The sequence below is a fragment of the Sphingobium sp. DEHP117 genome (assembly GCF_030867385.1).
In the GTDB taxonomy this organism is placed as follows: domain Bacteria; phylum Pseudomonadota; class Alphaproteobacteria; order Sphingomonadales; family Sphingomonadaceae; genus Sphingobium.
On sequence record NZ_JAPFBJ010000001.1, the window covers coordinates 110,012 to 166,808 of the forward strand.

A 56,797-nucleotide genomic window follows, 5' to 3' on the forward strand; every position below is an offset into this window, starting at 1 on the left:
AACCGGTGTTCGGGAAACCGGTGAACCTATGCGTCTGGGCGAAAGACCGGGCTGGCATGGGAAGCTTCTATCGGTCGCAGCATGAGCTGGTGCTGGTTCAGGCGATGTCCGGTGCGTCCCATCGCAACAATATTGAGCTCGGGCGCCATGGTCGGGATCGGTCCAATGTTTGGAACTGGCCTTGTGCGGCGTCGAGCCGGAAAGGGCGCGAAGGTGACATGTTGAAAGGCCATCCCACGCCAAAGCCAGTCGAGATGATCGCGGAAGCCATTATCGACAGCAGCGTGCGTGGCGAGATCGTCTATGATGGCTTTCTGGGTTCGGGCACAACGCTCATCGCGGCCGAGCGCACCCAAAGGATCTTCAGGGGTATGGATCTCGATCCGCTCTATGTCGACCTCGCTGTACGCCGCTGGCAGGACTGGACTGGCAAACAGGCGATCGACATCGACTCCGGGCGGAGCTTCAACGACATCGCGATGGAGGGAGATCATGGCTGATCGCAAGACGGAAGACTATGAGGTCGGCTACAAGAAGCCGCCCAAGCATAGCCAGTTCCTGCCCGGACAGTCCGGCAACAAGCGGCGGCGCAAACCCGAGGAGACGCCGGCGGAAATCGTCGCCCGGGTCCGGGACGAAAGAATGTTGGTCAATGGAAAAAGGATGACGAGGCTGGAATTGGCTGTCACATCGGCGCTCAATCAGACCATTCGCTCCGGCAAGCCGCGCGATGTCGAAGCACTGTTCAAGATCCTCGACCGTTATGGTGCTCTACCGCAAGCCGACGAGGGTCAGCGCGCCAAAGAGGACGCGGAGAAGGTCTATAACAAGATCATGGACATATTCTGTAAGACCAATGATATCTCCCCCGAAGATGAGGCCGAGGTGGAAAGGCTCGAGAAAGAGGAGGCCAAGCTAGTTATGTCCTGTAGCCATTGCGGGCCGGAACTGCGGCGGCAGTGGGGAACAAATGAGCGCAAAGGGCTTGCCGAACGCTATGGCACGACCAGAATCCATAACCAAGTCAAAGACGTCACCACCGAGCCTAAATATCGCAGGATATGGGATATGAAATAGCCTGGACATAATCGTCCGGCGCCTATCGTCGTTACGACTGATGGGTGGCTTCCATCTCAGGTGTGAGTTGGAGGGTTCTCGCGGTGGATTATGTTGGCCTTGACTCCGCAATCAGGAGGTAAGCCGGAGCATCCCGCGCCTGCGCCGCCGCAGCATTCCGCCGATCCCGCCAAATCCCGCGATCATCATGGCCCAGGTGGCGGGCTCGGGGATTGCGCCGGGCCGGATCGAGGTGATGCTGTAGCGCACCTGCCGATCGAGACCATAGAGGATGAATTCATAGTTGAAGCCGGTGCTGCTGGCGTCGATATGGCCGCCCGGCTCTGCGGGCGGGAAGTCAGTGACGGTGAAGTTTACGTCCCTCACCCGCTCGTTGGTGAACAGGATCGAACCGCCTTCGCCCGCGTTGTCGTCCCACACGTAATTGCCGTCGGCATCGTAGGAGGTGACGTAGACCTCGCCATCGCCCGAGAAATAGCCGGTGACCGGCCGGTTGAACCGCACGCGAAGCCAACCCAGAAGCGGGATCGTATCGTTGATATAGGGATTGGGGCCGGTGAAGCTCACATATTGCGTGCCGGGTGCGATTGTGCCGACGATTTTCACTTTCGCTTCCGCGTGAGCAGAGAGCGCAACAGCGGCAATGGCGACGGCAAATTTCAATATACGCATGAGGTTGGGTCTCCCTGTTGATCGATGTTCAGATAGGGGTGGTCTTCATCCTGTCGCTCATGGCGCGACCGTGAGGTCGCCGATGCCAGCGACACTGAACACCGTGATGCCGGTGCTGGCCTTGAGCAGCGTCTGCACCTCGGACTGGCTCATGCCAGCCAGGCCGGTGCCGTTGATGGCTGTAACGAACTGGCCGGGTTTCAGGTGGCCCCGCTCGGCCCTGCTGCCCGGAGCTACGGCTGTGATGAGAATGCCCTGCGGCAGCGAGGCGAAGGCAATACCCAAGCCGCCTTGTGATGCTGCGTTCCTGGCACCAGCTGAGGCGGCTTGCGCGTTCTGATGAGGCGTTGGAGCTATCGCGCGCTGCGTTGCCGCGAGATCCTCCCGGAACCCGCCCGCCTTCTCGACCTCGGCCAGCCAGACCGGCTCGAAGGCAGCGATGACTTCGGGTGGTACAATGAGGATACGGGCACCCTTGTTGCCCATCATCTTGAAGTTGAAGCCGGTTGTGCGATGCTGCTTGAGATAGGCCGGGGTGAGTTCGATCCCGAACAGTTCGTGGACGCCGCCGATGCGGATGTCCTGATTGCCCTTGATGACTGGCAGTCGGTTGCCGTCGCTATCCGCCGCCTGATCGAAGAAATACCATTCCGGAGTATCGGTCGAGACCATCAGCACGGGATTTCGCGGCACGCCGTCCACGATTGCTGCGCTCAGCCAGTAGCTCCATTTGTCGAGATCGAAGAACGCATTATGCATGTGCCCTTGTCCCGAGATCGTGGTGGTACGGGTATAGGGATCATAGGAAACCGAAGGTGGCTTCTCCTTGGCTATGACTGGGGCCGGCAGAGAGCCCGCCGTGGCCAGCAGAGTGAACGCGAGCAATGTGCGTTTCGCGCGTCTCATGCTGCCGCCTCCATCGCTCTCGTCGAGCGCGGCAGCAGCAGCTTTGCCACCACGCTGGCGATCTGGTTGTCATAGGACTGCAGCGCCATCGTCTGGAGGTGGCCGCGCAGCCAGTCAGGCCCGAAGAGGAGCCAGCCGTTTTCGGCAAAATGCTTTTGAATGATCGCGGCATTGCCCTCGGTCGCATGGCCGTAGACCAGTCCCAGCTTGACGACCGGCGCGCCAATAACTGACCCGCTCGCCACGAGCTGCGCGATCAGGCGATTGAGCACCACTTCGCGCAACCGCGCATCGACGAACATCTTGTAGCGCTGCGCGTTTTTGCCACCCAGCAAATCGCGGGCATGCACGCCGCCGCTGTCGAAATAGCTCTTGCATTCGAGCGCGAGCAGTTCGCCTGTTCCCGCCTTGTAGGCGACGAGATCGATCTCGGGTCGCGGCATCGAGGGATTGTCGAGCGCGCGCTTCTCCTCGGTACTGAGCAAGATCCGGTAGCCGTGATGCACCCACCAGCCGTCGGCGCGCAATATTTCCGCCACCAGTTCTTCGAAGGCATCCATCGATCGTCGCACTCCCTGTCCGGGGCGACGATCACCTGCTGCCAGCTTCCTCGTCGCTCCTATGTCCTCTCGGGGCGACGGCCGAAGCCGGTTGTGGGTTAGCTGAGGTTCCCTTCAGATTGCAGGCGTCAGACTGCAGCACAGGAAGGAAAACCCATGGCCAAGAAGATCACAAACCCCGAGTTGCTCGCGTTACGGGCAGTTGCCGAAGCAGACCCGACCCGCGGGCGTGTGTGGGTAGGGCTCGACGTCGGGCTGAAGTCAACTTCAGTCTGCGTGATCGACGCAGAAAGCACGGTGTTGCATCAGTGTTCTATGAAATCCGATCCGACAGAGATCGGACGCTATCTGCGCAAGAACTTCACGTCCAATGTGGTGTGCATCGGCATGGAGTCGGGTGGGAGCTCGGTTCATCTCGCGACCCATCTTCGACGACAGCGCTTTCAGGTGGCGGTGCTCGATGCATTGCAGGTGCATCGCGTGCTGTCGATCCGGCGGAACAAGACCGATACCAACGATGCGCGCGGGATCGCCGAGATCACACGAACGGGCCGCGATTATCTGACCGAGGTCTATGTGAAGAGCGCGGCCTGCTTCGAGATCAGGGCGCAGCTTGTCATGCGTCAGCGGCTCGTGCAGCAGCGGCTCCAGAACGAAGCGATGATCCGGGGTCTGCTGCGCGTCTATGGCGGCCGCGTCGAGGCCGGAGCCAGACTGCCCGCCACCTTCCGGGAACGGGTCGTCGAACAACTGCTGCAGATCCAGGATCGGGATGACATCAACCTGCGTCCGCGTATTCTGCCAATCCTCGACCTGTGTGCCAGGTTGCATGCCGACGCGGCACGGATCGAGGCCGAGCTGGACGCACTGGCGCACGAAAATCCCGTATGCCGGCGCTTCATGGAAATACCCGGCGTCGGGGCGATCACGGCATTGTCATTCTTCACCGCAATAGAGGAGCCAGCGCGCTTCCGTCGTTGCGATGATGTCGCGGCCTATCTGGGGCTGACACCGCGGGTCTATCAGTCGGGAGAAAGCCTGACACGTGGTTCGATCAGCAAGATGGGCAACCGGTTGACCCGTACCCATCTGGTCAATGCAGCCACGGTGTTGTTGTCGGCAACCGGGACGTTCAGCTCCTTGAAGGACTGGGGGATCAGGCTGGCGAAAAAGATCGGCTTCCACAAGGCGCGTATCGCCGTTGCCCGCAAGCTGGCGATCATCATGTTCGATATCTGGCGCGATGGCACTCACTTCCAGTTCAAGGCCGACACCGTCGTTCCGCATCGCCAGATGATGCAGGCGGCACGGGCCTGAAAAGTTCCACCGTGAAGACGGCGGACAGATCCTCCCGGGAGGCGGAGGGATCAGAGACTCCGGTTCTAACATTAGGGCAGAAATGACCCTGTGCTACGGTTGTTGGAGCTCCCCCCTTCGATACGAGTGCCCATAATGCGGTGCGCGAAACAAGGCAGCCACGCCACTCGCGCAACCCCGAAGAGACTGTTGCACTCCGGAAGGATCAACACCGCCCTTGAACAAAGGACAAAATCATGATCTGATCATTCCCATCGCCGCCCTGCACCCAAGGCAGGGAACCTCAGCTAGAGAATGTAGTAAACCTGACCGTAGGCACAGGCGCATGCACCTTTACCCTTGCGGGCTGGACATACGTGCATGCCACCCGGCCGAGAAGTTCGACCGAGTTCCTACAGGTTGGGGTTTACTAGGCCCCGCTCCCTGGCTTTCACAGGGAACGACGCGACCATTGCTCTTGCGCGGCAAAGGTTCAAGCGGAAAGTATGCTTGCCTTCAGATCAAATTGTCTACGGCGCTAATAAACGTTTTCAGTTTTCGGACAGAGCTACAGCAGCAGCCGCGAGCTTGGCGATTGCGTCTGCGCGTCGTTCAAGAGCTTCGACCGCAATCAAAGCGTCTTCCTGGCAATCAAACGGCGGGCGAATTATGGAAAGGGTATCCTCCATGATGGCTGCCGCCTTCATGCAAAGCCAGAGTACAAGCTGCTCATCATCGGCGCTCATATGCGGCTCGTCGATATCCGGTTGATGATCGCCTGCACGGCGGTGTCATCCTCGACATAGATCTTGCGTATTTCGCCAACCTGTTGGGCGCTCCAGCCCATGATATCTCCGACCTCCTGATCGGACAGGCCCAGCTTCACCAGTCGTGTCGCGTAGGTACCGCGCACATCGTGAAGGTGCTTCTTGCGGCCATCGCTATGGCGGATGTCGAGAGCGTCCCGCACCTCGTTGAAACCATGGCTGAAGCCATCTCCACTCCAGCTCAGCCCTCGGCTGTTGACCAGCACGGTTTCCACTCCCGCCCCTCGGGCGCGATGTTGCAGTTCATCCAATAGAACGCGCAGTTCGGGCGTAACGGGGATGATCGCCCGCTTGCGCCGACGCCCGCTTTTCTCTGTCACGCGCTTGATCGTGAACTGCTCGATCTCTTGCCATTTAAGCGCAACCAGATCAGCGCGGCGCAGGCCCGTCATGGCGGCAAGCCGCATGCCGTCGGCGATATGTCCGGGAGCATTGGCACAGAAGCGCTCGATTTCGTCATCCAGCCAGATGATCTCGGCGCGCGAGCCCGGCTTGTAGAGGCGCGGGATGTTGGAGGCGATGTTGATGGTCACCCAGCCATGCAGTCGCGCCCAGGCGAGCATATGATGGAGGACGGTCAGCTGGTGATCGGCCGTGCGGGGCAGATGCGAGTATTCGTTGCGCCATGCGAGGATGGCCTGCAGTTGTTGCGGATCCGACCAAAGCGCCACGGGCGTGGTGCCCCACCGATTGCGGATGCGCTCAACAATGAGGCGCCAGACATAGCGCGTCCGATCAGCGAGTTGGCACCATTCTGGACTTAAAATATAGGCATCGATGAGAGAGTTGAGACTGCTGTTTTGCGTCGGAAAGGCCCTTTGATAAGGTGCTGACGGCAGTTGCGAGCTGTACGTCCTTACGCAGTTGCCCGCATCCAATCCGGGGAACGATATGCGAATCTGATAACTGTCGAACATGCTGAATCCCTGAGTTTTTGGGGGTAGTGCACGAATGCTCGAACGGGGTGCGAAGTCCAGTCGGAATGTGAGGGCCTTTCAGAGGGTGTTTATTGCGTGCGACCGGCTGAGCGTCACCCGGCAAAGCGCTCTGGACAGGCAATGCCCTGCCGGTTAGGACGGCGCATGAACAAGAATATGGTTAAACGCTATGGATAGCCCCCGCATAGGCTCCGAAGTCGAAGCAGGTTACTCACGGATTTCCGGGGCGGGTTCTTATGGGCCATCAAGCATTGCGGGCAATGTAATGCGTCGGCTTAAATCGCTCGGCCCGTTATTTTGGATCACCGTGGTGATCCCCACCACCATTGCTATTCTCTATTTTGGCTTGTTCGCCTCCGATGTCTATATATCGGAATCGCGCTTCGTTGTGCGCAGCCCAGACAAGCCCGCGACGACCGGGCTTGGCGTGCTCCTGAAATCGACCGGATTCACCAACGGTGGCGACGAAATCTTTGCGGCACAGGATTATGTTGCGTCTCGTGATGCCCTAACGGCGCTCAACCGTGGCGGATCATTTGAGAAGGCATACTCGGCCGCTGATATTTCGATTTTCGACAGGTTCAATTCGTTGGGCACAGGCGATACGTTCGAGGACCTTTACAAATATTATCGGAAGAAAGTGAAGGTCGATCATGACACTACCTCGTCGATCACAACGCTGTCCGTGCGCGCCTACACGCCGCAGGATGCGCAGCGGTTCAATACCCAGCTGCTCGAAATGGCGGAGGCAACCGTCAACAAGCTCAATACACGGGGGCGGCAGGATCTGATCCGCTTTGCCCAGATCGAGGTGGACGAAGCTAAGCAGAAAGCGCGCGAAGCCGCATCTGCGCTGGCTATCTATCGCAACCGCGAAGGCGTAGTGGACCCTGAGAAACAGGCGGCCGTGCAGCTCCAGATGATCTCTAAGATTCAGGACGAATTGATCGCGACCCGATCGCAGCTGCGCCAGCTGCGCAACTTTGCAGCGCAAAACCCACAGATTCCGGTTCTGGAGACGAAGGCCGAAGACCTCAAGGCGCAGATCGACGAGGAGCTTGGGAAGGTAGCTGGAGATAGCAAATCCCTTTCATCCACCGCTGCGCAATATCAGCGCCTTGCCTTGGAGGCGCAATTTGCCGACAAGAATTTGGCGGGTGCGCTGGCGTCTCTTCAGGAGGCGCGAAACGAAGCGCAGCGGAAACAGGCCTATGTGGAGCGTATCGTCGAGCCGAACCTGCCCGACGATGCGCTAGAGCCGCGGAGGTGGCGGGGGGTGTTGGCTGTCCTAGCTTTGGGGCTCGCAGTCTGGGGTGTATTGCGTATGTTGTTCGCAGGTATCCGCGAGCATATCGGCTAATTCCTATGCGCAGGGAGTTGAACAGTTCGTTGTCACAATCTTGGGCCATCCAGAGGCGCATCATTTTCGCTTTAGTGATGCGTGAGGCCCTGACCCGCTACGGCAGACATAATATAGGTTTCTTGTGGCTGTTTGTAGAACCGATGATTTTCACCGTCGGTATCACCATCTTCTGGACGTTTACCAAGGCAGCTCATGGTTCCGATCTGCCGATCGTGCCGTTCGCCATTACTGGCTATTCATCTGTTCTTGTATGGCGCAATATCCCTGGTAGGCTTTCCAACGCGGTGTTGCCCAACGTCGGGATCATGCATCACCGTAACGTTCGGCTGATTGACATCTATTTCGCTCGACTTCTGCTAGAAACGTCAGGTGTATCGATGTCATTTCTCTTTTTGACCCTGGCATTCTGGGTAGTCGAATGGACTGCTTTGCCGGAAGACGTACTTCAGGTCCTGTCGGGTTGGCTTCTATTGAACTGGTTCGGATGGTCTATGGGGCTGCTGATAGGTTCCTTGAGTGAGCAAACTGAAATCATCGAAAAAATATGGCATCCGGCGACCTATTTCCTTTTCCCCCTTTCTGGAGCTGCCTTTATAGCGGATGCGCTTCCCCCGGCTTTCCGAGACTTTGTGCTATGGCTGCCAATGGTCCATTGTGTAGAGTATATCCGGGAGGGGTTCTTTGGTTCCGCTTTTGTTGCACATTACGACCTCGGTTATGTGGTAACCTGTTGTTGCGTTATGAGTGTCGCAGGGTTCCTCAATGTCAATTATGTCGCTAACCGGGTAGTGCTGCAATGATCCGGTTCGAGCAGGTATCCAAGCGCTATCCGCTGGGCCATGGCCAGCGCGTTGTCCTGCAGGATGTAAATTTGGAAATCGCCAGAGGCGAAAAAGTTGGTATATTAGGGCGCAATGGATCTGGAAAGTCTACCACAATAAGGCTGCTGAGTGGGGCGGAGCTCCCATCAGCAGGACGAGTGGTTCGGGACATGACCGTTTCATGGCCGCTCGCCTTCGGCGGGGCTTTCCAAAGTTCACTCACTGGAAGAGATAATCTCAGGTTGATCTGCCGTATATACGGTAAAGACCACGAGGACTGTATTGATTTCGTAAGCGATTTCTCCGAGCTCGGCGCCTACCTTGATGAACCGATACGGAACTATTCCTCTGGCATGAGCGCACGCCTAGCTTTCGCCATCTCAATGGTAATAGAATTTGACTGTTTTTTAATTGACGAAGTAGTCGCCGTAGGAGACAGCCGTTTCCATCAGAAATGCCATGAGGAGTTGTTCGTCAAGCGTATCGATCGGTCTTTCGTGATCGTATCTCACGATACAGAATACATTCGCCACCACTGCGATATCGTACTTGTCCTGAGAGACAGCACCTTCCATCGCTTTTCGAGTATCGATGAAGCGATTGAGAATTATGTAAGTAATTGAGGAGTTGACGCATTGAAAGCAGTTTTACTTGCGGGTGGACTCGGAACTCGTATTTCAGAAGAAACTGTCAATAAGCCAAAGCCCATGATCGAGATTGGTGGGAAGCCCATTCTTTGGCATATTATGAAGATATATTCTGCACATGGAATAAATGATTTCATCGTGTGTCTTGGATATAAGGGTTATGTGATAAAGGAATTTTTTGCCAATTACTATCTGCATACTTCTGATGTTACGTTTCAGATGCGCGATAATTCTATGCATGTTCATGCTAATAAATCAGAGCCATGGTCCGTAACATTGGTTGACACCGGTGATGACACGATGATTGGTGGACGGATCAAGCGAATTTTGCCGTTCATTGGCGATGACGAGGCTTTTTGTCTAACTTATGGGGACGGTGTTGGAGACGTCGACATAAGTGCGGTGATTGCAACGCATCGCGCTGAGGGCAGGCTGGCAACCGTTACTGCAACTCAGCCGCCAGGCCGTTTCGGATCCCTGCGGTACGAGGGTAATCAGGTTCTTGGGTTCCAAGAAAAGCCGCAGGGAGACGGTGGCTGGATCAACGGTGGGTTCTTTGTGCTTTCGCCCAAAGTTGGAGATTATATTGAGGGCGATGAGACTGTTTGGGAACGTGAGCCCATGGAGCAGCTCGCTGCGGAGCGCCAGCTGTCAGTCTACTTCCATGATGGTTTCTGGCAGCCAATGGATACATTACGTGACAAACGGCAACTAGAAGAATTGTGGTCATCGGGCGCTGCGCCCTGGAAGATTTGGTGAGGAAATAATGAAAATTCTTGTTACCGGCAACATGGGTTATGTCGGGCCAAAGCTGGTATCGCATCTTAGAAGTGCCATGCCCGATGCAATTCTGTACGGCTATGATAGCGGTCTTTTTGCGCACTGCCTGACGGCGCCTGGCGCCTTTCCAGAAACAGGCTGTGCTCGCCAGTATTTTGGGGATGTCCGGGATTTGCCGGAAGAACTGCTGTCAGAGGTGGATGCTGTGGTAATGCTTGCCGCTGTTTCCAATGATCCTATGGGGCAAAAATATGAGGGTGTTACCAGCGCAATAAATTATGAGGCCTGTGCAGATATTGCCCAGAGGGCGCTTAGGCTAGGTGTAAGGCGCATCGTTTTTGCTTCAAGTTGCAGCATGTACGGGTTTGCAACTGGAGGACCCCGCAAGGAAACAGACGATCTCAATCCCCTCACGGCTTACGCGCGCTCCAAGGTGGCCACTGAGAAGGCGCTGGAACAACTGGAATGCGGAGATGCGGTGGTCACCTCCCTGCGGTTTTCCACCGCATGCGGAATGTCGCCTCGATTGCGGCTCGATCTTGTGCTCAACGACTTTGTGGCATGCGCTCTTGCCAACCAGGAAATCACGGTGCTCAGCGATGGTACACCATGGCGCCCGCTTATCGACGTGAAAGACATGGCGCGGGCGATCGAATGGGCGCTCGTTCGTACACCTGAAGCAGGCGGCAATTATGTCGCAGTTAATGTGGGCTGCGACGAATGGAATTATCAGGTCAAAGACCTTGCGGAAGCCGTAGCAAAAGCGGTTCCAGGCACCAGCGTAGCCATAAATGTCGACGCTCTGCCCGACAAACGATCCTACCGTGTCGACTTTTCCCGGTATCGTGAACTGGCGCCAGATCATCAGCCGCAGGTTAAGCTGGAACAAGCTATCAATGAACTCGTTGAAGGGTTGCGGGCAATGAATTTCGCTGACGGTAATTTTAGGTCGTCGCAGTTCATGAGACTGAAGGTCTTGGAGGATCATGCTCAGGCCGGACGCCTCGATGATGCTCTATACTGGTGCTGACCGCTCTGTACTGAGATGAGGTTTTTATATGATTTTCAATGAGATGCCGCTGAAAGGCGCTTACACTATAGATTTGCAGCCTCGCGGTGACCAACGTGGTTTTTTTGCTAGGGCTTTTTGCCAGAGAGAGTTTGGTGAACTGGGCTTGGAGACTAATTTTGTTCAGATGAACGATTCGTTCAATGCCAAGGCGGGTGTCTTACGAGGCATGCACTTTCAGCGTCCGCCGTTTTCTGAAGTGAAGCTTGTGCGATGCATCAGGGGTGCATTGTTCGATTTCATCGTCGACCTGAGACCTGACTCCCCCACGTTTAAGCAGTGGTCAGGTGTCGAACTAACAGCGGAAAACCGGCGCATGATTTATGTGCCAAGAGGTTTCGGGCACGCATTTGTAACATTGAGAGACGATACAGAGGCGCTGTACATGGCAAGCGCTTTTTATGACCCCGCTTCTGAAGGTGGTGTTCGCTTTAACGATCCAGATTTAATGATTAATCTGCCCATCGCGATATCAGAGATTTCTGACAAAGACCAATCCTGGCCGGACTTGGCTCACCAGGACCTTGAGTTTTTAAGGGGTCTCTGAGGTTAAGTTTTTGAATTTGCCGTTACGCGAGGCACGATAGGGGGTATAGTGTATCGTTGTGATTGCCTCGTGGTGGGAGCGGGAGTTGTTGGGTTAGCTATTGCGAGAGAATTTCAGCTGGCTGGCTATGAGACGTTTGTCATTGATCGAGCGGAGACTTTTGGTACAGAGACCAGCTCGCGCAATTCGGAGGTAATTCACGCAGGGATATATTATCCCTCTGAATCCCTTAAGGCACAGCATTGCGTACAAGGTAGACAGCTGCTTTATGAATACTGTGTGGAGAGAGATGTTCCCCACAAGCGTCTCGGAAAGATTATTGTTGCTACTTCGCAGTCCGAGACGGGGGCACTTGACCGCTATCGAACAAGTGCCAGCCTCAATGGCGTGAATGACCTGATTTGGTTAGATGGCGATGAAGTGGCGCGGCTCGAACCCAGTGTTCGCGCTGTCGCAGGGCTGCTCTCACCTAGTACCGGCATTATCGATAGTCATGCATTTATGCTTGCCCTGCTTCATGACCTTCAGATGGCCGGCGGCCATTTCGTCCCGTCGTGCGAAATGACAGGCGGTGTCTTGAAAGGTGAGCAAGGCATCAGCGTTTCATTGAATGACGGCACCGAAATTTTCACTCGATGGCTTATCAACTGTTCCGGGCATAACGCGCCGGCGACCGCTCGATCGATCAAGGGCTTTTCGGCAGAACACGTCCCCGATAGCCATTTCGCGGTCGGTCATTATTATGTCTTGAGCGGCCCGTCACCCTTCTCGCATTTGGTCTATCCTGTTGCCCTCCCTGGAGCGCTGGGCGTCCACGTTACTCTGGACATGGGCGGCCACGTGAAATTCGGACCGGACATCCGTTGGATCGACAAGCTTGACTATAGCTTTGATGATAGTCGACGCGCAGCCTTCATCGAGGCGATACGCTCATATTTTCCTGGGCTCAATCCGGATATGCTCTGCCAAGGCTACACCGGCATTCGACCGAAAATTGCCAGCGCTTCCAATCCTGATATGGACTTCGTCATTCAGGACGAGCGAACGCATGGCGCTGTCGGGCTGGTAAATCTTTTCGGTATAGAATCGCCGGGGTTGACGGCATCCCTATCCATCGCCAAGACCGTAGCTGCTATTGCTCAGCGATAATATATCGCGCGCAAAAGCCTAGATCGGGTTTTCGCGAGATTAACCGCATGGTATCATAGGAGGCTTCCTGTCAGGGTGGTTACTTACGGGCTTCCGACGAATAGCGGAAATATGCATTTTCCGCGTTTGCAAACTCTGTTCTGGATATTGATTGCTGCCTCATGTTCTGGAAATTAGCTAAATACACCAAGCCAGTCGCGGTTCCGTTGATCGAGGGATATCTGCGATGGCGCGACCGTATCAGCCTTGCAATGCTGAAGCTCGGCGGCAAAACCACAGTTGTGGACGTGCAAAATGCTGATCGTCTGACGAGCGACCGCGTTGTTGTATTTGCGGCTTATCCCACTGAAAAGCTCGGATCGTTCCACATCCGCTTTCTCGAAAAATGGGAGCGGCGTGGTTACTGCATTATCGTGGCTAGCCACCACCCACGCGCAGCGGAAATCCTGCGGCCTTTGGCTGAGCGTGGATGGTGCGTGATCCGGAGGCGTCCGTTCGGTCGGGATTTTGGCTGCTACCGCGATGCTTCTCGCTTGCTCTATGGTCTGGAGGACAGCGGGCATGCAAATTTTTCACGCATCGTTTACATCAACGATAGCGTGATCACGGTCGATACCGCTGAGGAGCAGATCATCAGCTATATTGACGCGCCAAGCCGTCATTTCGTAGGCCTTACTGACAATTACGATCGCGGATATCACATCAGTTCGTATATGTTTGGGATATCAGGTCAGGTTTTTCGTGAGCGCCGGGTGCGAGACTATTGGAGGAAATATGCGGCGCTATCTACACGCCGATACGCCATTGCAAGGGGCGAAATCGGCTTTTCCCGCTGCGTAGCAAAGGCAGGCTATATGCCGCATGTGCAATGGCCTATCGCAAAGCTGAAATCTCGACTTGAGAGGCTGGATTTAGACCGCGTCAGCATGATTGCCGAGGCTATGGAACCCCATTTCAAATCCCGGCACAAGCACCCTCTAATTCAAGTAAATGAAAGTTTAGACGAATTCGTCTCTTCTAAAAAGAGGCTTTTGTCTGAAGACCCCGCTCAAAAGCTCGGCGGCCTAATCAGCCAATTCGTTCGATCATCGAGCAACAATGTACCGGCCAAGCCAGTCGGCGGTCGACATATGGAATTGGTCGACCTTCCTAACGATAAGCAGGTCGCCGTATTCAATCGTACCGCTAGAGATCGGATGACGGACACAATCGTCGGCTATATTTTTCGTGGTAGTCATATTCATCATGGCGCAGCTCCCTTACTGTTCCTGGGTGCCGGTGTTCTCAAAAAGGACCTAGTATTGCGGCGTATCATCGAGCCATTCAACATCGAGAAGTTACTGCTGGACTCGAGGGCTTGCGCTTCTCACGAAGTAGACGAAATATTGATGGAAATAGTTGCCCGCGGTCATCCCAAATCGTTCCGAGGCGGGCGAGCACTCATGCTGCGCTGGGACTTTATATGAACTTCAGGTCGGAGCGATAGCTTAACTATGCGCATACTGATTTTGATGGACAATGCCACGCTGGCACAGCTGGTTTCCGGCCAACCCCCAATTGCAGGGTTTAGCCACGATAAGAATCTGTTTCAATTCGCTCACGAGTCGCTGCGTAAGGGTTACGAACTGTTCATCTGCTCGATCCAAGACGACAAGCGCACGACGCAATATAATCGTATTTATAGCGTTTATCCGTTCTGGGATGCGCGGTCCGATGGAACGGACTATGGCACGGTTTGCCCCGACATTGTGGTAGGCGTGTTTCTGGAGGCGATGAACGTCCGCACCGTCTTCCCTCATGCAAAGATCGTGGCAATCCAGGCCGCCATTCACTGGTCGGAATCTCCTGAAACCTTTGGTGCCGAATATCTCTTCGATACCATCACAGCCATACGATATAATGTCGACTTTTTGATTACGCAGAACGAGCGGATGAAAAATTTGCTTGACGTGTTTTTCAAGTTTGTCGCTAAGACCTCGATTGCTGACCGCATAATCGTGGCGCCGCTCGGAATTGTGGAAGAGGAACGTCGCGAGGTCGTTGATCGACAACAAATCCGGCGTCAAATGGGACTAGCAGACGGTGAAATAGCCATCGTCAATTCGGGTGGTGTATGGTCTTGGACCGACTTTAATTGTTTTATCTCAGCTTTTTGTCGCCACTGTGAGGCCCGATCGAGCAAACTCAAAATCTTCATCATGGGTTTCCAGCAGCCGGAGAACGATTTTCACACGGGCTATATTGCTCAGACAAAGAATATTATTAATCAGCATTCCAATCTCATTGGCCAGAATATTGTAATTGAGGATGAATGGTATCGTGCCAGCAAAGTGGTAAAGCAATATACCGCTGCAGCTGACGTTGGCCTGAATGTCAATCTTCCCACTCTGGAGAACTGGCAGAGCTATCGTCTCCGCTTTCTCGACTATCTCTACTTCGGAATTCCTGCGATCAACACGGCAGGGGATCAAGTTGCAGATGAAGTGTGCCCGGAAGCCTTGTTCGTGGTGAAGCCTGGAAACGAGCAAAGTTATCTGAACGTGCTAAGTACAATCGAAAGTGACCCGAAGGCTTTGGCGACCCGGGCAGCAGCGATGCACAAACTTGCGCGCAGTTACGATAGCCGCGCCACCTATGGTGTGGCAATTGACCATATTGTTGCAAGTCCGAGGCGCCCAGAGCAGGATTTTGCGGCGTGGCCTGAAACTGTGCTGGATTTCGCAACCCGACGGGCGGGCAGTATGTTTAAGGGGCGTCTGGCGGCGCGACTGGGCGAATGGTTGGACGACTGAAACTGGGGGCGGGCAAATGAGAGTATTGCTGACGGGGGCGACTGGTTTTCTGGGTTCTCATATTGCGGCCCACCTCGTGGTACGTGGAGATGATGTTTTAGCCATACATCGACCAGGAACCCGGCTCGACCGTTTACAAAAGGTGATTGGCAACCATCTGGCAACCGCAAAAATGTCTGAAGGCTATGATAATCTGGAGGATATTCTCGCGCACTTCAAGCCAGATGCCGTCATCCACGTCGCAGCCAAGAGCAGGGGTGGAGAGTCACCTTCAGAGCTCAAGGAATATGTCGATGCCAATATCCTGTTCCCCAGTCGGCTCCTGCAAGCGATGAAAGCGGTTAATGTCCGCGCTCTGGTGAACGCGGGCACCAGTTGGCAATGGGGTGAGGACGGGTCTTATCGTCCGTTCAACTATTATGCTGCTACCAAGCAATGTTTTGAGGATATTCTCCCTCATTATTGCGAAAGCGGCCTCAAATGTGCGACCCTGAGACTGTTCGATATCGTGGGACCGGGAGATGACCGCAACAGGATAATCGACCTGTTGATCGATGCAGGTTTGCGAGGTGAAGCGCTCAAAATGTCTCCAGGTGAGCAGCATATGTATATTGTCGATGTCCGCGACGCAGCGCGCGCCTTTGTTCATGCGGTCGACCTTGTTACATCGGTAGAGGCGGATGCGCATAGCGTTTATGGTCTTCGCTCCCATGAAGCGATCAACCTAAAGGATTTAGTCGACCAGTTGCAGCAGGAGACAGGTTTGCGGATCGACGTAGAATTCGGGGGACGTCCTTATCGTGCGCGTGAGATCATGCGTCCCTATGATGGGCAGCCGTTGCCCCCCGGATGGCAGCCGCAGATTACGCTACCACAGACGTTAAGGGACATGGTCCATTTCCGGCAACAAGCTTTACTGAGCGCGTGACGCTTCTCAGCCTACGATAGCGAATAAGCTTTGAATACTTCGGATACGCTGCATCTTCCGCAAATAACGCTTTGCGCGGTCGCTTCCATCGATCCGGCGCCGGCCTTGCGGGCGTTGCAAATCAGCCTGCGTGGAATACGGTTTGGTAGTGTCAAGCTACTTAGCAGTGTGTATCTTGGTGAAGCCCCTGACATTATCGAGCAGATCAAGATCGAACCATTTGCCGACATAAATGGTTATTCCCACTTCATGATGAAGAATCTCCACTCCTACATCAGCACGCCCTATGTTCTCGTTGTCCAGTGGGACGGATTCGTTACCGATCCGGCGATGTGGAGTGCGGATTTCCTAGCCTTTGATTATATAGGAGCGCCCTGGCCTCAGTTTGAAAAGGTGCGATCAGTCGGCAACGGGGGTTTTTCTCTGCGCTCGCGCCGCCTGCTTGAGGCTACAGCCGATCCTGCCGTAAGCGCTTACCAGCCCGAGGATGTCGGTATTTGTCATATTAATCGTGCAGTGTTGGAGCAGGGCTTTAACATTCGCATTGCGCCATGGGAGGTGGCTAGCCGATTTGCCTTTGAGCGGGAGGAGCCGCGAAGCAGCTTCGGTTTCCATGGCTCGTTCAATTTCCCCGACGTATTGGGGGACGGACTGTGCACATTCGTCGATCAAACTCCCACCAAGCTTTTTCTCAACAGAGATGGGCGCGATTTATGTCTTAAAATGGCGGACAGTTCGGATCGTAGGACCGCTACAGCAGGCAGGAAACTGGCGCGACAGCTCGCTCGCCTCTCTCCGGCCTCACGACAGTCATGGAAGACGTTGCTTCATACCCATAAGTTGTGCAGATGAGACCATATATTTCGAGAACGACATTCAGTTTGAAGATCATCCTGAGGCGGAAGGTGCAAATATAAGATGGACGATTATCTGACATTTGGAAGGCATCATTTGGCTGCCACTCATCAGGGCGCCTTTGCGCAGCATCTTGAACCGGAGCCGAGGCCGATTCTCGATTTTCTCCGGATGACGAACCTTAAGCAGAACAGGCTTGGTTTGGCTCTCATCCAGGAGTGGGCGCGGGGAATGTTGGGGCTGAACGTCGAGCAGATTGATAAGCGCACGACGGAGTTTACCGGCTTTGCTATCCCTCATGGAGATCTCGGCGGTGATCCGCGCTTCTTCGTCAATGGGGAGCGTGTCACCGATATTGAACTGCACATTCCCAACCATATCGATACTGCGATTGACCCAGAGGGAGGGCGCCATTTCGGTGTGCGGTTTCGCGTGAAGGGCTTTGATGTTCTCAATATCAAAAAGCGCATAGAAATTGCAATGGCTTCCGGCCCAAGCTGGGCCCAGCCTGATCCCTACGGGAGCCTATGGTTCGGCCCGTCGTCAGACCCGCTGCCTGCTGCTGCCAATCTAACAAGGATCGGTGGGCGCGATGGCGCACCGGAACAATATCTCAAATTTGGCGCTACTTTTATTTATAAGCTCGAATATCTGCTCAAGCAGATGGGCTATGAAGGTTTTTCGTCCTTCGATCGAATACTCGACTGGGGTTGTGGATGCGGCCGCATGCTCCGTTTTTTCGACAAGTCTGATCGACACCGGCTCACCGGGATCGACATTGATGGACAGAATATTGCCTGGAACCGCGAGAATATGGGAGACATCCAGTTCGAGCAGATCTCGACAGACCCTCCTACGCCTTTTGAAGATGGCAGGTTTAACCTGATATACGCCAATTCGGTCATGACCCACCTCACGGTCGATGACCAGTTTGCGTGGCTGCAAGAGCTTGCCCGCATCGCCGCGCCCGGCGCCGTCATTGCACTAACTATACACGGTTGGCACTCATGGGCCATACTAGGTTGGCAGGAAATGAACACATTGCTTCATTTTAAGGAAAATGGGATTCGGGTTGCGGCCGAACTTAACCCTGATATTGCCGATGTTCCTGGAAATAGATATACAGATACTGCTCATACGCATGAGTATATCTATAGAGAATGGGGAAAGTACTTTGAAGTTCATGGAATAGTCGAGGGGTTTTCAGGAACTCAGGCAATGGTAATTCTGAAAACGAGGACATGAGCTTGGCTAAGGTAGCAAAAAAAAAGGCTTCCGGTACAGATGTGGCGAACGGCGCATTGAAGATAGTCTATCATGATGAGCCAAGCCTAACGGACTATCAATTCTGTTTCGGAGCAGTTCAGCCCGGCTCCCAACCATCTTTTTTTCTTAAGGTGGAGTGCCCTGTCACCGACCGCATGGTGGGTCTGCATTTACCACATGTGGAAGGAGACTCGTTCGATTTCATAAATTTTGATTGGGCGCTAGCTAAGAAAGCTGGCGGCTCAACTCGTGTCACATGCTATTTGAAATTTGACTTACAACTGGAAGAAGGGCAGCGCCGCTGGATCGTACTCGTTGATGAGAGCGGCGCGCATCGCAGAGTAGCTATTGCTCAAATGCGCAATGGGCATTGTTCGATAGAGCCTTTCAATCCGGTGATGTGTACATCAACGAATTTTCTGCGTGAGCAAGGTTTGAGTTATACGCCGCTGTTCGTCGGAGGCGCGCCCAAGTCTGGAACCACATGGATGGAAATGCTGCTTAACTCGCATCCATCCTGTATCATCACAGGCGAAAATAGTTTCTGGGATTGGCCATTTAACAGTTACAATCTCTCGGCGCTTCCGATGCCCGCCGAGGAGCGCTACATCCGCCGGGCTTCGGTCGTTCAAAAGCCCTATTCTAATGCGATCGGCATGATGGGCTTTGGTCGAGCAGAGATAACCTTTCGCCAGTTGGCAGCGCTGACTGGAGCCTCCCATGTCGGCGACAAAAGTCCAGGAAATGCATTACACGCCCAGCAGATACTCCTGCTCTTCCCACACGGCCATTACATTCATTGTTATAGACATCCGCTCGATGTTGCGGTTTCCAGAGCCTATCATGAAGTTCTCATTCTAATAAATGCCAAGGACAGGTTAGTTTCCTCTCAGGTCTATTCGATTCTACCATCCAATGTGGTCAGTGCGATTATTGAGGGGAATGATAATAAAGAGACTTTGGTTGCTGAAACTCTCAGCGACAAAGATTATCTCGGCAATGTTTTCGATGGTTGGCTTTCGTTCAATCATTATGCAGCGCTTGCCAAGCGCGAATACCCTGGTCGAGTCCATTTCGTGAGTTATGAATCCCTCTCGGCCATGCCTGAAGGGACTATAATGGAACTCTACCGGCAGGTTGGGCTGGAACATTCACCCGACATTGTTGCAGAGGTGGTCGCGCGTTGTGATTTCAACAAGGTGAGTGGCGGTCGCGATCGAGGAGCCAGTGATAATTCGTCGTTCTTTCGCAAGGGGGTTGTGGGTGATTTTCCAAACCATTTCAACCGCACAACGCTTGGCTGGGCTAAGGGGTATCTGATGAAGAGAGATCCCTACTTTACCACTGGATATTTTTAGGGGCTGTCAAACGCTGGGGGGATATTGGCTTTTAATGATCTGATCCAGTTTAATGGGCCATTCCATCGTGCATTCACCTGTCTTTTCCAAATATACGGCTGAACTCTCGTAGCCCGCACTATACTCGGCATCGTGCTTGTCTGGCCTCCAGATAAAGGGAATGAGAAAATGCTCGTGCGCCATTGCGCGCCCGATGATTTTAAAACCCGTCAATTTGTTAAACAGCCCATCCCAACTGGACACCTTGATTTACCGGGTTCCAGGGTTGTCTTCAACGTGTGGGATGGTCAGCAGGCGGATTTACGGCCATGCGTTCATCGCGCTCCGGCCGCTGGAGGGGAGAACCACGTGTTCCGGCCTGAGCAGCGTCTGATCACGTCGTGGCCGTTCGGCTTTCCCAGTAGAGGAAACGTTTGAAGTTGAAAGCGATGTTGGCGAGGCCGATCTTGGCTTTGGCGCGCTCGATGCCGATGGTGCGGATGAACAGGCCCATCCTGTGTTTCTGCGTGGCGAAGACGTGTTCGACGGCGGATCGGATTTTGGAACGCGCGGCATTGGCACGCTGGCGCTGCACAGGCAGCGGCTTGCCAGGCGCACGCCGGAAGTGGATTTTCGACACGCGCCCCGCGCGCAGGATGGCCCGCTCGTTCTTCTGACTGCGATAGGCCGTATCCGCCCAGATCGAACTGCCGGTGTTTTCCGCATCGATCAGGCCGGGCAGTTCGCGGCCATCGTAGCGGGCGGCATCGCTGGCGGACCATGTACGGATGAAGCCGTGGCGCTGGTCGATGCCGATGTGGGATTTGTAGCCGAAGATGGGCGTGGCGATCTCGGCCATGAGCTTGCCGTCGGGCCCTTTCTTCCGCCGCCCGCGCTTGAGCGTCCAGCGCGCGTCACGGTCCTTCTGCGCCAGCCTCGCCGGCTTGGTGGCCCAGCCCTCGGGAATGCCGCCGTCCTTGACGATGGCGCGCTCCTCGTTGGTCATGCGCTGGCGCGGGGCGGCGATAATGCTGGCGTCGAGGATCTGGCCGCCCATGGCCAGGTAGCCCTGATCCTTGAGATGGGCATCGAACCGGGCAAACAGGGCGTCGACGGCATTGGCGCGCACGAGTGCCTCGCGGAAGCGCCAGATCGTCGTCTCGTCGGGCGTGTTGTCGCCATCGTCGAGACCGAGGAAACGTCCGAAACTGCGCCGGTCCAGAATCTGGAACTCCGCTTGCCCATCCGACAAGCCGTAGAGTGTCTGCAGGATCAACGTCTTGAACATCATGACCGGGTCCATCGGCGGTCGGCCGCCCTTGCTGCCATCGGAACGCTGCAGGGCCGCATCCAGCGCGGGCCGGAAAATCTCGAAGTCGATCAGTCCGTTCAACTTCTCCAACGGATCGCCCGCCGCCGACAACGCCGCATACCGCTCATCCAGATCGAAAAACCCACGCTGAACCGACACATACGCCTCCATCGCTGCAACTCGATGGAATCATAATCCCGCCCTCACCGCCAGAGGTAAATCAAGGTGTCCAACTGGTATCGGAAAAGCGCCAGAAATCCCATGGCATATCGTGAAGTCCCAAAGTCTGATGTGTGTGAATATATGCGATTCCTCCCATCCGAAGAACGCGATTCATTTCAAGGGCGACCTTCCAAGGCATGAGGAGATGTTCAAACACGCTGACCGAGTAGACCGCGTCGAAGCTGGACGCCTCGAAAAACTGGTAGCATTTGAGGCTCTGGCCTGATTCAATGCCTTGCGACACAGGGGAGGCGGTGATGGCAGGGCAGCCTGGTTTCTTTGATCTTTCGAACAGGTACGATGCGCTGAGCGCAGCGGGCGATCCGCTGGAGCGGTTGGCGGCGGTCGTAGATTTCGAGGTTTTCCGCGGGCCGCTGACAGCAGCGCTTCGACGCAGCGGCCGCAGCAAGGGTGGCCGCCCGCCGTTCGACCCGGTGCTGATGTTCAAGATCCTGGTGCTGCAAGCGCTCTATTCGCTCTCCGACGAAGCGACTGAGTTCCAGATCAAGGATCGCCTTTCGTTTCAGCGTTTCCTTGGCCTTGGGCTGGACGGCACAGTGCCGGATGCGACGACAGTGTGGCTGTTCCGCGAGCGCCTGGTCAAAGCCAAGGCGATCGAGAGGCTCTTCGCCCGCTTCGATGCTGCGCTGACCGACCGGGGCTATCTCGCCATGGGCGGGCAGATCATCGACGCCACGGTCGTGCCTGCGCCCAAGCAACGCAATACCGAGCCTGAGAAGGCTGCGATCAAGGAAGGCCGCGTGCCGGAGGACTGGAGCCCGGCCAAGGCGCGGCAAAAGGACCGCGATGCGCGCTGGTCGATCAAGTATAGCAAGGCCAAGGTCCGGGCCGGTGGCGATCCCAGAACTGCCAAGCCGGTCGATCTGGCCATCCCGATGTTCGGCTACAAGAACCACATCGCCATCGACCGGGCCCATGGGCTGATCCGCACATGGGATGCCAGTGCGGCCAACGCCCATGACGGCGCGCGGCTGCCGGACCTGATCAGCAAAGGGAACACCGGCTCTGGCGTGTGGGCTGATACGGCCTATCGATCAAAGAAGAACGAGGCGTTCCTCGCCAAGGGCATGTTCACCAGCCACATCCACCAGCGGAAACCGAACCGCCGTGCTATGCCCGAGCGCATCGCCAGGGCCAATGCCAGGCGCTCCGCCGTCCGCTCGGCGGTCGAGCACGTGTTCGCCGGGCAAAAACACCGCATGGGGCTCATCGTGCGTACCATCGGCATCGCCCGCGCCCGCATCAAGATCGGGATGGTGAACCTCGTCTATAACTTCCAGCGCCTCGCCTGGCTCGAGGGGCAAGGTGCGCCCGCATAGCGCGAAACCGGGGCACCGAGCGGCGCTCAATCACCGAAAACCAATTAAACATGGCCGAAAAGGCCGCCCGTCACGGCTCAATGGCCGACATCAGACCCCTCGCACCATCGTCAGCACAAAAACAACGCGTTCTTCGAGGTGTCCAGCTGCCTGCAGGAAAATGAGATGAAAGCTGGTGGGCATCCCCCACCACGTGCACATTGTCGCCTGGGGCGATGTCGAGTACGGTAACCTCATGGTGAGGAAAAAGAGCCGATCGGTCTACTGCGGAGCGTGCTCGGCCGCCTATGTCGAGCATGGTCGAAAAGCCTGGCGCTTGAAGGCGCTGCAGAAAACGTCCGTGCAGTTCGGCCGTCGAAACATTTGCTAATCGGCGGCTCATCATCTCATCAAAATCATATGCGACTTGTTTTCCGTCGGAAGTATGGAAGATAAGCCGTCCACCAGCTGGGAAAGACGAGGTGGATTTGATGATCTGGCATCTGAATCCCTTGTCTGGGCCTAGCGCCAATACGCCACCATGAGGGAGCCCGACTTCTGCTCGAAAAAATTCTATATCGAGATGCTCGAAGTTCACAGCGACCAAAGATGAGTCAGGGCAATGGAACCACCCATTAATATACAAGAAATCATGGAATTTAGCGGCGGCATCAATTTCCGCCATGGTTCCGTGGGCAACTTGCGATTTGCCTCGCAGCCTTTGAAAGATCGAGCGCGTTGTCTTTATCATAATTGGATAGTTCCCCCGTCTACGCAGTTAGGCATAGGCGGCGAACATTTTTCAATCAACTGAATTGCCTTTAGGATTGCAGCATAGAATGCTTGGCTAAACAAACACATCGCCCACCAGCGTGCCTTGAGTGTTATAGGTGAGTACATGCTGGTTCCAGCTTTGGGTATTGTCCTGATCGAAGTCGACGAGGATGCGGGAGCCATCGTCATAGTTGCGGTCCCACAGGTCGATACGGGCCTGGGTGTCGAAATAGAGCAGCTCGTTGGCAAGGTTTGAGGCATTGGCCTGGTCGTAGTCGATGACGACGCGGCTGCCATCGTCATAGTTCTGGTCCCAGCGGTCGAGACGGCCCTGGTTGTCGTAATAGACGAGGCTGGAGGAGAGGGCGGACGCATTGGCCTGATCATAATCGATGACCACGCGGCTGCCATTGTCGTAGTTCTGGTCCCAGAGGTCGATCCTGCTCTGGCTGTCGTAATAGACGAGGTCGACCGAGAAGGCGGTGGCGTTGGCCTGATCATAGTTGATCAGCACCCGGCTGCCATTGTCGAGATAGCGATCCCACAGGTCGAGCCGGCCTTGCGTGTCATAGGTGATCAGTTCGGACGAGAGCGGGTCCACATTGGCTTCGTCATAGTTGATGACCTGATGGCTGCCATCATCGAAATAGCGGTCCCACAGGTCGAGGCGGGCCTGCGCATCATAATAGATGATCTCCGACGACAGGCTCGATGCATTGGCCTGATCATAGTTGATGATGACATGGCGGCCATCGTCATAGAGCTGATCCCACAGATCAAACCGGTTCTGGCTGTCGAAATACAGCCCCTGTGAGGCCAGCGCGCTCGCATTGGCGGGGTCGTAGTTGAAGATCACCCGGCTGGCATCATCATTGACCTGATCGACCTGGACCAGCCGATCCAGCGTGTCGTAATAGCTCACCACCTGAGCAGTCCCGTTCGCATTGCCGGGATCCAGAACCACAGATACGCGGCTGTTGTCGTCATAAAGGGTCGAGTAGTCGACAAGCTGCAACGACAGATTATAGGTCTGGATCTGGCGCGACCAGTTCTGGTTGCCGGCATTGTCGTTGGTCTCGATCTCCAGCAGCTCAAAACCCTGTGCCGCATAGTTGAACGAGGGGATCGCTATCCCATCCTTAATCACAAGACGATCAATACCAGCCCCGCCCGTGATGTTTGCACCATTGTCAGTGGCATCCCAGTACACCCGGTCATCGCCGTCGCCACCAGAAAGGGTGTCGGCATGAGACGTTCCTTTGATCGTATCGTTCCCCGTCGAGCCATTGATGGTCACCGTAATTGGCGCAGTCTCAAACTGCCAGCCAGAGAGATCAGTCGTACCAGCAGATGTCGCATTGACAATCACGCTGCCCTTGCCACGCAAGAGTGCATTCGCGCCAAACGCCGCAGCGTGCGCAGCGTCAATCGTTAGCTGGGCGTCGTTAAATGAGGGCTGTGAGGGATTGGATGAGACCGCGGCTGGAACCAGCCATATTCCCTCAACGTTTGTAAGTGTGCCAGCGAAACTAACGTTGCCCGTCACCTGAAGGTAATCGATCCCCGTTCCGCCGTCGAACGAATCGTCAGAATAATTCCCTTGCCCTATGGCCGAAAAAATTTCACTGACTATCATCACATCGGTGCCGCCGCCGCCTGAGAGTTGATCAGCACCGGAAACGCCGCCGTTCAGAAATTCTGTATCATTGCCGCCCAGCAAGATATCATTGCCACTAATGCTAAAAAGATACTCGACTCCGCTATGGTTCGTGTTGGCTTGTAGGGTCGACCCGCTAGATCCGTTTGCCGACAGGACCATGATATCCGAGTTCAACACCTGGGATGAACTCGTGGCAGGTGTGAGATCAAGGCTCCAATTGTTCCTAGTGATGTTTGGCATAGCGAAGGTGCCGGATGTCGGTGCATTGATTATGACGATGTCTTGGCCGACGCTTCCAGTGACCGTCAGTCCTGCGTTATTCGTGATCTGCGCCATGGTGAAGTAAACGTTGATCATTGTTCCAGCGTTGGCTTCAAACTGAAGTTGCTCGAACCCAGATATCGTCGACTGTTTCAAATCCACAGTATATAACGGCGGAACGTCCTGTGTTGGTATTCCAAAGGCGGAAATACGTAGTGTATCGGTTCCGGTGCCGCCATCGAATGAGCTATTTGCAAAGGGCAGGATGGGCTGCCCTTGGGCTCCAACGCTAGGCTCCGAACCAGTTACAACAATAGTATCATTGCCTGTGCCGCCTGTGATTTGATCTGGCCCGCCCGCACCAGCAAAGATAAGGTCGTTGCCGCCCGTGCCATCAAATAGATCGCCGAAATCACTACCAAAATACGTGTCGTCACTGCCAGTCCCCGGATCGTCGGAGCTTCCACCGCTTGCAATGAAAGATGCCTGCGACAATGATGCGAGTTGTGTATTTTTTATCGTCAGGCTGTGTTGCACACCTCCATAAGGAAAACTTAGCACGGTATCCGCGCCGACCTGGCTCAGGAATGGCTTGAGCATGTCGAAATTCGCGACGACGTCAGGGACAGCAATAAGATCCTGGCCGATCGTGAAGTCCATTATGGTGTCATTGCCATAGCTTGCGGCAAATATATCATTGCCGCTACCGCCTGTTAGAACGTCGTTGCCGTCGTCGCCTTCGAGAATATCGTCACCTGCACCGCCTGATATCGTGTCGTTGCCAATATCGCCGTACAAATAGTCTGTAGTGGCCGAACCGATTATATTGTCATTGCCGGAGGTGCCATAGACTTCGAAGTCTATGGCAGAGCCCGCCGCAATCTGAATCGGGCTAGCGTCGAAGCTATTCCCCTCCATCGTGTACCAGATTGAGCCAGTACCTTCGATCAGACCTACATTAAATTGGTCTGCAACGGTTTCGGTGATATCCAAAATGGTCGCTTGGAAACTGGCACCCAAATTTGAAGGCTGTTGAGGCGGTAGAAGCCGTATCTGTTCAATCGACGAGACCGTGCCCAGAAAATTCACGTAGCCGCCAAACGACATGGTATCAATGCCTGTGCCGCCATCGAAAGAGGAGGTAGAATAGGTATTGAACTGGCTGGGTGAATTAATGACATTAAAAAAGTCGTTGCCGCCGCCGCCCGATAGAGTGTCGTTTCCAGCCGTAGCGATAAGCACATCCTGACTGGAGCCGCCGAGCAAAGTGTCTCTGCCGTTGGGGTCGTTGCTACCTGCAAGCGCTTCCAAGCCGGTGTGCACGTCGGTTGCATGTAATGTATAATTGCCCGTTCCGACAGCCTGAAGCACCACGGAATCATTTAGTGTGGGTAATCCATTGACCGTAGTGTCAATGGTCCAGTTCGTCTTCGTGAAGCTAGGCATGGTATAAGAACCGGCGGCACCAGTTGTCAAAACGAGCACGTCCGATCCTGCGCCACCTTTAAGCTGCAAATTACTTGAAAAGCCAGCCGCAATTTGAGTAGTGGTCAGGATAGCCCATCTCGCCGAAGTGACCGTGGAATTGAAGTCTATGCCTTCGATTGAAGAAAATGTTGCATTCTGGAGCAGGTACAGGCCAACCGGGGTGTACGGACCAGTCAGAACTAGGGGCGAGGGCTGCAATTGCAGAGTATCGGTGCCGTTGCCGCCGTTGAATTGGTCATAGGGCCCGGTTCCAGATCCATCCACGGCGTCGAGCAGAAATACATCATTCCCGTCATTGCCGTTAAGGACGTCAACGCCACGGCCACCGTCCAGCGTGTCATCGCCGTTGGAGCCATTAAGAGTGTCATTACCTGTTGTCCCGGTGAACGTGCCCATAATCTCTTCCCCTAGATTTCGACTCAAGGTTAACTTTAGATTGATCTAGAGAGCAATTGATGTTTTTGGCAACTGTGTATGCCAGTCTCATGTCCAATATCGAGACGAAATACTTCGCTGTAACCTATAAAACGGTGGCGATTGGAAAAATTTTAACAAGATTTCAAAGCGCTTAGTCCTGTATTTCTGGTAACCCATACGGCATAACTGAAAGACTAAATTGAAGGAAGCTCAGGCCGCAAGATGTTAGTGCTGACCTGTGATAACTGATTCTAGGCCGTTTCAACTCCTCGCGTACCGGTCCTCATAGCGCACGATATCATCCTCGCCGAGATAGGCGCCGGTCTGCACCTCGATCATCTCGACCGGGATCTTGCCGGGATTTTCGAGCCGGTGCACCGCGCCCAGCGGCACATAGACGGACTCGTTCGCGCTCACCAGCTTGCTGAAATCGCCGATCGTCACCTGCGCAGTGCCGCCGACGACGATCCAGTGCTCCGCGCGATGGGTGTGGCTCTGGAGCGAGAGCGCTTGGCCCGGATTGACGACAATGCGCTTCACCTGAAAGCCGTTGCCGACTGCGAGGCTCTCGAACCAGCCCCATGGGCGCATGTCGCGCGGCATCGCCTCGCCTTGCCTAATGCCGCGCTCCTTGAGGCTCTTCACCGCCTCGCCCACGCGCTGGCTCGCGGATTTGGGCGCCACCAGCACCGCGTCCGGCATGGCGACGACGATCATCTCCTCCAGCCCGATGCCGACGAGCTCAAGCCCGCCCGCCTCAGAGCGCAGCATCGTGTTGCTGCAATCAATCGCGGTCGCCTGCACCGAACAGACATTCCCTTGCGCATCCGGTCCGCTTTCCTGCCATACGCTCTTCCAGTCGCCAAGGTCTGACCAGCCAGCGGAAAAGGGCATGACGGCGAGGTTCGAGGCCTTCTCCATGATGGCATAGTCGATCGAGATCGCCTGTGCACTGCCCCAGGCCTGCGCACCGAGGCGGGTGAAGCCGAGATCGGTGGCGCCAGTTTCTACCGCGGCGCTGATGGCGTCCAGCAATTCCGGCGCATGGGCGCGGTAGGCCTCGATGATAGCGCTTACGGAGAAGAGGAAAATCCCCGCGTTCCAGAGATAGCGGCCGGAGGCGAGCATCTCTGCCGCGCGCTCCGCATCCGGCTTTTCGACAAAGCGGACGAGCGACTGTGGCTCGGCTGCCGAGCGGGCCGCCGGGTCGGTCAGCTCCAGATAGCCATAGCCGGTCTCGGGCCGCGTCGGCTCGATCCCGAAGGTGACGAGATCGCCCGCATCCGCCCTCCCGGCGGCGGCGCGCACTGTTGCGCGGAAGGCACCCGCGTCGGGGATCAGATGATCGGACGGCAGGATCAGCATCAGCGCGTCGGGCGCCTGTTGCGCAAGCGCGAGCGCGGCGGCGAGTACCGCGGGCGCGGTGTTGCGCCCGTCCGGCTCGATCAGCACGGCAGCGGGCTTTTGCCCCACTGCGTCAAGCTGTTCCAGCACGATGAAGCGAAAGGGGTCACCGGTTACCACCAGCGGCGGAGCAAAGCCTTCGCCACAGGCAAGGGTGGCGGCGCGCTGAAACAGGCTGGTCTCGCCCATCAGCTCTGCAAACTGCTTGGGAAAACTCTTGCGAGACAGCGGCCACAGCCGTGTGCCCGAGCCGCCACAGAGAATGACGGGATAGATGTGGGAATGGGTCGTCATAAGAATGGATATGCCCCTTGAAGTAATCGTCCGCAGCCGCATGCCTATCCACCTCAACGCGATAAGCCAACAGCGATATTTGGTTTGGTAGAATTTGCGGGTCCCGATCGTTTCCTGATTCGCATGCCCTTTGGCGCACGCATGAGGCAGGACTGTTACGCCGGGCGATGTCATCGCGCCCACAGATGTATTCAAGAGTGACAAACGCCCGCCTGCAGTTATAGAGAACTGCGCGCGGTCGATGGCATTGGCAGAGCCGCACCGAGCGGAAGTACGAAGTGCCGGCAAGAGTGGTGATTGGTGACAGGTTTCCTCAAGGGCTCAAGATGACAGCTATATTCCATTCTAAGGCACACAGATGGATGCGTTCCGGATTATATTGGGCCCTGCCGCTATCCGTTGCGCTGGCTGGATGTACATCTTCCGGACCTTCGGCGCGAGCGGTAAAAAGCGCGGAAAACCAGGCCGTTGCCAACGCTGATATCAAGATTGTCGACGTGACCGACGCTGTTGCACGTCAGGTGATCGCCAGCAGTCGCTCCGCGCTTTTTTCGGAAGCTCTGGGCGATGGCTATCCGGTGGGGGCAATTGTCGGCAAGGGTGATGTGCTCGACATAGCAATCTGGGAAGCGCCGCCCGCCGCATTGTTCGGAGCGGCCGGCGGAGACGCGCGGCTCTCGTCATCCAGCTCCACCGCGCGCGGAACCTCGCTGCCGGAGCAGATGGTGAACAGCGATGGTCGCATCACCATCCCGTTCGCCGGCTCCATTCCCGCTGCTGGGCGCACGCCGCAGCAGATAGAGCGTGATATCGCGGGGCGCCTCAAGGGCATGGCGCATCAGCCCCAGGTGATCATTCGGCTCGTGCGCAACGCCACGTCGAACGTCACCATTGTCGGCGATGTTACGAACAGCGCGCGCGTGCCCCTCACCGCCAAGGGTGAACGGTTGCTCGACATTCTGGCTGCGGCGGGCGGTGTGAAGCAGCCTGTGGGCAAGACGACGATCCAGATTACCCGCGGAGAGAAGGTCGCGTCGCTGCCGCTAGAGGCCGTCATCAAGGACCCGCAGCAGAATATCCGCCTCCAACCCGACGATGTGGTGACGGCCCTGTTCCAGCCCTACAGCTTCACGGCCCTGGGTGCGACAGGCACCAATGCCGAAATCAACTTCGAGGGCACCGGTATTACGTTGGTTCAGGCGCTCGGCAGGGTCGGCGGTCTGCAGGATCAGCGCGCCGATGTGAAGGGCGTATTCGTCTTCCGGCTTGAGGAACCGTCCGCGCTCGATCCCGCGATTGCGAACGGCGCGCAAACGACGCCCGATGGCAAGATCCCGGTCATTTATCGTGTTGATATGAAGAACCCGGCGACCTTCTTCATCGCACAGGGTTTCCCGATCCGCAACAGGGACGTGCTCTACGTGTCGAACGCGCCGCTCGCGGATATGCAGAAGTTCGTGAACATCATCGCGTCAGTCGTCTATCCGATCATCGCCGTCCAGAACGCGACGAAATAGCGGAGAGCCGTTTACGCCGCTCTAACGCGCGAACTGCACTCCGACCCAGATCGTGCGCGGGGTGCCGAGATCGATCGAGCCGCCCGCATTGCGTGTAATGACCGCCTTGTCGAACAGGTTCTCGACCCGGCCTACCAGCGATGCGCCATGCCCCAGCGGAAGGCTCGCGGTGCCATCGACAGTGAGCGCGCCCGGCAGGGCGTCGGTCTGGAGATCGTCCTCATATTGCTTGCCGACATAGCGCAGGGTTGCGGAGAGTGACGGGCCGCGCGCGGGCGCCCATGCGAGGGTAGCACTCGCCGCATGGGCGGGGGTTTGCGCCGGGCGGAAGCCGTCGAACTGCTGCCCCGGCGCTCTGACCTTACTGTCGGTATAGGCATAGCTCGCGGAGAGGGAGGCATCGCCCCGCCGCGCGCTGGCATTGAGCTCTATACCCTTCGCCACGATCGCATCGACATTCTGGCGCCTGCGCGTTGTGGTATTGACGGTGACGTTGGCAATGGCTTTTTCCACGTGGATTAAGAAGGCGCTTGCCGAAAGCGTGACGCCGCCCGCCGGTTTCACGTCAAAACCCGCTTCAAAACCCTTGAGCGTCTCCGGTTTCAGGGCGGGATTCGCCTGTGTGGTGATGGGAAACACGACAAATCCGCGATAAAGCTCGTTCAAAGTCGGCAGGCGAAAGCCGGTATAGGCAGCGGCGCGGACGCTTGCCGCCTCGCTTAGCCGCAGCAGCGCACCGCCGCGAAAACTCACCCTCCAGTCCTTGCGGTCGACATAGCCGATATGGGTCAGCACGCCCGCCGGGCTGGTGCTGTCGTTGAACCCGTTGCGGATGCTCCAGCGATCCGCCCGCGCGCCGCCGGTCAGGATCAGCCGGCCCAAGGTCCAGTCGTCCTCGATGAAGAAGCCCGTCGTGGTCTGGTCGCCGCCCGCATGGCGATGCGCGGTCGCAAGGCCGGTGACGGTGCTATAGGGATCTTCATACATGTCGCCGGTAGCATAGCGCGTGTCCGCGCCGATGCGCAGCACATGGGCCTTGCCGACTGGCGGGCGCAGCTCGATCTTGCCGCCAATGCCGGTGGACGGCGTCTTGCGCTGGTCGAGCGTCTTGCGGAAATTCGTCGCGCTGATCACAACATTGCCGAAATCGCGCGCCTGCACATAGGCGAGCGCATCCACCTGCCAGGAACCCCGTCCGATAAGGCGGATGCTGGCGTCCATGCCCTCGCTGCGGCTGTCGGCCCCGGCAAAGCGCAGGGTGCGGTCGTCGCGAAACACGGTTGCGTGCGCCTGCAGCTCGAAATCGGTGCGCAGCGGCACGGCCGCGCGCACGGAGGTGGACCAGCTTTCGTAACGCGCGGTCACGCTGGCGCTTACGCGCTGGTTCTCCGGCGTCGTCCAGAATCCGTCGCCCCGATCCCACCGGCCTGAGATGGAGACGAACCCCGCGCCCAGATTGGGGGAGAAGGAGGCGGACAGCTCGCTCGCATCGCGGCTGCCATAAAAGGCGCTCGCCGAGAGGAGCGGCAGGTCTGCGCGCGTCGCGCTGGCGAGCTCGATCGTGCCCGCCACCGCCCCCGCGCCGAACGCGCCGACGCCACCACCGCGCGTGATGCGAATGAGCGAGAGCCGCTCCGGCACCAGCGCATTGAAGGGGATATAGCCAAAAAAGGGATCGGCGACGGGTATGCCGTCCAGCAGCACCAAAGTGCGGCTCGAAGCGTTGCCGCCCAGCGCCCGCACCGTCGCGCCCTGTGCCGAAGGATTGGCGGAGCGGCTGTCGGAGCGGCGGAACTGCTGAAATCCCGCAACGTCAGCCAATATCGTCTCGATCCGCCCCGATGCGCTGTTCGTCAGACGGTCGCGGTCGATCGTGACCGAGCCATAAGCCGGTGTCGCGGGCGGGAGCGGGAGCACGCCACCCAATACGACGATAGTGCTGTTTTCCTGCGCGGCGGCAGGCAGTGCGCATCCCAGCGCGGCGAGGGCGATAATATATCTTGGCATCGGGCCAGCCGTTTAGGGGCTTTGGCAGAGGAAGGGAAGGTGGGTTGCTGATCTTTGCGGCGGAGTGCAGCAGGGCGCAGCAGACTCACCGCAGCCGAGGGGAGCAACGCGCGACGCCCCACGATACGGCAAGAGCGCGCTGCGTTATATCATCCCCCTTGCAAGCCAGAGGTCGGATGGCCCTTGCGCCGCGTCCTCCGCATCCGCCAAAGCCATTGCGGTGGTGAACGCCGCGTTCTGCGAAAGAAAGATCTGCCCGGTAAGATCGCTTGGCAGCGCCGAATGTTCCAGCGCGTCCATCACCGGGCCTTTTACCTCGGAGAGGTGAAGCTTTACTCCGGCATCAGCGAGGCGATGGTTGATCGCCTCGATGCTCTCTAGTGCGGAGGCGTCGATGGCGTTCACGGCAGAACACATCAGGATCAGGTGCCTGAGCCTTGGCTGCTCGGCCACTGCCTCCAGCACATAGTCCTCCAGCCAGCGGGCGTTCAGATAGGTGAGGCTCTCGTCAATGCGGATGGTGAGGATGCGCGGATCGGTGAAGACCTTATGCCGCTTGACGTTGCGGAAATGCTCGGTTTCGGGAACGCGCCCGACAATGGCGGCATGAGGCCGCGATGCGCGCCAGAGGAACAGCGCCAGGCTCAAGCCCACACCGGCGATTACGCCCGGCTCGACCCCGGCCAGCAGGGTGACGAGGACCGTCGCCATCATCGCCGCGAAATCCGGTTTGGAATAGCGGAACACATGGGCGGGAGTCTTGAAATCGACCAGGCTGAGCACTGCGACGATGATGGTCGCGGCCAGCGTTGCGATCGGCAGCGAGGCGAGCAGCGGCGTCAGGAACAGCGCCGCGAGCAAGATCCCCATCGCGGTAAAGGCGCCCGCTGCTGGCGTTTCGGCACCTGCATCGAAATTGACGACCGAGCGCGCAAATCCGCCAGTCACGGGATAGCCGCCAGACAGGCTCGCCGCGATGTTGGCCGCGCCAAGGCCGATCAACTCCTGATCCGGGCGGATGCGCTGGCGCTTTTTGGCGGCGAGCGTCTGCGCGACCGAGACGCTCTCGACAAAGCCGATGATAGAGAGCAGCAATGCCGGCACGGCCAGTCGCTGCCACAGGTCCGCATTGAATAGCGGCACGGTGAACGGCGGCAGGCTTTGCGGAATCGCGCCCACCACCTTGACGCCTTGCGCTTCCAGATCGAGCGCGATCACCGCCAGCGTCGAAACGGCGACGGCGGCGATTGGTCCGGCTTTCGCGATCAGATCAGCGGGGCGGGCGGCGAGCCCCATGCGCATGAGCAGCGGCTTCAACCCCTTGCGAACCCAATAGAGAAAGGCGGTTGCCGCCACGCCGATCACCACCGTCGGCAGACTCGTCGCTCCAACATTCTGCCACAGTGTACGCAGCAATTCCGGCATGGCCTCGCCGCTCGCCCTGATGCCCAGAATGGACTTTAGCTGGCTCGTGGCGATGATCAGCCCGGAGGCGGTGATGAAGCCCGATACGACCGGGTGCGACAACAGATTGGCGAGGAACCCCAGCCGCAACACCCCCATCAGGACCAGCATCAGGCCAGAGAGCAGCGCCAGCACCATCGCAGCGGCGATGAACTGCGGGCTACCCGGCGGCGCGATGTCACTCGCTGCCGTCAGCGTCATCAACGATATGACGGCCACCGGCCCCACCGCCAGCGTCCGGCTCGTTCCGAACAGCGCGTAGGCGATGATCGGCAGGATCGAGGCGTAGAGCCCGATTTCGGGGGGCAGGCCCGCGAGCATTGCATAGGCGAGGCTCTGCGGGATCAGCATGATCGTGACGATCGCCGCCGCGACCAGATCGTTGGTCAGGGTCTCGCTCTTATACCGTCGCCCCCAGTCGAGAACCGGCAGAAACCGAGCAAGCCCGTTCATCATCAGCGTCCGATCCTGTGCGGCTTCACCATCCATTTTCGGTCCGTTCTGTTATCGAGTGGCTATCCGATGCGCGATCATTCCCCCCAGCATCGCCAGAACGACGATCAATGCCTTGCCGGGCGCGATTGCCAGATCGGCGAGCGCAGGCCCTGGGCACAGGCCGCTGATCCCCCAGCCGATGCCGAACAGAACCGCGCCAACGGCGAGCTTGCCGTCGATCCTGCTTGTACCCGGCAAATCGAAATGTGCGTCGGCAAAGGGCTTGTCGAGGCGACGCTGGATGACCCATGCTATCGCCATCGGGATCATCGCCCCGCCCATGACGAAGGCCAAGGTCGGATCCCAGTTGCCGAACAGGTCAAGGAAGCTCTGCACCCGCTGCGGATCGGCCATGCCGGAAAAGGCCAGGCCCGCGCCAAACAACAGGCCCGCGATCAGGGCGACCCCAGCGCGGTTCACAATACACCTCCCGCGCGCATTGCGACCACGGTCGCAAATCCCGCGCCCATGAACACTGCCGTGGCGAAGATGGATCGTCGGGACAGGCGGGACATGCCGCACACGCCGTGCCCGCTGGTGCAGCCCGATCCCAGCCGCGTGCCAAATCCCACCAGAAGCCCGCCGATGATGAGCGGGAGCGGGGAGTCGGGAAAGCGCGTGACAACGCCTCCGGTAAACAGCGATACGATCAGTGCGCCCAGAGGCAGGCCAAGGATGAAGGCGCCCGCTACAACGCGCGGCGCCCCGGTATCAGCTAGCCCTGTTGCGCGCGCGGCCATACCGCTCACGCCGGCAATGCGGCCCAGCCCCAACAGCATGATCGCTGCGGCCAGCCCGATCATCAGGCCGCCCACAAAGCCTTCGACCGGCATGGCGTGAGGGAAGACCGGTATCACAGCGCGTCCACCGGGATCTTGAGATAGGTCATGCCATTATCCTCGGGCGGCGGCATATGTCCGGCGCGCATGTTGACCTGCACCGATGGCAGGATCAGCCTCGGCATCGCCAGCGTCTTGTCCCGCGCTTCGCGCATCGCGACAAACTCATCCTCGCTCACACCATCGTGGATATGGATATTTGCCTTTCGCTCGGCCTCGACCGTCGTCTCCCAGGCATAGTTCGTCCGCCCTTCGGGCAGATAGTCATGGCACATGAATAGCCGCGTATCGGGCGGGAGCGAGAGCAGGCGGCGCGCCGACTGATAGAGCTTGCGCGCGTCGCCGCCCGGAAAGTCCGCCCGCGCCGTGCCATAATCGGGCATGAACATGGTATCACCGACAAAGACGGCGTCGCCGATCACATAGGCAATGCAGGCGGGCGTATGGCCCGGCACGTGCAGAACCGTGACATCCAAATTGCCGATCTTGAATGTGTCGCCATCAGCGAACAGGACGTCGAAGTCCGAGCCGTCGCGCCTGAATTCCGGCCCCGCATTGAAGACGGCGCCGAACACCTGCTGCACCGTGGCGATATGCTCACCGATAGCGATTTTGCCGCCCAGTTCCTTTTGAAGGTAGGGCGCAGCGGAGAGATGATCGGCATGCGCGTGGGTTTCGAGCAGCCAGTCAACGGTGAGCGCCTCGCCCTTGACATAGGCGCTGATCGCGTCGGCCGACGCGCGGGAGGTGCGGCCCGATGCGGGATCATAATCGAGCACGCTGTCGACGACTGCCGCCCGGAGGGTTTCGGGGTCATGCACCACATAGGAGACGGTGAACGTCGGCTCGTCGAAAAAGGCCTTGATCACAGGAGCCCCGGATTGCGCCGCGCGAACCTGCGCGGAGGCGGTTGCAAGGGCTGTGTCGCTCATGAGAAGCTCCTAAAATTACATATTTACATAAAATATGTAATTGATTAATGTGGGCGCGTCAAGAGCGCCCTAATGGCGATTATGAAAGAGCATCACGCATGCAGGATGAGTACCCAATGGACAGCAGGCCGCCGCTGCGCATCGGCGATTGCGCGCCGGATTTCGGCGCACGCAGCACCGCAGGGGACATAAAATTATCGCAGTTTCGCGGAAAATGGCTGGTCTTCTTCTCTCACCCGGCGGATTTCACGCCGGTCTGCACGACCGAATTCGTCGCGCTCGCACAGGCTGCTGGCCGGTTCGCCGCGCTCGGCTGCGCCTTGCTCGGCCTGTCGGTCGACAGCCTGTTTTCGCACCTGGCCTGGATACGCGCGATCCGGGAGGTTTTTGGCGTCACGATTGGTTTTCCTGTAATTGAGGACCCCAGCATGGCGGTGGGCCGCGCGTTCGGGATGATCGATGAACGCGCGGGCGATAGCGCCGCCATCCGCAGCACCTATTTCATCGATCCAGAAGGGGTCATTCGCGCGATCACGACCTATCCGCACAATGTCGGGCGCTCGGTGGAAGAAATGCTGCGAATGGTTGCGGCTCTTCAGTGCGCAGCAGGCGATACTGTGCTGACTCCCGAGGGCTGGCAGCCGGGCGAGCCTGTATTGCTGCCGCCGGCGAGAGCGGCGGGGGACGCGGACGCCGCAGACTGGTTCTGCCGGCGGGTGGCTGCGCCATGAGCGCGCTCTATCAGAGCCGGGCGCTTGCCGATGCCGCAACCGAGAAGCTCAAGGTTTACGCCCAGCCACAGCGGCTGATGATACTCTCTTGCCTGCTGCGGGGGGAGAAGACGGTGGGCGCAATCGACATAGCGACAGGGATTGGCCAGCCCGCGCTCAGCCAGCAACTAGCCGAACTGCGTCGCGCCGAGATGGTGAGGACTCGCCGCGAGGCGAAGCAGGTCTTTTATGGCCTCGCCGACGACAAGGTCGGGCTGTGCGTGCGCAGCATGGAGGCGATTCTCGGTGACAGCGCCGGTCTGCCCGGGGCGCTTGGCTCCGCTCTCCTATCAGGGCAAGTGGAGCAAGCGCTACCAACCACGCCTGCCGGGGCCGCCGCCTTTGCGCGGATCGGGTAAGGCGACTGCCAGCTGGGTACCGCGTTACGGCACCGGGCTGCGGCTAATTAGTGCGCCGCTGCGCCGTTGGGCGCTGACGCGGGAGTAGGTATCGAGCATCGCCTGATTGAGGGCATCCCACCGGTTACGTTTGGAGAGGTCGAGGCCTGCCGCGCCGTGGCGCGCGCGTAGGTCGGGATCGGTGCAATACTGCTCCAGCGCGTCGGCAAACTGCCCGACCGCGCCGGGGCGGATCAGGCGGCCGGTCACCCCGTCGCGCACCAGGCTGTCGCTGCCTGTCGCCTGCGCCGCCACCACTGGCAGGCCGCAGGCCATCGTCTCCAGCGTAACATTGCCGAACGCCTCGGTGACGGAAGGGTTGAACAGCATGTCCATGCTGGCGACCGCGCGGCCAAGCTCGGGCCCGGTGACAAAGCCAAGGAAGCGCGCGTCCGGCAGCCGATGCTCGAACCAGCCCCGCGCCGGGCCTTCGCCGATTACCATTACACGGTGCGGTACCTGCCTGCGTTGTAGCTCGGCGATCGTATCTGCAAATATGTCTAGGCCTTTTTCCATGACGACACGGCCTATGAAACCGATCACCGGCAGGTCGGCGGGGATGCCCATTGCGGCGCGCCAGGCGAGATCGCGATTTTGCGGCGTGAAGATGCTGTCGTCGATGCCGCGCGTCCACACGCCTACGTCATAACTCATGCGCTGTTCGCGCAACATCTGCGCCAAAGTCTCCGACGGCGCCATTATTGCGTCGCAACGACGGTAAAAACGGCGCAACATCGCCTCCACCAGCGGCTCCAGAAAGGCCAGGCCGTAATAGCGCGGATAAGTCTCGAACCTCGTATGCACCGAGGCTACGACCGGCAGACCATGCTGGCGCCCGTAATTGAGCGCGCCGTGGCCGAGCGCGTCGGGGCTTGAGACATGAATGAGCGTGGGCGCGAAAGCACGCAAATCCCGCTTCACGGCCCGCGTGAGCCCGCGCGAGAAGCGATACTCCGGGCGGCGTGGGATCGGCCATGACGGCACGCTAACCAGATCGCCCTCCGGCTCGAACGCGGGCGTATCCGTCGTCGGCGAATAGACGCGCACCGCCACGCCCTGGCGGAGCAGATAACCGACCAGCTTGTTGAGCGCCTGATTGGCGCCGTCTTTCACATAATTATAGTTGCCGCTGAACAGCGCAACACGCATCGGTTGATCTGGCATCGGCCCTCTATAGACACGGGGGGTGGCGAACGCAAAATGCGCCGGTCAGTCCTTGTCGAGAACATGCTCGCGTATAGGGGGATGCAGGCGCAGGCGGGTGACACGCCGGTTGTCCGCCGCGATGATCTCAAGCCGCCAGCCGCTTTCGGGGTGGAGGAGGATCTCCCCCACGGCCGGAACCTGCCCGGCAATGATGAAGGCGAGGCCGCCCAGCGTGTCGATGTCTTCCTCGACATCGGCAAGGCGTGAGTCGAGCCGCTCCGCCACGTCCTCCAGTTCGGAGCGTGCATCTGCCTCCCACAGGCCGTCCTCGAGCGCGACGAGCATCTCCTCGGGCGCGTCGTCATGCTCATCCTCGACGTCCCCGACGATCTCCTCGACCAAATCCTCGAAGGTGAGCAGCCCTTCCGTGCCGGAATATTCATCGAGCACGATCGCAAGGTGCGTACGCTTGGCGCGCATTTCGACGAGAAGGTCGAGTACCCCCATGCTTTCAGGGACATAGAGCGGCTGTCTGATGAGTGGTTCGAGCGTCTTGGGGTGCGCCTCGCCGCGTGCCAATATGCCGAAGGCGTCGCGGATATGCACCATGCCGACGATGGTATCGAGCGTCCCGCGATAGACAGGGATGCGGCTGTGCCCGGCGTCAGTGAAGAGCGCAACGAGGTCCGCGAAGCTCGCGCTCTCCTCGATCGCGATGATGTCTGCGCGCGGCACGGCGACGTCGTCCACCGTATGCTCGCTGAAATGCAGGAGGTTGCGAAGCATCTGCCGCTCCAGCGGCGACAAGTCACCCTTGACGCGCTGGCCCGGCTCCTCGCCGGTTTCCTCGTCATATTCGTCGATCGCTTCTTCCAGCTCGCGCCGCAGTGTGTGATCGGAATCATTGCCGAACAGCAGGGACTTGATGCCCCGCCATATACTGCCGCCTTCGCTGGCGGCGGCGCCACTACTGTCCGCTTCCTTGGTGCCGGACGGGCTATCGTCAGCCATTTTCCACCTGGTCCCCTGTTGGAGCGGCATAGGGGTTGGCTATGTTGAGGGTCGCAAGCGCGCTCACCTCCATCGCCTCCATCTCTTCCGCCTCATGCTCATTCATATGGTCATAGCCGAGCAAATGCAAAGTGCCATGCGCGATCAGATGGGTGGCATGGTCCGCGAAGGGGATGCCTTTTTCCTCCGCCTCGCGCGCACATGTCTCGCGCGCCAGCACGATATCGCCGAGCAGCACCTCACCGTCATCCGAGTTGGACAGGGTTTCGAGCAAATCCTGCTGCACCATCGGAAAGGAGAGCACGTTCGTCGGTGCGTCCTTGTGGCGATAGGCGGCGTTGAGATGTTGCACTTCCGCGTCGTCAGTCAACTTGACTGACAGCTCCACACAGACCTTGGCATTGCGCAGTTCGTCATGCGGCGTCTGCGCAAAGGCAGCGATCACGGCGCGCTGCGCCAGCGCGCGCCAGTCCGCCTCGGCAGGCCAACTCTCCTCGCCCGAAAGCGCTATGTCCAACATCAGGCGTCTGGTCCCTCATAAGCCTGCACGATCCGCCCGACGATGGGGTGACGCACCACATCCGCCGCGCCGAACCGCACCACCGATATACCGTCGACCCCCTCCAATCGTTCCACCGCATCGGCAAGCCCTGACCCGCCAGCCATCGGCAGCAGATCGACCTGATTGGGATCGCCGCACACGACCATGCGGCTGCCCTCGCCGAAGCGGGTGAGGAACATCTTCATCTGCGCCTTGGTCGTGTTCTGCGCCTCGTCCAGAATGATGAACGCGTTGGCAAGCGTGCGCCCGCGCATGAAGGCCAAGGGCGCGATCTCGATTTCGCCGCTGGCGATGCGCCGCTCCACTTGCTCGGCGGGCAGGCAATCATAGAGCGCATCGTAAAGCGGACGGAGATAGGGATCGACCTTCTCCTTCATGTCGCCGGGGAGGAAGCCGAGCCGCTCACCGGCCTCAACTGCCGGGCGCGAGAGGATCAGGCGGTCGACCGAGCCGGTGATGAGCTGGCTCACGGCCTGCGCCACCGCGACATAGGTCTTGCCGGTGCCCGCCGGGCCGAGCGCGAAGATAATGTCGCGCCGCGCCAGCTCTTCCATATAGCGGGTCTGAGTCGCGCTGCGCGGCACGATCGTCTTCTTGCGCGTGCGGATCATGATGCTGGGCGGCTGCGCGACATCATGGCGGATGATGCCGTCCAGCGTCGGTTCGGCAGACATGGCGATCACCGCCTCGACCGCGCCGGGATCGATCTCCTGCCCCTTGGCGACACGGTTATAGAGGCCCATCAGCACATCGCGCGCCCGCGCCGCGGCCTCGGCCTCGCCCTCTATCTGCACCCGGTTGCCGCGCGCGCCGATATAGACACCGAGCCTGTTTTCGATGGCAACGAGGTTCTGGTCATACTGGCCGAATACGGCGCCCAGCAGATGCGGCTTGTCGAAATTGATGTCCAGACGGGCGCGGTCCCCCGCTTCGGCTTGCGTTTGCTTCTTGGCCATCAGCGGGCAGTCCGGTTCGTCATGCAGCCTCTTTCTGTTGTACTAATTCTCCGGCCAGACTGTTGGGGCCGGCCGAAACGATTTCTACATTCACCATGTCGCCGATCTGCGCGCCTTCGGCATAGACATGCACCGATTGCAGCCATGGCGATTTGCCGACGAGTTGCCCCGGCTTGCGCCCGGCTTTCTCGATCAACACGGGGCAGCTTTTGCCCACGGTCCGCTGGTTGAACGCGAGCTGATCCGAAGTGATCTGCGTCTGAAGCTGCTTGAGGCGCTCGTCCATGAGTTCCGGCGCGATCTGGTTGGCCATTTCTGCGGCCGGGGTGCCGGGTCGGGGTGAGTATTTGAAGCTGAAGGCATAGGCATAGCCCACCTCGCGGATCAGGCTCATGGTTGCCTCGAAATCCGCGTCTGTTTCGCCTGGAAAGCCGACGATGAAATCGCCGGAGAGCGCTATGTCCGGCCTCACCGTGCGCACCTTGTCGAGCAGGCGCAGATAGCTGTCGCGTGTGTGGCTGCGGTTCATGGCCTTCAATATCGGGTCGGACCCGGACTGAACCGGCAGATGGAGATAGGGCATCAGCTTTTCGACCTCGGCATGGGCGGCGATGAGGCCGTCTGTCATGTCGTTGGGATGGCTGGTGGTATAGCGGATGCGCTGGAGGCCATCGACCCGGTCCAGCGCGCGAATGAGATCATGCAGTCCACGCCCGGTGTCATCGCCCCAGGCGTTCACATTCTGCCCCAGCAGCGTGATCTCCTTGGCGCCGCCATCGACCAGCGCCTTCGCCTCATCGAGGATCGCGTCCCACGGGCGGCTGATCTCCGCGCCGCGGGTGTAGGGCACCACGCAATAGGTGCAGAACTTGTCGCAGCCCTCCTGCACGGTGAGGAAGGCGGTGGGACGGGGCTGCTTGGCGCGGCCGGGCAGGGCGCCGAACTTGGAGGCGGCGGGCATGTCCGTATCGAGCGCCTCTTCGCCGCGCACGGCCTTGTCGACCAGCTCGGGCAGGCGGTGATAGGCCTGCGGGCCGACTACGATGTCGACCATCTTGGTGCGCCGCGTAATCTCCGGCCCTTCGGCCTGCGCAACGCAGCCCGCCACGGCGATCATCGGGCGGCTGCCATCCTCGCGCCGAAGGCGACCAATGTCGGAATAGACCTTCTCCGCTGCTTTCTCGCGGATGTGGCAGGTGTTGAGCACCACCATGTCGGCGCTCAGCCCATCCTCGGCAGCGGTCATGCCCTGCGCGCCCAGCATCTCGGCCATGCGCTCGCCGTCATAGACGTTCATCTGGCAGCCGAAGGATTTGACGTGGAAGGTGCGCGGGGTTTTTGGGGTGGTAGGACGAGTCATTGGCCCAGCTATACAGGCCTGCCCGCCGACAAGAAAGCCGCTAGGCGCGCTTTTCTAGTTCTTGCGATCCAGCGCGACGCCATAGAGCTCCATGCGGTGATCGACGAGGCGGAAACCCAGCTTTTCGGCGATCTGGCGCTGAAGCTGCTCGAGCTCCGGGTCGACGAACTCGATGACATTACCGGTCTCGACATCGATCAGATGATCGTGATGGGCTTCGGGCGCAGCTTCATAGCGGGCGCGGCCATCGCCGAAATCGTGTCGCTCCAATATGCCCGCTTCCTCGAACAGGCGCACGGTGCGATACACGGTCGCGATCGAGATGCCGGGGTCTATCGCCGAGGACCGCTCGTGCAGCCGTTCGACATCGGGATGATCCTCCGCGTCAGACAGCACGCGCGCGATCACACGGCGCTGCTCCGTGATTCGCAGGCCTTTTTCTGCGCAGAGCGCCTCTATGTCTATCTTGCGCGGCATGAAATTTCGAACGGCTTTCGACACTGCAGGTTTGGCGTCAGTCTAGCCAGTCCGCCAGAAATGAAAAGGGAGCTGAACGAATTTCTCGTCCGCTCCCTGTTCAAACCCGACAGGATTGGCGTTTATTTGCCGCCCTTGCCTCCGCGCGACTTGCCGAGGCCGATCTTCTTGGCGAGCGAACGCCGCTGATCGGCATAATTAGGCGCAACCATCGGATAGTCGGCGGGCAGGCCCCATTTGGCGCGATAGTCATCCGGCGTCATCTTGTAGTGCGTCATCAGATGGCGCTTCAGCATCTTGAGCTTTTTGCCGTCTTCCAGACAGATGATATAGTCCGGCTTGATCGACGCACGGATGGAAACTGCTGGTTCCGGCTTCACCTCAGGCACCGGAGCCGGGTTTTCCAGCGACGATAGCGCCGTATGAACATTTTGAATAAGCTGCGGCAGATCGGAAACGGCCACGCTGTTGTTCGACACATGTGCCGCGACAATGTCGGATGTGAGCGTGATCAGCATTTCACTCTTGGCGGCATTATCGTCCATGACTATCTCCTTATGTATTGTTGCGACCCACTTCAGACAGGATGCGTTGTCCTGTCATTGGGTCCGCCATATAGGATAATTTCCCCCAATGGCAACAGATACTTGGGTCTTATAGCGAAAGCCTGTAACTGAGTGCATCATAGCAAGTTCCGTCCTTACCCTTATAATAGGACGGACGACGGTGAACCTGCTCGAAACCGGCCCGCCTATAGAAATCGATGGCTCGATTATTTTCCCGCACTTCTATGTGCAACACCGTTACCTGCGCTTTTCGTGCCTTAATGACACAGTTTTCAAGTAGTTTGGCGCCAACGCCACGGTCGCGCCACTTCGGGTCAACTGCGATAAGCAATAGTTCCGCTTCATCGGCCACGCATCGCATCAGCGCGAAGCCCAGCGTTGCCTGGTCGAGCTGCGCGAGCAAGAGCGTCACGCCCGGCATGCTCATGAACCCCGCAAGCTGGGAGGCGGTCCATGCTTCGCCATAACGCGGATCGAAAGCGGCAGTCATTACCGCCATAGCGCCCGCCTCGGCGCGGTGGTCAGGCCGGTCGAACTCCCGGAGGGTCAGCATGTCGCCGATCGGGCTGGCCATCTCAGGCACCAGCCGCGGGGGTGGGAAGGGCCGCGTCGGCGCCGCGGCCGTAGTGGGCTGTCACTTCTTCGCTCATCGCCGCGCGCGGTAGCGTCAGTGCCGCCCGTGCATCGGGATAGAGAAGGCACGCCTCGCCCAACCCGCGCGCAGTGACGAGCGTCTGCGCACCTGTTCCATACACTGTCCGTGAATCGGTCGCGGCCGCCAGTTCGGCGATGGGGACGGATGTTGCCGGGGCGAGCGGCTCCAGCGTGTCTCGCAGGAACTGCTGCCAGAACAACTCGCCATGCCCGCCGGTCAGCGCGATCGACAGGACTTCCTCTTGCGTTTCCATCTCTTGCGCCTGCGCGGCTAGCAAGGTCAGGCTGGAGTAGCTCTTGAGATGCGCGCCCCAGGCGAAGGACAGCGCTCGTGCCGCCGCAAGGCCGACGCGGATGCCTGTGAAGCTACCCGGCCCGGCATCGACCCAAATCTCCTGCGCCCGGCCTCCGTAAGGCAGGGTGGCAATGGCGGGAACAAGCTTTTCGGCGTGGCCGCGCCCGGCGATTTCATGATGATGGCCGATAAGCGCGCCATCCTCGAACAGCGCGACCGACAGCGCCTCGCTCGCCGTATCGATTACCAGAAGCCGCCCAGGATCCGCCCGCATGCCCGGCGCTTAGCCGCTTCATCCGCCGCCCGCAATGCGGATCAGACGGCGAGGACCTCCGTTACCTCAGGCACATAATGTTTCAAGAGCTGTTCGATGCCGTTCTTAAGCGTCGCGGTGGAGGAGGGGCAGCCGGAGCACGCCCCCTGCATGCGCAGATACACCTTGCCCTTGTCGAAGCCGCGATAGACGATGTCTCCGCCGTCATTGGCGACCGCAGGACGCACACGCGTGTCGATCAGCTCGCGGATCTGTTCCACGATCTCGGCGTCGGCCGGATCGTCGGCGAAGCCGGTGTCCGCATCATCGGCAGGAATGCTGATGCCCGCGGCGGTGCCTGCGCGGAACAGCGGCATGTCTGCCGAAAAATGGTCAAGCAGGATAGAAAGTACGTCGGGTTTGGTAGTCACCCAATCCCCGCCGGGCGCAATAGTCACCGAAATGAAGTCCGCGCCGAAGAATACGCCGGTGACATCGCTCAAGGTGAACAGGGCCTCGGCCAGCGGTGACGCTTCGGCTTCCTCGGCGTCAGCAAAGTCGCGCGTGCCCGCCGGCATCACGGCCCGACCGGGCAGGAACTTCAGCGTGGCGGGATTGGGCGTTTTTTCGGTTTCTATGAGCATGAACGCGATGTGGCGATTATGCCTCAGTGATTCAAGCGAAAATGGCTTGGCAAGCGAATAGGCTTGCTTTGTTGGAGCCGCACCGCCATATGCCGCCCTGCGCGACAACGGGCCAAATGGCCATAATTGCGATTGGCGGCGTGAACGCTCCGGCCTTTTTGAGGCGACGGAACCGGCCAATACCTCGCGCAAGCTTATTGAGGCTTCCCAATTCACGCGGGTCGTTTCGGACACCCGCCTAGCGTGTGCGCCCTGTGAAGAGGCGCGTGCGCTACGCTCAATATTGTGAGTATTATACTATGGAATTCAAGGACTTCGGCCTCGCAGAGCCGATCATGAAGGCGCTTGGCGCCAAGAATTATTCTGTTCCCACCCCGATCCAGCAACAGGCGATCCCGACTGTGTTGTCGGGCAGGGATCTGTGCGGCATCGCGCAGACCGGAACCGGCAAGACGGCGGCATTTGCGCTGCCGACGCTGGACCGGCTCTCGCGCGTGGCAAAGCATACGCCGCCGCTCACCTGCCGCGTGCTGGTGCTCTCTCCCACACGCGAACTCGCCGCGCAGATCGCCCAAAGCTTTCGCGACTACGCCCGCTTCATGCGCTTGAACGTTGCGACGGTGTTCGGCGGCGTGCCGATCCACAAGCAGATCCGGCAACTCAGCCAGGGCGTGGATGTGCTGGTGGCGACGCCGGGCCGCCTGCTCGATATCCTGTCGCAGAAGGCGTTTCATTTGAAGGGCGTCGAAGTGCTGGTGCTCGACGAGGCCGACCAGATGATGGACATGGGCTTCATCCATCCGGTGAAGCAGATCGTCTCGTTCGTGCCAAAAGAGCGGCAGACCCTGTTCTTTTCCGCCACCATGCCCAAGGAAATCGCGGCGCTGGCGAAGCAGTTCCTGAACGATCCCGCCACGGTCTCGGTCGCGCCGCCTGCCACCACGGCGGAGCGGATCGTCCAGCGTGCCTATCATGTCAACCAGGGTGAGAAGCAGGCGCTGCTCACCCATATCCTCCGCAGCGAGGAAATCGACCGCGCGCTGATCTTCACCCGCACCAAATATGGCGCGGACAAGGTGGTGCGGGCGCTCGCTGGGGCGGGCATCAACGCGGTGGCGATCCACGGTGACAAGTCGCAGGGCCAGCGCACTGCCGCGTTGCAGGCGTTCCGCGCCGGGCAGGTCAAGCTGCTGGTGGCGACGGACATTGCGGCGCGCGGGATCGACGTGTCTGGCCTCAGCCATGTCATCAATTTCGAGATCCCGAACAACCCGGATCAATATGTCCACCGCATCGGCCGCACCGCGCGCGCCGGAGCGGATGGCATCGCGATCAGCCTCGTCTCGGATGACGAGCGGTCTTACCTGAAGGCGATCGAGCGGCTTACGCGGACCCAGAGCGAGGTCGTTCCTCTGCCCGCAGGCATGGCGGAGCTGGTGCGCAATCTGCCCAAGCCTGCGCCCCGCAAGAATGCGGATGCTCGCCCGCCGCGCCCGCAGCAGGTGCGCGAGAAGCAGCCGCGCCAGCACCGCGAACGTGGAGAGCAGGGCGAGGGCGCCCGGCCGTTCCGCCCCCGCCGCAGGAAGAGCGTTGGCGCCTACAAGGGCGCGGTTCAACGGGTAGGGTAAACATCTGAAATAAATTCGCCTGAGAGGCGAATTTATATGGCGGTACCGGCCCGCTCCCCCTCCCAACCTCCCGACAGGGTATCTTATGGGAGGTTGGGAGGGGGAGCGGGCTGGTGCCGAAATACGAAATTGCCCATCGGGGCAAATTTCGGAGAATATTGTCAGTAGCGGTTCAGTAATTCGTCGTTATGACGGGAGGTGATGACCCATCGCTTCCCGTCGCGCGCCCTCGTTTTCTCCCTTGCGGCGCTATCGCTGATCGCGGGGCATGGCGATGTGCTCGCCCGCGCTCCGGCGAAGCCTGCCAAGGCGGCAGCGGCGGCGGTCTCGCCCACGCCCGCGCGGCCATGGCTTTACGAAAATAGCGACGTTCCGGTCGACAGCGCATGGCTGTTCGGCACGCTACCCAATGGCCTGCGCTATGCCGTACGCCGCAACAGCGTGCCGCCGGGCCTGCTCTCTATCCGCGTGCGTGTCGATGCCGGGTCGCTGCATGAACGGCCTGAGGAATCCGGCTATGCGCATTTCATCGAGCATCTGACGTTTCGTGGGTCCAAATTTGTGCCCGACGGTGAGTCGAAGCGCATCTGGCAGCGGCTTGGCGTTACCTTCGGATCAGACAGCAACGCGCAGACCACGCCGACGGCCACCACCTACGCGCTGGATCTGCCCGACGCTTCTTCGGGCGGGTTGGAAGAAAGTGTCAAGATCCTCGCCGGGATGATGAGCGATCCCAACATCATCCCCGCCGCCGTGGAGGCGGAGCGGGCGGTCGTGCTCGCCGAGATGCGCGAACGGCAGAGCGCGGGATCACGGGCGCAAGACGCTGCGCGTGCCCTTTTCTTTGCGGGGCAGCCGCTCGGTAGCCACGCACCCATTGGCACCACCAAGAGTCTCAACGCAGCAACCGCAGAGAGCCTGCGCGCCTTTCACGATCGCTGGTATCGCCCGGAAAATGTGGTGATAGCCGTGTCTGGCGATGCCGACCCGAAGGCGATCGAGGCGCTGATCCGCGAATATTTCTCTGGCTGGAAGGCGGATGACGCAACCATGCCCGCGTCCGATTTCGGCAGGCCGAACCCTGCTGCGCCGGCAAGCGCCGTGGTGGTGCAGCCCGGTGCGCCGGTTTCCCTGTCGCTCGCTTGGCTCCGGCCTTGGGAGCCTAAGGCCGACACCATTGCCTACAACCAGCACAAGCTGAGCGACACGGTCGCGATCCAGATGATCAACCGGCGGCTGGAGGAAGCCGCCCGCCGCCCGGGTTCCGCCTTCCTGCAGGCGAGCATCGACACGGACGACACCAGCCGCTCCACCAATGCCACCTATGTCAGCGTCGTTCCATCCGCCAAGGGGTGGGAAGCTGCGCTGCGCGATGTTCGCGCGATCATCGAGGACGCGAAGGCAGATCCTCCGAGCGAGACCGAGATCGAGCGCGAATATCGTGCGTTCGAGACCGCGCTCGCCATCGATGTGGAGAATCGCGACACCGAGGCGAGCGCGACCCAGGCGGGCAACATCGTCGCCGCTGTCGATATCCGCGAGACGACGGTAACGCCGCAGGCCGCGCTCGATATCTACCGCTCGGCCCGGCCCTTGATGACGCCCGCATACATGCTCGATGCGACGCGGCGTATGTTCAGCGCCGACGCGGTGCGCGCCTTGCTGGTGCTGCCCCAGAGCGAGGCGGGGGCGCAGGCGCGGCTGGATGCCGCGATGAAGGAGCAGATCGCCGCCGCGAAAGGCGCGCGCATTACCGGCAAGATCATTACCATGGCCGATCTGCCTGCCCTGCCGCCGCCCGGCAAGGTCGTTTCCCGCAGACCCGCCGGGGTGCTGGATATGGAGTCCATTACCTTCGCGAACGGCGTCCGCCTGACGTTGTTTGCCAATAATGGCGAGAGCGGCAAGGTGCGCGTCAATGTGCGCTTCGGCCATGGGTTGCTTGCCCTGTCGCCGCGTAAGGAACAGCCAACCTGGGCGGCGGGCTATGTGCTCGGCGCGAACGGCATCGGTACATTGGGCCAGCGCGAGCTGGATGAGCTGACCAACGCCCGCAGGCTGGGCTTCGACTTTGGCATAGACGAGGACGCGTTCGAGATGTCGGCGCTTACCCGCCCGGCCGATTACAAGGATCAGCTGAGGCTGTTCGCGGCGAAACTCTATGCGCCGGGCTGGGACCCCGCGCCGGTCGAGCGGGCGAAGGCAGGGATGCTTGCCGCCTATGACAGCGCGTCCGCCACACCGGGCGGCGTGCTCGGGCAGGAGCTTGGCTGGCTGTTGCGCCGGAAGGACGCGCGCTATCGGGTGCCGGACAAGGCCGAGATCGCCGCGCTCACGCCCGCGCAGTTCCGCGCCTTCTGGGAGCCGATATTGGCGTCTGGCCCCATCGAGGTGCAGATCTTCGGCGATGTGAAGGCTGACGAGGCGATCGATGCGGTGGCACAGACCTTTGGGGCGCTGCCTGCCCGGGCGGACATGCCTGTCAAGCGCAAAGCCCGGAAAGTGCGGTTCCCTGCGCACAATGCCAAGCCGCTGGTCCTCAACCACACGGGCGAGGCCGATCAGGCGGCTGCGGTCATTGCCTGGCCTACAGGCGCCGGGCTGGCGGGCGTGCGTGAGGGGCGGCAGCTCGACATCTTGGCGCAGATCATCAACGACCGCCTGTTCGAGCGACTGCGTGCAGCCGAGGGGGTTGCCTATTCCCCCAGCGCGCAATCCGACTGGCCCTTAAGCTTTGACCGGGGCAGAGGCTATCTTCTCGCGATGAGCCAGTTGAAACCGGGGAGCACCGACTATTTCTTCTCGCTGGTGCGTGAAATCGCGGCGGATCTTGCCGCCCACCCGGTGAGTGCCGACGAGCTTCAGCGTGTGCTCGCGCCCTTGCGCCAGCAGCTGTCACGCGCCAGCACCGGCAATGCCTTCTGGATGGATCAGATGGAAGGCGCGGCCTACGACAGCCGCCGGGTGACGGCGCTGTCCACTCTCGGGCGAGACATGCTCAGCGTCTCTCCCGAGCAGTTGCGGCTGTTGGCCGCGAAGTATCTCGTCGATGCCAAAAGCTATTCGGTCGTGGTATTGCCGACCGGAGATGAGGGTCGGCGTCGTCCCTGAAAATCACCACTCCGCGAAGCTGCCGTCTCGATAGCGCCACACCGGGTTGCGCCAGCGGTGCGGGTCGCGATGCGCCTCGCGCACGGCCGCTTCGTCTATGCCGACCCCGAGGCCATTGCCCTGGGGGATCGGCAGAAAGCCGTCTGCAGGAGTCAGAACCTCCGGGTTGGTGACGAAGCTGGTGAGGTCGTGCCCGACATTGTAATGAATGCCGAGCGACATCTCCTGCAGCACGACATTGGGCGCGGTTGCCGCGAGCTGCAGGCAGGAAGCCAGGGCTAGCGGGCCGAGCGGACAGTGCGGCGCCACCGCCACATCGAAGGTTTCGGCCATCGCCGCGATCCTGCGGCATTCGCTGATGCCTCCCGCATGACTAAGGTCAGGCTGAATGATGTCGACCGCGCCCGAGCTCAGGAACGGTTTGAAATCCCAGCGCGAATATAGCCTCTCGCCCAGCGCGATCGGTGTGCTGACGAGGCGGCTGATCTGCGCAATGCCTTCCGGGTTTTCGGACAGCAGCGGTTCCTCGATAAAGAGCAAGCCCAGCGGCTCCAACAGCTTTGCCAGCTGTTTTGCCATCGGCTTGTGGACCCGGCCGTGGAAATCGAGCCCCACGTCCATCCCCTCGGCCTGCGCCGCCTGTACACGCTTCGCCACATCGTCAAGCAGCTTGGGCGTGCCGAGAAAATCCAGCTCGGCGGTGGCGTTCATCTTTATAGCGGAAAAACCCTGCGCGCGTCGGCCTGCGGCGGCTTCGCCGATCTCGTGCGGCTTGTCGCCGCCGATCCACGCATAGGCGCGCACCTTGTCTCGTACCTTGCCGCCCAGCATCTGCCAGACGGGGAGGCCGAGTGCCTTGCCCTTCAGATCCCACAAGGCCTGATCAAGGCCGGAGAGCGCACTCATCAGCACCGGCCCACCGCGATAAAAGCCGCCCCGATAGCAAATCTGCCAGATGTCCTCGATGGCGAAGGCGTCATGGCCGATGAAGCGATCCCGGATCGCCTCGAAGGCGCCAGCCACCGCCTCGGCATGGCCTTCAAGGCTCGCCTCGCCCCAGCCGACCGCGCCGTCGCCCGCCTCGACGCGGACGAACAGCCAGCGGGGCGGCACCATGAAGGTTTCGATCCGCTGGATTTTCATCGGCCGATCTCTTCCGCCTGATTGGCTTGCGCAGGTTCCCGGGCGAGGCGAGCACCTGCCATCTTCTCCTGATCGGTTGCTGTTTGGCCTCCCGAGCGTGACGGCGGCACCAGCGGCACGACCAGACATACGCTCTGCGCGGGCAGCACATCGCGCCAATCCTTGATGAGTTGTTTGTAAGCCTTGCCTACCGCGCGGATATTGCGATTAAGGTCATAGAGGCCGAGCGGGTTTACATTGCCGTTCTGCTCGCGCAGGGCCGTGTCCCAATCCACCTGATCGGTGAGCGAGTACCAGGTGAAGCCCACCGTGGGTATGCCGATGTTGCGCAGGCGGAGCACGTTGGCCCATTCTTTCCACAGCCAGTTTACGGCCTCGTCGCCGTTCGGACCTTCGCGGAAATTGGTTTCGGTGTGCATGACCGGAAGGCCATAGCGGCCGTAATATTGGCGGGTGATTTCGCTATAGCCGAACACTTCGCCCGAGGCCCATGTGCGGCCATCCTCATGCACACGGTGCTCGTTGGTGCAGTAATAGTCGTTACCCAAAATGCAGTGCTGTTTCAGCCGGTTACCCAGGAAGAAATGATATTCCTCCTTGGTCATTCCGTTATCCATCAGATATTCGTACATCTCGCTGTCGACCCGGCGGCCATAATTGAGATCAAGGCTGAGGAATCGCTTGGAGTTCATGACTTCCGCCGGGCCGATCGCGGCCGGGCTGTCAGCGTGGAAATATTCGGAAGACTCGCTCTGGATGAAGATGGCATCAGGCCGCCGCTTCAATATCTCCTGCATGGCGAGCACGTTCGCCTTCACGATATGCTTTAACGCGGTGACGAACGCGGTGTCGGTGGTCATCTGCTCGTTCCACCAGCCATATTGCGCCGAAAACACGGCGCAGATGAACATCTCGTTGACCGGAGTATAGAGCTGGATCCAGTGATAACGCTCGGCGAAATCGGCGGCGTAGCGGGCGAACAGCAACGGGAAATCAGGGTTCTGGAAATTGCCGATCCAGTCCGGCACGCCAAAATGACACAGATCGACGATGGGCGTGACATCGCGGTGGCGAAGGTCATTCAGCGTGAGGTCTGAAAATTCCCAGTCATAGCGGCCGGGGCCGAGGAACGTCTTGTGCAGCGGCGGGCCGAAGCGCAGATAGCGAATGCCCGTTTCCTCTACGAGGTCGAAGTCCTTGCGCCAGTGCTTGTAGTGGCCGCAGACCTCCATCTGATCCACCCGGGTGCGGCCGCCGTTGATCGTCGGGATGCTGTTTTCGATTCCCGTGGCGAACATGAAATTGGCCAAATTCTGTCTCCCTGGCGGACGAGCCTCAGCCCGCGAAAAGATGATCGGGCAGCCCTCCGCAGCCTGGCCGAACGACGAACAGGTCGCCCGCATGCGGCTGGCTGGCGAGCGCCTCTTCCGAAAGGCCGATGCGGGCGGAGGTGATGAACAGATGGTCCAGCTCGGCCCCGCCAAAAGTGCAGCTCGTCGGCCGCTGGACCGGCAGCATTATGCGCGCGAGCAATGTCCCGTCAGGCGCAAAGCGGCGCACGCACCAACCGTCCCAGAAGGCGACCCAGAGACAGTCCTCCGCGTCCACGGTCATGCCGTCGGGGGATCCGTCCTCCTCGCTAAAGGCCAGAAACTCCTGTCGTTCGCCGGGCAAAATGCCTTCCTCCAGCACGAAACGATAGATGCGCCTTTTGGCGGAATCGGTGTGATAGAGCAGTTGGCCATCGCGGCTGAACGCCGGGCCGTTGGGAACGCGATAGCTTTGGTCGAACAGCCAACATTTGAGGTTGCGGTCAAAGCGGTAGAGCGAGCCGCATTCTTCCGCTTCGGCGTCGTCCATTGAGCCGGCCCAGAAATTGCCCTGACGGTCGGTCTTGCCATCGTTGAAACGATTGCCCGGAAGATGAGGCTCGGGCTCGTGAAGCAGCCGGAAATACTGCTGATCGAAGTCCAGTTCGGCGAATCCCCGCTCCGTCGCCGCAATAAACCCTCCGCTTTCCTTAGGTGCGAGTGCGCTGATCCTGTGGGGTGGCTGCCAGCTGTCGCAGGTGGCCTCGGGCCACCTCATGCGCCAGATCGTCGGGGCTTGGATGTCGACCCAGTAGAGGCTGCTCTCACGTGCCACCCAGACCGGCCCTTCACCCAGCAATGCGCTGCAGGCGGCGATCGGTGTCGCCTCGGTCGGGTCTATCGGGGGCTGCATCCGGTGTTGAACGCGCTCGCGTAAACATAGTTTCGATGCGGTGGTGACCAAACGCGCCCTCGTGCGTTTGAGTAGCATGAGGAACGGGAGCAGGGCATGTCTCAAACCGGCATGATTGCGGTCGACTGGGGCACGACCAACCGGCGCATTTATAAGCTTGCGCCCGACGGGACGTGTGAGGCGGGTCGCAGCGACAGCATGGGCGTGCTGTCTGTGCCCCCGGGCGGGTTCGAGGCCGAAATTGCGGCCATGCGCGCGGAGTTCGGGGCTGGCCCGATGCTGCTTGCGGGAATGGTCGGGTCGGATCGCGGTTGGCGCGAGGTGCCCTATGTGCCCTGCCCGGTGGACCTGTCGGCTCTCAGGCAAGCGCTGTGTTGGGTGAACGGTGGCGATATCGCGATCGTGCCGGGTGTCTCCTTCATCGAGGAGGAGGGCAGGGGCGATGTCATGCGCGGCGAGGAGGTGCAGATATTGGGCGCGGTGGCGGCGGGGCTGTGTCCCGCCGATGCGCTTGTCTGCCACCCCGGCACGCACGCCAAATGGGTGCGGCTGAAAAGCGGCGCGATGACCGGCTTTCGCACCGTGATGACCGGCGAGCTGTTTGCGCTGTTGCGAGGGGGAGGCATCCTGGCGCCGCAGCTTCAGGGCGAAGCGAAGCCGGACGCCGACTTTGCCCGGGGGGTGGAGGCGGCCTTCCGCAACAATGCGCTCTCCGCCGATCTCTTTTCGGCGCGCGCGGGTGCGCTGCTGGGCCTGCGCGGGCGCGATGCGGCGTCCTATGTCTCGGGGCTGTTGATTGGCGCGGACATTGGCATTGGCCTCGTAGTCGGAGGCGAAAGGGACGATGTCGTGCTGATCGGCGAGGAGGCTCTGACAACATTATATGCCGCCGCGCTCGACATTGCGGGGCGGCGGATGGAAACCATAGATGGCGAGGTCGCGTTCCTCGCCGGTGCGCGCGCGCTGATGGAGGAAAGACGATGAGTGCCGCCGAAGATTTTACCGCGCGCCTGGCCGAATGCCCGCTGGTCGCGATCATTCGCGGTGTGACGCCGGACGAGGTGGTGGCGATCGGCGAGGCGTTGTATGAGGCGGGTTTTCGTATCATCGAGGTGCCGCTGAATTCGCCTGAGCCGCTTGGCAGTATCGAGCGGCTGGCGACCCGGCTGGGGCAAGATGCTGTGATCGGCGCGGGCACGGTGCTTCACACGGCACAGGTAGGTGATGTCGCCGATGCGGGCGGCAGGCTGATCGTCTCGCCCTCGACTGACCCGGAGGTGATACGCACCGCCGTCGCGGCGGGGCTGGTCTCCTGTCCCGGCTATTTTACCCCGACCGAGGCGTTTTCGGCCTTGGCTGCGGGCGCGCAGGCGCTGAAGCTGTTTCCGGCGGAAGGGGCCAGCCCTGCGGTGGTCAAGGCCCAGCGCGCCGTCCTGCCGCGCGCCACGCCGCTGCTCGTGGTGGGTGGCGTGACGCCCGAGAGCATGGAGCCATGGCTGACGGCGGGCGCCAACGGGTTTGGTTTGGGATCGGCGCTTTATCAGCCGGGAATGAGTGCGACCGAAGTAGGGGTGCGGGCGCGCGCCTTCATTGAAAGCCTTCGCCGGATCGGGCAGGGGGTGCCAGCATGAACGCGGTGCGGACAGGCATCATAGGGCTGGGAAAGATCGCGGCAGACCAGCATATCCCGGCAATCGCCGCCAATCCGGCGTTCGAATTCGTCGCAGGGACGACACCGCGTCCGACAAAGCTTGATGTGCCCGTCTTCACCGACTTTCAGGAGATGCTGCGCGCGGTCCCCTGCGACGCGGTGGCGATCGCGACGCCGCCTGCCCCCCGTTTTGAGATTGCCCTTGCCTGCCTCGACGCAGGGCTGGATGTGCTGCTGGAGAAGCCGCCCTGCTCGACGCTCGGCGAAGTGCAGGACCTCGCGCGCCATGCCGAGCGGGCAGGGAGGGTCATTTTCAGCGCCTGGCACAGTTGCTTCAACGATGCCGTGCGGCAGGCCGCCGCTATCACCCGCTCCGAGGGTGTGGCGGCGATGGACATTGAGTGGCTGGAGGATGCCGAGAAATGGCACCCGGGACAGCTCTGGGTCTGGCAGCCGGGCGGTTTCGGGGTGTTCGATGCAGGGATGAATGCGCTGTCGATCGCGAGCATGCTGTGCACGGAAACGCTGATAGTTGAACGCGCGCGGCTCACTATGCAGGAGGCGGGGCAGCAGCCAGCGGCGGCGGAAGTGACGCTGCGCACGGCAAGCGCCGCCCGGCCGTTTCATGCGCGGTTCGATTGGCGGCACAAGGGCGCGGAGCAGTGGACAATCCGCATCGAGACGCGTGCCGGCAAGCATATCGTGCTGACGCGAGGCGGCGCCGAGTTGACCGTGAATGGCGCGCCCGTTCCCGCACAGGCCGACGAATATGGCGCCGTCTATGCCGAGTTTGCCCGCCTCATTGCGGCGCGTGAGAGCAAGCTGGAGGCGGAACCGCTGAGGCTGGTGGCCGACATGATGTTGAGGGGCGAGCGGGTTTGAGGAATATCTTGAAAGCCTCGATCAGGGCGCGGTCTTTCGGATGAGGTAGCGATATACCCCGATGCAGTTGATCACCAGCAAGCCCACATTCTGCCAGCCGATGCCCTCGCTATCCTTCTGAAAGAAGCCCCAAAGAATAAGTGCAAGCGAGCTGGTGACGAACAGCACAAATGCCCAGCCTGTGATCCGCCGCCCAAGATCGAGCGACACCACCAGCGCCGCGATCAGCGCCGCACCGGCGCCATAATATTGCAGGGCTGTGAGCAGGGTGTCGCTCATATGCTGATCAACCTGCGCGCACAGCGCGGGGGCTGCTTCCCGTGGCGCGGCTGCCCGATGGCATGAATATAAACGCGCACATTGTCGGGAGCTTCATACATTTCCGCCGCCTTTGCCTGCTTCAGCTAAAACGCGTCAGACGGCTGGCCGAATTGCCGGGATCGCAAATACAAGGCAGTGCGAGATCCTGGTACGCCGGGATGTTAACCCGCTGGATGGCAGCCACTATTGGCTATGGTGAAGCCGGGAGTCCAACAGCACGAAGTAGCTGTTTGGCGCGTGTTAGCCGGGACGAAAAGCGTGGCGGGTATGGGCGCTCTGCCGATACGGTAAGGTCGGCTTCGGCCGGCCTACGCCCCTTTCGGCCGCAGGGAGAGGAAGCCCTGCTGGGTGGCCGAAAGGGGAGAAGTATGCATAAAACAGGAATTACTGATAGTTAACGGTAACGTTGAAGTTGCCCGAGTAGGAACCCGCAGCCTGGCTGGCGCCGACCGTCAGCACGCCGCCGACCGTGAAAGAGCCCGCGCCGCTGCCGTTCAGGGTCAGGGTGGCG

General features: G+C 59.4%; 54 protein-coding genes and 1 pseudogene (2 of these 55 cut by a window edge). 25 read left to right on the forward strand and 30 right to left on the reverse strand.

The genetic code is table 11. From position 1 onward, the window contains the following. Positions 1 to 500: the 3' portion of a DNA methyltransferase gene (locus OOT33_RS00580; protein WP_307748026.1), read on the forward strand. The gene continues 1,012 nt to the left of window position 1, outside the view; 500 of the gene's 1,512 nt are visible here — the last part of the coding sequence; its start codon lies off the left edge, out of view; it ends in the stop codon at positions 498 to 500. Continuing rightward, on the forward strand, positions 493 to 1,077 hold the full coding sequence (locus OOT33_RS00585) for a DUF5681 domain-containing protein (RefSeq protein ID WP_307748027.1): 585 nt from the start codon (positions 493 to 495) through the stop codon (positions 1,075 to 1,077). Before OOT33_RS00580 ends, OOT33_RS00585 begins: the two co-directional genes overlap by 8 nt. A gap of 111 nt (positions 1,078 to 1,188) precedes the next feature. Here OOT33_RS00585 and OOT33_RS17830 read toward each other — a convergent pair. From OOT33_RS17830 to OOT33_RS00600, 3 genes and pseudogenes are all read right to left on the reverse strand, one after another. Further along, positions 1,189 to 1,296 (reverse strand): annotated as a pseudogene (locus OOT33_RS17830) (PEPxxWA-CTERM sorting domain-containing protein); the annotation flags it as partial. A 510-nt stretch (positions 1,297 to 1,806) separates the two neighbouring features. Beyond that, positions 1,807 to 2,655: a PDZ domain-containing protein gene (locus OOT33_RS00595; protein ID WP_307748029.1), complete on the reverse strand. Its 849-nt coding sequence runs from the start codon at positions 2,653 to 2,655 to the stop codon at positions 1,807 to 1,809. Continuing rightward, positions 2,652 to 3,215 carry a hypothetical protein gene (locus tag OOT33_RS00600; protein WP_307748030.1) on the reverse strand — a complete coding sequence of 188 codons (564 nt, stop codon included), beginning with the start codon at positions 3,213 to 3,215 and terminating at the stop codon, positions 2,652 to 2,654. Before OOT33_RS00600 ends, OOT33_RS00595 begins: the two co-directional genes overlap by 4 nt. 156 nt (positions 3,216 to 3,371) lie before the next feature. On the opposite strand from OOT33_RS00600, the gene OOT33_RS00605 reads away from it, so the two are divergent. Then, positions 3,372 to 4,532 carry an IS110 family transposase gene (locus tag OOT33_RS00605; RefSeq protein WP_307748031.1) on the forward strand — a complete coding sequence of 387 codons (1,161 nt, stop codon included), beginning with the start codon at positions 3,372 to 3,374 and terminating at the stop codon, positions 4,530 to 4,532. 530 nt (positions 4,533 to 5,062) lie between these two features. Here OOT33_RS00605 and OOT33_RS00610 read toward each other — a convergent pair. Then, positions 5,063 to 5,257 (reverse strand): hypothetical protein, encoded by a 195-nt coding sequence (locus OOT33_RS00610; RefSeq protein ID WP_307748032.1) that lies wholly within the window; start codon positions 5,255 to 5,257, stop codon positions 5,063 to 5,065. Continuing rightward, entirely contained in the window at positions 5,254 to 6,255 is a 1,002-nt protein-coding gene (locus tag OOT33_RS00615; RefSeq protein WP_307748033.1) for a tyrosine-type recombinase/integrase, read from the reverse strand. The genes OOT33_RS00610 and OOT33_RS00615 overlap by 4 nt, the downstream gene beginning before the upstream one ends. Before the next feature lie 331 nt (positions 6,256 to 6,586). On the opposite strand from OOT33_RS00615, the gene OOT33_RS00620 reads away from it, so the two are divergent. From OOT33_RS00620 to OOT33_RS00680, 13 genes are all read left to right on the forward strand, one after another. Then, entirely contained in the window at positions 6,587 to 7,636 is a 1,050-nt protein-coding gene (locus OOT33_RS00620) for a hypothetical protein (protein ID WP_307748034.1), read from the forward strand. 5 nt (positions 7,637 to 7,641) lie between these two features. Continuing rightward, a complete protein-coding gene (locus OOT33_RS00625; RefSeq protein WP_307748035.1) occupies positions 7,642 to 8,439 on the forward strand; it encodes an ABC transporter permease in 798 nt (265 codons plus the stop codon). Further along, complete coding sequence (locus OOT33_RS00630; RefSeq protein WP_307748036.1) at positions 8,436 to 9,083, forward strand: ATP-binding cassette domain-containing protein; 648 nt, start codon at positions 8,436 to 8,438, stop codon at positions 9,081 to 9,083. Before OOT33_RS00625 ends, OOT33_RS00630 begins: the two co-directional genes overlap by 4 nt. 12 nt (positions 9,084 to 9,095) lie before the next feature. Continuing rightward, positions 9,096 to 9,866, forward strand: a complete 771-nt coding sequence (gene rfbF / locus OOT33_RS00635) for a glucose-1-phosphate cytidylyltransferase (protein ID WP_307748037.1) — start codon at positions 9,096 to 9,098, stop codon at positions 9,864 to 9,866. 7 nt (positions 9,867 to 9,873) lie between these two features. Beyond that, positions 9,874 to 10,917, forward strand: coding sequence for an NAD-dependent epimerase/dehydratase family protein (locus OOT33_RS00640; RefSeq protein ID WP_307748038.1), 1,044 nt, complete (start codon positions 9,874 to 9,876; stop codon positions 10,915 to 10,917). Between the two features lie 28 nt (positions 10,918 to 10,945). After that, the gene (gene rfbC, locus OOT33_RS00645) at positions 10,946 to 11,503 is read left to right on the forward strand and encodes a dTDP-4-dehydrorhamnose 3,5-epimerase (protein ID WP_307748040.1); all 558 of its coding nucleotides are present in this window, start codon (positions 10,946 to 10,948) and stop codon (positions 11,501 to 11,503) included. Between the two features lie 72 nt (positions 11,504 to 11,575). Further along, a complete protein-coding gene (locus OOT33_RS00650; protein WP_307749256.1) occupies positions 11,576 to 12,652 on the forward strand; it encodes an FAD-dependent oxidoreductase in 1,077 nt (358 codons plus the stop codon). A 161-nt stretch (positions 12,653 to 12,813) separates the two neighbouring features. Then, a complete protein-coding gene (locus OOT33_RS00655) occupies positions 12,814 to 14,118 on the forward strand; it encodes a hypothetical protein (protein ID WP_307748041.1) in 1,305 nt (434 codons plus the stop codon). Positions 14,119 to 14,145: 27 nt separating this feature from the next. Then, on the forward strand, positions 14,146 to 15,444 hold the full coding sequence (locus OOT33_RS00660) for a hypothetical protein (protein ID WP_307748042.1): 1,299 nt from the start codon (positions 14,146 to 14,148) through the stop codon (positions 15,442 to 15,444). Positions 15,445 to 15,460: 16 nt separating this feature from the next. Further along, a complete protein-coding gene (locus OOT33_RS00665; protein ID WP_307748043.1) occupies positions 15,461 to 16,372 on the forward strand; it encodes an NAD-dependent epimerase/dehydratase family protein in 912 nt (303 codons plus the stop codon). Positions 16,373 to 16,402: 30 nt separating this feature from the next. Further along, a complete protein-coding gene (locus OOT33_RS00670) occupies positions 16,403 to 17,224 on the forward strand; it encodes a DUF5672 family protein (protein WP_307748045.1) in 822 nt (273 codons plus the stop codon). A gap of 66 nt (positions 17,225 to 17,290) precedes the next feature. Next, complete coding sequence (locus tag OOT33_RS00675) at positions 17,291 to 18,472, forward strand: methyltransferase domain-containing protein (protein ID WP_307748046.1); 1,182 nt, start codon at positions 17,291 to 17,293, stop codon at positions 18,470 to 18,472. Positions 18,473 to 18,474: 2 nt separating this feature from the next. Beyond that, positions 18,475 to 19,851 carry a sulfotransferase gene (locus OOT33_RS00680; RefSeq protein ID WP_307748047.1) on the forward strand — a complete coding sequence of 459 codons (1,377 nt, stop codon included), beginning with the start codon at positions 18,475 to 18,477 and terminating at the stop codon, positions 19,849 to 19,851. A 373-nt stretch (positions 19,852 to 20,224) separates the two neighbouring features. Here OOT33_RS00680 and OOT33_RS00685 read toward each other — a convergent pair whose 3' ends face one another. Both OOT33_RS00685 and OOT33_RS17835 read right to left on the reverse strand, forming a co-directional pair. Continuing rightward, the gene (locus OOT33_RS00685; RefSeq protein ID WP_307748048.1) at positions 20,225 to 21,301 is read right to left on the reverse strand and encodes an IS5 family transposase; all 1,077 of its coding nucleotides are present in this window, start codon (positions 21,299 to 21,301) and stop codon (positions 20,225 to 20,227) included. Between the two features lie 61 nt (positions 21,302 to 21,362). Then, positions 21,363 to 21,608 (reverse strand): methyltransferase domain-containing protein, encoded by a 246-nt coding sequence (locus OOT33_RS17835; RefSeq protein WP_373690468.1) that lies wholly within the window; start codon positions 21,606 to 21,608, stop codon positions 21,363 to 21,365. Between the two features lie 13 nt (positions 21,609 to 21,621). On the opposite strand from OOT33_RS17835, the gene OOT33_RS00690 reads away from it, so the two are divergent. After that, entirely contained in the window at positions 21,622 to 22,704 is a 1,083-nt protein-coding gene (locus OOT33_RS00690) for an IS5 family transposase (RefSeq protein WP_307748049.1), read from the forward strand. Between the two features lie 70 nt (positions 22,705 to 22,774). Here the strand turns inward: OOT33_RS00690 and OOT33_RS00695 are convergent, their stop codons facing one another. The 3 genes from OOT33_RS00695 to OOT33_RS00705 all read right to left on the reverse strand — a co-directional run bounded on the left by OOT33_RS00695 (position 22,775) and on the right by OOT33_RS00705 (position 28,981). Then, complete coding sequence (locus tag OOT33_RS00695; RefSeq protein WP_307748050.1) at positions 22,775 to 23,368, reverse strand: hypothetical protein; 594 nt, start codon at positions 23,366 to 23,368, stop codon at positions 22,775 to 22,777. A 162-nt stretch (positions 23,369 to 23,530) separates the two neighbouring features. Beyond that, positions 23,531 to 27,262, reverse strand: coding sequence for a calcium-binding protein (locus OOT33_RS00700; RefSeq protein WP_307748051.1), 3,732 nt, complete (start codon positions 27,260 to 27,262; stop codon positions 23,531 to 23,533). Between the two features lie 282 nt (positions 27,263 to 27,544). After that, a complete protein-coding gene (locus OOT33_RS00705; protein ID WP_307748052.1) occupies positions 27,545 to 28,981 on the reverse strand; it encodes a mannose-1-phosphate guanylyltransferase/mannose-6-phosphate isomerase in 1,437 nt (478 codons plus the stop codon). A 497-nt stretch (positions 28,982 to 29,478) separates the two neighbouring features. On the opposite strand from OOT33_RS00705, the gene OOT33_RS00710 reads away from it, so the two are divergent. Beyond that, entirely contained in the window at positions 29,479 to 30,498 is a 1,020-nt protein-coding gene (locus tag OOT33_RS00710) for a polysaccharide biosynthesis/export family protein (protein ID WP_307748053.1), read from the forward strand. Between the two features lie 21 nt (positions 30,499 to 30,519). Here OOT33_RS00710 and OOT33_RS00715 read toward each other — a convergent pair whose 3' ends face one another. From OOT33_RS00715 to OOT33_RS00735, 5 genes are all read right to left on the reverse strand, one after another. After that, positions 30,520 to 32,505, reverse strand: coding sequence for a TonB-dependent receptor domain-containing protein (locus tag OOT33_RS00715; protein WP_307748054.1), 1,986 nt, complete (start codon positions 32,503 to 32,505; stop codon positions 30,520 to 30,522). Positions 32,506 to 32,649: 144 nt separating this feature from the next. Beyond that, positions 32,650 to 34,458 carry a sulfate permease gene (locus OOT33_RS00720; RefSeq protein ID WP_307748055.1) on the reverse strand — a complete coding sequence of 603 codons (1,809 nt, stop codon included), beginning with the start codon at positions 34,456 to 34,458 and terminating at the stop codon, positions 32,650 to 32,652. Between the two features lie 15 nt (positions 34,459 to 34,473). Next, positions 34,474 to 34,884, reverse strand: coding sequence for a DUF6691 family protein (locus OOT33_RS00725; protein ID WP_307748056.1), 411 nt, complete (start codon positions 34,882 to 34,884; stop codon positions 34,474 to 34,476). Continuing rightward, a complete protein-coding gene (locus OOT33_RS00730) occupies positions 34,881 to 35,321 on the reverse strand; it encodes a YeeE/YedE thiosulfate transporter family protein (protein WP_307748057.1) in 441 nt (146 codons plus the stop codon). Before OOT33_RS00730 ends, OOT33_RS00725 begins: the two co-directional genes overlap by 4 nt. Continuing rightward, positions 35,318 to 36,235, reverse strand: coding sequence for an MBL fold metallo-hydrolase (locus OOT33_RS00735; RefSeq protein WP_307748058.1), 918 nt, complete (start codon positions 36,233 to 36,235; stop codon positions 35,318 to 35,320). The genes OOT33_RS00730 and OOT33_RS00735 overlap by 4 nt, the downstream gene beginning before the upstream one ends. 98 nt (positions 36,236 to 36,333) lie before the next feature. Here OOT33_RS00735 and OOT33_RS00740 point away from each other — a divergent pair, with 98 nt between their 5' ends. Together OOT33_RS00740 and OOT33_RS00745 are read left to right on the forward strand one after the other, a co-directional pair. Beyond that, a complete protein-coding gene (locus OOT33_RS00740; protein ID WP_307748059.1) occupies positions 36,334 to 36,966 on the forward strand; it encodes a peroxiredoxin in 633 nt (210 codons plus the stop codon). Continuing rightward, positions 36,963 to 37,364, forward strand: coding sequence for a metalloregulator ArsR/SmtB family transcription factor (locus tag OOT33_RS00745; protein WP_307748060.1), 402 nt, complete (start codon positions 36,963 to 36,965; stop codon positions 37,362 to 37,364). The genes OOT33_RS00740 and OOT33_RS00745 overlap by 4 nt, the downstream gene beginning before the upstream one ends. A gap of 24 nt (positions 37,365 to 37,388) precedes the next feature. On the opposite strand, the gene OOT33_RS00750 is transcribed toward OOT33_RS00745, so the two are convergent. The 10 genes from OOT33_RS00750 to OOT33_RS00795 form a co-directional block, all read right to left on the reverse strand. Continuing rightward, positions 37,389 to 38,567, reverse strand: a complete 1,179-nt coding sequence (locus OOT33_RS00750) for a glycosyltransferase (RefSeq protein WP_307748061.1) — start codon at positions 38,565 to 38,567, stop codon at positions 37,389 to 37,391. A 45-nt stretch (positions 38,568 to 38,612) separates the two neighbouring features. Next, on the reverse strand, positions 38,613 to 39,560 hold the full coding sequence (locus tag OOT33_RS00755; protein WP_307748062.1) for a transporter associated domain-containing protein: 948 nt from the start codon (positions 39,558 to 39,560) through the stop codon (positions 38,613 to 38,615). Beyond that, positions 39,553 to 40,080 carry an rRNA maturation RNase YbeY gene (gene ybeY / locus OOT33_RS00760; protein ID WP_307748063.1) on the reverse strand — a complete coding sequence of 176 codons (528 nt, stop codon included), beginning with the start codon at positions 40,078 to 40,080 and terminating at the stop codon, positions 39,553 to 39,555. The genes OOT33_RS00755 and ybeY overlap by 8 nt, the downstream gene beginning before the upstream one ends. Further along, positions 40,080 to 41,078, reverse strand: coding sequence for a PhoH family protein (locus tag OOT33_RS00765; protein ID WP_307748064.1), 999 nt, complete (start codon positions 41,076 to 41,078; stop codon positions 40,080 to 40,082). The genes ybeY and OOT33_RS00765 overlap by 1 nt, the downstream gene beginning before the upstream one ends. 19 nt (positions 41,079 to 41,097) lie before the next feature. Further along, positions 41,098 to 42,438: a tRNA (N6-isopentenyl adenosine(37)-C2)-methylthiotransferase MiaB gene (miaB, locus tag OOT33_RS00770; RefSeq protein WP_307748065.1), complete on the reverse strand. Its 1,341-nt coding sequence runs from the start codon at positions 42,436 to 42,438 to the stop codon at positions 41,098 to 41,100. Positions 42,439 to 42,492: 54 nt separating this feature from the next. Further along, positions 42,493 to 42,915 carry a transcriptional repressor gene (locus OOT33_RS00775; protein WP_307748066.1) on the reverse strand — a complete coding sequence of 141 codons (423 nt, stop codon included), beginning with the start codon at positions 42,913 to 42,915 and terminating at the stop codon, positions 42,493 to 42,495. Between the two features lie 122 nt (positions 42,916 to 43,037). Further along, positions 43,038 to 43,460, reverse strand: a complete 423-nt coding sequence (locus tag OOT33_RS00780) for a MucR family transcriptional regulator (protein WP_307748067.1) — start codon at positions 43,458 to 43,460, stop codon at positions 43,038 to 43,040. Positions 43,461 to 43,569: 109 nt separating this feature from the next. Beyond that, positions 43,570 to 44,055, reverse strand: coding sequence for a GNAT family N-acetyltransferase (locus OOT33_RS00785; protein WP_307748068.1), 486 nt, complete (start codon positions 44,053 to 44,055; stop codon positions 43,570 to 43,572). Position 44,056: 1 nt separating this feature from the next. Further along, positions 44,057 to 44,704, reverse strand: a complete 648-nt coding sequence (tsaB, locus tag OOT33_RS00790) for a tRNA (adenosine(37)-N6)-threonylcarbamoyltransferase complex dimerization subunit type 1 TsaB (RefSeq protein WP_307748069.1) — start codon at positions 44,702 to 44,704, stop codon at positions 44,057 to 44,059. A gap of 41 nt (positions 44,705 to 44,745) precedes the next feature. Continuing rightward, entirely contained in the window at positions 44,746 to 45,327 is a 582-nt protein-coding gene (locus OOT33_RS00795; protein ID WP_307748070.1) for a NifU family protein, read from the reverse strand. 299 nt (positions 45,328 to 45,626) lie between these two features. Here OOT33_RS00795 and OOT33_RS00800 point away from each other — a divergent pair, with 299 nt between their 5' ends. Then, on the forward strand, positions 45,627 to 46,955 hold the full coding sequence (locus tag OOT33_RS00800; protein ID WP_307748071.1) for a DEAD/DEAH box helicase: 1,329 nt from the start codon (positions 45,627 to 45,629) through the stop codon (positions 46,953 to 46,955). 201 nt (positions 46,956 to 47,156) lie between these two features. Continuing rightward, on the forward strand, positions 47,157 to 50,066 hold the full coding sequence (locus OOT33_RS00805; RefSeq protein ID WP_307748072.1) for an insulinase family protein: 2,910 nt from the start codon (positions 47,157 to 47,159) through the stop codon (positions 50,064 to 50,066). A gap of 3 nt (positions 50,067 to 50,069) precedes the next feature. Here the strand turns inward: OOT33_RS00805 and dgoD are convergent, their stop codons facing one another. Genes dgoD through OOT33_RS00820 form a run of 3 tightly spaced genes read right to left on the reverse strand, consistent with a single transcriptional unit; the run spans position 50,070 to position 53,432 of the window. Next, positions 50,070 to 51,209 (reverse strand): galactonate dehydratase, encoded by a 1,140-nt coding sequence (dgoD, locus tag OOT33_RS00810; protein ID WP_307748073.1) that lies wholly within the window; start codon positions 51,207 to 51,209, stop codon positions 50,070 to 50,072. Continuing rightward, on the reverse strand, positions 51,206 to 52,519 hold the full coding sequence (locus tag OOT33_RS00815; RefSeq protein ID WP_307748074.1) for a family 1 glycosylhydrolase: 1,314 nt from the start codon (positions 52,517 to 52,519) through the stop codon (positions 51,206 to 51,208). The genes dgoD and OOT33_RS00815 overlap by 4 nt, the downstream gene beginning before the upstream one ends. A 25-nt stretch (positions 52,520 to 52,544) precedes the next feature. After that, positions 52,545 to 53,432, reverse strand: a complete 888-nt coding sequence (locus tag OOT33_RS00820; protein ID WP_307748075.1) for an SMP-30/gluconolactonase/LRE family protein — start codon at positions 53,430 to 53,432, stop codon at positions 52,545 to 52,547. 96 nt (positions 53,433 to 53,528) lie between these two features. Between OOT33_RS00820 and OOT33_RS00825 the strand changes: the two genes are divergently transcribed. Genes OOT33_RS00825 through OOT33_RS00835 form a run of 3 tightly spaced genes read left to right on the forward strand, consistent with a single transcriptional unit; the run spans position 53,529 to position 55,965 of the window. Next, the gene (locus OOT33_RS00825; protein WP_307748076.1) at positions 53,529 to 54,416 is read left to right on the forward strand and encodes a 2-dehydro-3-deoxygalactonokinase; all 888 of its coding nucleotides are present in this window, start codon (positions 53,529 to 53,531) and stop codon (positions 54,414 to 54,416) included. Then, positions 54,413 to 55,063 (forward strand): 2-dehydro-3-deoxy-6-phosphogalactonate aldolase, encoded by a 651-nt coding sequence (locus OOT33_RS00830; RefSeq protein WP_307748077.1) that lies wholly within the window; start codon positions 54,413 to 54,415, stop codon positions 55,061 to 55,063. Before OOT33_RS00825 ends, OOT33_RS00830 begins: the two co-directional genes overlap by 4 nt. Continuing rightward, a complete protein-coding gene (locus tag OOT33_RS00835) occupies positions 55,060 to 55,965 on the forward strand; it encodes a Gfo/Idh/MocA family oxidoreductase (RefSeq protein ID WP_307748078.1) in 906 nt (301 codons plus the stop codon). Before OOT33_RS00830 ends, OOT33_RS00835 begins: the two co-directional genes overlap by 4 nt. A 21-nt stretch (positions 55,966 to 55,986) precedes the next feature. Here the strand turns inward: OOT33_RS00835 and OOT33_RS00840 are convergent, their stop codons facing one another. Both OOT33_RS00840 and OOT33_RS00845 read right to left on the reverse strand, forming a co-directional pair. Further along, entirely contained in the window at positions 55,987 to 56,244 is a 258-nt protein-coding gene (locus OOT33_RS00840) for a hypothetical protein (RefSeq protein ID WP_307748079.1), read from the reverse strand. Positions 56,245 to 56,670: 426 nt separating this feature from the next. Then, positions 56,671 to 56,797, reverse strand: partial view of a DUF4402 domain-containing protein gene (locus tag OOT33_RS00845; protein WP_307748080.1) — the final stretch only. 365 nt of this gene lie beyond the right edge of the window; 127 of the gene's 492 nt are visible here — the last part of the coding sequence; its start codon lies off the right edge, out of view — the gene reads right to left on this strand; it ends in the stop codon at positions 56,671 to 56,673.

Bases quoted from the DNA above. Each gene is read 5' to 3' on its own strand.
- OOT33_RS00640 (WP_307748038.1), top strand. From the start codon at position 9,874: ATGAAAATTCTTGTTACCGGCAACATGGGTTATGTCGGGCCAAAGCTG.
- OOT33_RS00705 (WP_307748052.1), bottom strand. From the start codon at position 28,981: ATGACGACCCATTCCCACATCTATCCCGTCATTCTCTGTGGCGGCTCG.
- OOT33_RS00695 (WP_307748050.1), bottom strand. From the start codon at position 23,368: ATGGCGGAAATTGATGCCGCCGCTAAATTCCATGATTTCTTGTATATT.
- OOT33_RS00835 (WP_307748078.1), top strand. From the start codon at position 55,060: ATGAACGCGGTGCGGACAGGCATCATAGGGCTGGGAAAGATCGCGGCA.
- OOT33_RS00655 (WP_307748041.1), top strand. From the start codon at position 12,814: ATGTTCTGGAAATTAGCTAAATACACCAAGCCAGTCGCGGTTCCGTTG.
- tsaB (WP_307748069.1), bottom strand. From the start codon at position 44,704: ATGCGGGCGGATCCTGGGCGGCTTCTGGTAATCGATACGGCGAGCGAG.
- OOT33_RS00615 (WP_307748033.1), bottom strand. From the start codon at position 6,255: ATGTTCGACAGTTATCAGATTCGCATATCGTTCCCCGGATTGGATGCG.
- OOT33_RS00715 (WP_307748054.1), bottom strand. From the start codon at position 32,505: ATGCCAAGATATATTATCGCCCTCGCCGCGCTGGGATGCGCACTGCCT.
- OOT33_RS00830 (WP_307748077.1), top strand. From the start codon at position 54,413: ATGAGTGCCGCCGAAGATTTTACCGCGCGCCTGGCCGAATGCCCGCTG.
- OOT33_RS00795 (WP_307748070.1), bottom strand. From the start codon at position 45,327: ATGCTCATAGAAACCGAAAAAACGCCCAATCCCGCCACGCTGAAGTTC.
- OOT33_RS00625 (WP_307748035.1), top strand. From the start codon at position 7,642: ATGCGCAGGGAGTTGAACAGTTCGTTGTCACAATCTTGGGCCATCCAG.
- OOT33_RS00740 (WP_307748059.1), top strand. From the start codon at position 36,334: ATGCAGGATGAGTACCCAATGGACAGCAGGCCGCCGCTGCGCATCGGC.
- OOT33_RS00800 (WP_307748071.1), top strand. From the start codon at position 45,627: ATGGAATTCAAGGACTTCGGCCTCGCAGAGCCGATCATGAAGGCGCTT.
- OOT33_RS00700 (WP_307748051.1), bottom strand. From the start codon at position 27,262: ATGGGCACGTTCACCGGGACAACAGGTAATGACACTCTTAATGGCTCC.
- OOT33_RS00630 (WP_307748036.1), top strand. From the start codon at position 8,436: ATGATCCGGTTCGAGCAGGTATCCAAGCGCTATCCGCTGGGCCATGGC.
- OOT33_RS00690 (WP_307748049.1), top strand. From the start codon at position 21,622: ATGGCAGGGCAGCCTGGTTTCTTTGATCTTTCGAACAGGTACGATGCG.
- OOT33_RS00600 (WP_307748030.1), bottom strand. From the start codon at position 3,215: ATGGATGCCTTCGAAGAACTGGTGGCGGAAATATTGCGCGCCGACGGC.
- OOT33_RS00755 (WP_307748062.1), bottom strand. From the start codon at position 39,560: ATGGCTGACGATAGCCCGTCCGGCACCAAGGAAGCGGACAGTAGTGGC.
- OOT33_RS00585 (WP_307748027.1), top strand. From the start codon at position 493: ATGGCTGATCGCAAGACGGAAGACTATGAGGTCGGCTACAAGAAGCCG.
- OOT33_RS00745 (WP_307748060.1), top strand. From the start codon at position 36,963: ATGAGCGCGCTCTATCAGAGCCGGGCGCTTGCCGATGCCGCAACCGAG.
- OOT33_RS00605 (WP_307748031.1), top strand. From the start codon at position 3,372: ATGGCCAAGAAGATCACAAACCCCGAGTTGCTCGCGTTACGGGCAGTT.
- dgoD (WP_307748073.1), bottom strand. From the start codon at position 51,209: ATGAAAATCCAGCGGATCGAAACCTTCATGGTGCCGCCCCGCTGGCTG.
- OOT33_RS00840 (WP_307748079.1), bottom strand. From the start codon at position 56,244: ATGAGCGACACCCTGCTCACAGCCCTGCAATATTATGGCGCCGGTGCG.
- ybeY (WP_307748063.1), bottom strand. From the start codon at position 40,080: ATGTTGGACATAGCGCTTTCGGGCGAGGAGAGTTGGCCTGCCGAGGCG.
- miaB (WP_307748065.1), bottom strand. From the start codon at position 42,438: ATGACTCGTCCTACCACCCCAAAAACCCCGCGCACCTTCCACGTCAAA.
- OOT33_RS00735 (WP_307748058.1), bottom strand. From the start codon at position 36,235: ATGAGCGACACAGCCCTTGCAACCGCCTCCGCGCAGGTTCGCGCGGCG.
- OOT33_RS00765 (WP_307748064.1), bottom strand. From the start codon at position 41,078: ATGGCCAAGAAGCAAACGCAAGCCGAAGCGGGGGACCGCGCCCGTCTG.
- OOT33_RS00785 (WP_307748068.1), bottom strand. From the start codon at position 44,055: ATGGCCAGCCCGATCGGCGACATGCTGACCCTCCGGGAGTTCGACCGG.
- OOT33_RS00820 (WP_307748075.1), bottom strand. From the start codon at position 53,432: ATGCAGCCCCCGATAGACCCGACCGAGGCGACACCGATCGCCGCCTGC.
- OOT33_RS00825 (WP_307748076.1), top strand. From the start codon at position 53,529: ATGTCTCAAACCGGCATGATTGCGGTCGACTGGGGCACGACCAACCGG.
- OOT33_RS00775 (WP_307748066.1), bottom strand. From the start codon at position 42,915: ATGCCGCGCAAGATAGACATAGAGGCGCTCTGCGCAGAAAAAGGCCTG.
- OOT33_RS00675 (WP_307748046.1), top strand. From the start codon at position 17,291: ATGGACGATTATCTGACATTTGGAAGGCATCATTTGGCTGCCACTCAT.
- OOT33_RS00720 (WP_307748055.1), bottom strand. From the start codon at position 34,458: ATGGATGGTGAAGCCGCACAGGATCGGACGCTGATGATGAACGGGCTT.
- OOT33_RS00780 (WP_307748067.1), bottom strand. From the start codon at position 43,460: ATGGACGATAATGCCGCCAAGAGTGAAATGCTGATCACGCTCACATCC.
- OOT33_RS00660 (WP_307748042.1), top strand. From the start codon at position 14,146: ATGCGCATACTGATTTTGATGGACAATGCCACGCTGGCACAGCTGGTT.
- rfbC (WP_307748040.1), top strand. From the start codon at position 10,946: ATGATTTTCAATGAGATGCCGCTGAAAGGCGCTTACACTATAGATTTG.
- OOT33_RS00595 (WP_307748029.1), bottom strand. From the start codon at position 2,655: ATGAGACGCGCGAAACGCACATTGCTCGCGTTCACTCTGCTGGCCACG.
- OOT33_RS00665 (WP_307748043.1), top strand. From the start codon at position 15,461: ATGAGAGTATTGCTGACGGGGGCGACTGGTTTTCTGGGTTCTCATATT.
- OOT33_RS00610 (WP_307748032.1), bottom strand. From the start codon at position 5,257: ATGAGCGCCGATGATGAGCAGCTTGTACTCTGGCTTTGCATGAAGGCG.
- OOT33_RS00805 (WP_307748072.1), top strand. From the start codon at position 47,157: ATGACCCATCGCTTCCCGTCGCGCGCCCTCGTTTTCTCCCTTGCGGCG.
- OOT33_RS00750 (WP_307748061.1), bottom strand. From the start codon at position 38,567: ATGCCAGATCAACCGATGCGTGTTGCGCTGTTCAGCGGCAACTATAAT.